Here is a 57,671-nt window from a genome sequence, read left to right on the forward strand (position 1 = left end):
AACATGGTGGTGATCGAAGGCGACGCGGTTGAACAGGTTGTTCTGCGCGGCCCCGGTGCGGGTGAAGGCCCGACGGCCAGCGCCGTGATGGGCGACGTCTGCGATCTGGCACGCGGGCTGCAAATCCCGACCTTTGGCCGACCGGCCAAATCGCTTGAGGCTGCGGCCCCCGCCGTCACGGGCCTACCGGCGCCTTATTATTTGCGGCTGGGTCTGCTGGATAAACCGGGCGCACTGGCCAAGGTTGCAGCCATTCTGGGCGATGCCGGTGTTTCCATAGACAGGATGCGCCAATATGCCCATGCCGAAAGCACGGCGCCTGTGCTGATCGTTACCCACAAAACCACCCGCGCCGCGCTGGACGTTGCGCTGGACGGGTTCCGTGACACGGATGTGGTTGCCGGTGCCCCCGTCGCGTTGCGGATTGAAGAGGTTTGAACTTGCGGCCTGCATGAAACGCAAGCTATGCCGATAGAAACGGCTTAAATGACCAGAGGATACATGACAATGAGTGCTGCCAAAACCGATTTCAACGACCGCCTGCTGTCTCTGGGGCTGGCAAGGGTGGCGGAACAGGCTGCGCTGGCCTCGGCTTCGCTGGTGGGGCGTGGTGACGAGAAAGCCGCCGACCAGGCCGCCGTGAATGCGATGCGAGAACAGCTGAACATGCTGGACATTGCTGGCGTTGTGGTGATCGGTGAAGGTGAACGCGACGAAGCACCGATGCTGTATATCGGCGAAGAGGTCGGCACCGGAAACGGCCCCGGCGTGGACATCGCGCTGGATCCGCTGGAAGGCACAACGCTGACCGCAAAGGATATGCCCAACGCGCTGACCGTGATTGCCATGGGTCCGCGCGGCTCAATGCTGCATGCGCCGGACGTCTACATGGACAAGCTGGCTGTTGGTCCGGGCCTGCCCGAGGGTGTCGTCAATCTGGACATGTCTCCACGTGAACGGGTGGAAGCCTTGGCAAAGGCCAAGAACTGCAAGCCTGCGGACATCACCGTCTGCATTCTGGAACGCCCCCGTCACGAGGCGATGATCGCCGAAGTGCGCGAAACCGGAGCATCGATCCGCCTGATCACCGATGGTGACGTGGCAGGTGTCATGCATTGCGCAGAAAGCGAAGTGACCGGCATCGACATGTATATGGGCCAGGGTGGCGCCCCCGAAGGCGTGCTTGCCGCTGCCGCGCTGAAATGCATGGGCGGTCAGATCTTTGGTCGCCTGTTGTTCCGCAACGATGACGAGCGGGGCCGTGCTGCCAAGGCAGGAATCACCGATCTGGACCGGGTCTATTCGCGCGATGAGATGGTGACCGCAGATGTGATCTTTGCCGCGACCGGTGTAACCGGCGGTTCTCTGTTGCCGCGCATAAAGCGCGAGCCGGGTTGGGTGGAAACCACGACGCTGCTGATGCGCTCAAAGACCGGGTCCGTGCGCCGCATGTCGTATCGCACCCCCACCTGGCCGCACGATAACGCCTGACGGCTTGCGCCGTTGCCTCCGGCGGGAGTATTTGGAAAAAGATGAAGAGGCCGGGTCCGAAAGGATCCGGCCTTGGTTCACAAGGGGCAGGCAATGGGTTTTCTTGGCGTAGAACAATCATTGACCGGGCGGCGCTGGGTTGGCCCGGAAGCCGAGCTGGAGCGGGCTGCCGAGATGATGACTCAACAGACCGACCTGCCGCGTGCGGTATGTCAGGTTCTGGCCCGTCGTGGCGTGCCGGTCATGGAGGCGCGCGGCTTTCTGGACCCCAAGCTCAAGGAGCTGCTGCCAGATCCCCGCGACATGAAGGACATGGAAACGGCGGCGGCGCGTTTTCTGGACGCCGTACGCCATCGCCAGAAAATCGCGGTGTTCGCGGATTACGATGTTGACGGCGGCTGTTCTGCCGCTCTGCTGCTGGTTTGGCTTCGGCAGATGGGGATGCAGGCGACACTTTATGTGCCGGATCGGATTGATGAGGGATATGGTCCGAATGTTCCGGCAATGCGGGAACTGGCAACCAGCCACGACCTGATCATTTGCGTCGATTGCGGCACGCTCAGCCATGAGCCGATTGCCGCGGCCAAGGGGGCGGACGTGATTGTTCTGGATCACCACCTCGGCGGCGAAACCCTGCCGGACTGCGTTGCAGTCGTGAATCCCAACCGGCAGGATGAAAGCGGTGATCTGGGCTATTTCTGCGCGGCGGGTGTCGTGTTTCTGATGCTGGTCGAAGCAGGGCGCCAGCTGCGCGCGGCAGGCGCAAAGGGGCCTGACCTGATATCGATGCTGGACCTGGTGGCCCTGGCAACCGTGGCTGACGTTGCGCCATTGATCGGCGCCAATCGCGCCCTGGTTCGACAAGGCCTTAAAGTGATGGCCCAAAGGCAGCGCCCCGGACTTGTCGCATTGTCCGATGTCTCGCGCATGGATACGGCGCCCAACAGCTATCACCTGGGTTTTCTGCTTGGCCCCCGCGTAAATGCAGGTGGTCGCATCGGGCAGGCCGATCTGGGCGCCCGCCTGCTGAGTACGGATTCCCTGCACGAGGCACAGGCCCTGTCCGAACGTCTGGACGCGCTGAACACAGAACGCCGGGACATTGAAAACGCCGTGCGCGCCGCCGCGATGGAGCAGGCCGAGGGTCGCGGGCTCGACGCGCCGCTGGTCTGGGCCGCCGGTGAGGGCTGGCATCCGGGTGTGGTGGGCATCGTGGCGTCTCGTTTGAAGGAAACCGCCAACCGTCCGGCCATCGTGATCGGCTTTGACGGTGATGAGGGCAAAGGCTCGGGGCGTTCGGTCTCGGGCGTGGATCTGGGGGCATCGATCCAGCGGCTCGCGGCCGAAGGGTTGCTGGTTAAGGGCGGCGGTCACAAGATGGCCGCTGGACTTACCGTCAAACGCGACAAACTGGAACCTGCGATGGAACGCCTCAGCGAGCTGCTGGCAAAACAAGGCGCAGGTCAGAGCGGCCCTGCGGATATGAAGCTGGAAGGCGCCCTTATGCCCGGTGCCGCGACAGTGGATCTTGTCGAACAGATCGAACAGGCCGGACCGTTTGGCGCCGGAGCCCCTGCCCCGCGATACGCGCTTCCGGATCTTCAGGTGCGTTTTGCCAAACGTGTCGGGGAAACGCACCTGAAGTTGTCATTGTCCGATGGCATGGGTGGTGGGCTGGATGCGATTGCCTTTGGTGCCTTTGACGGTCCGATGGGCGAGAGACTGTCAAATCATGGTGGCGCACGCTTTCATTTTGCAGGCCGGCTTGAGGTGAACACCTGGGGCGGACGGCAATCCGTACAGCTCAGGCTCGAGGACGCGGCCGAGGCAAATTGACGTCTCGCTCGGGCGGCGCAAAAAACTTTCTCATCCCTGCGTTTTTCGGCTTGCGGGGGTCACGGTGAAACCGTAAAAGGCCCTCCACAAGCCAGCGTGGCCCGTTCGTCTATCGGTTAGGACGCCAGGTTTTCAACCTGGAAAGAGGGGTTCGATTCCCCTACGGGCTACCACTTGTGCTTGCGTCACGACAAAGTGGCCCGTTCGTCTATCGGTTAGGACGCCAGGTTTTCAACCTGGAAAGAGGGGTTCGATTCCCCTACGGGCTACCATTTCTCCTGATCAAACCCCGAACTTTTCTCGGCACAAGTTTCCAATCTTTTGCCAGGTGGATTTGTATTCGGGTGTGTTTTCTGCCGCGTAGTGAAAGTTTTTCATCAGCCCGGTCAGTTGCGTGAACACCTGCCTTACCTCGGCCTTGTCGACAAAGACCGCCTTGGATTGCGTCACATCGTACACAAGCTTGAACGTCTTTATCTGCCGTTCAAGCGGCACCGTCGCATCGATTGTGTCAAATGCGTCCTGCTGCAAGTAGACCATATCGACGAACAAGGCTTTCTGTTGGGTTACAAAGTCGTCAATTGTAACGCCCTCTTCCCCAGTGACCTGCATCATCTGATCGACCTGTTCGCCTTTTTCGATCAGGGCCAACAGGGTGCGCACTTTGGCTGTCCAACCCGGCTCGGCGTTCCTGTCATACCAGTCGGACAATTGGTCAGTATACCGAGACCAGCTGAGCATCGGATCGACCGCTGGATAAAACCTCTTGTAGGCGCGTTCGGATGACAACCCGAGGAAACACTTGACCGTCGACAAGGTTGACTGGGTTACCGGCTCGTCAAAATTGCCGCCAGCAGGAGAAACCGTTCCGATCAGCGTCAGGCTGCCAAGATCGCCGTCATTCGTTTTCAGCGCCCCGGCGCGTTCGTACAAACCCTTGATCGAGCTTTCCAGATAGGCCGGGAACCCCTCTTCGCCGGGAATTTCCTCGAGCTTGCCAGAGGTCTCGCGCATGGCTTGTGCCCACCGGCTGGTGCTGTCGGCGATCAACAAGACATCATTGCCCATCTGGCGGTAGTATTCCCCCAACGTGATCCCGGTGAAGATCGACGCCTCGCGCGCGGCAACCGGCATGGATGACGTGTTGCAGATGATGATCGTCCGATCCATCAGGCTGCCACCGGTGGTTGGATCGGTCATCTTCGGAAACTCCTCGATGGTCTCGACCACCTCACCTGCACGTTCGCCGCAGGCCACGACGATCACGATATCAACCTTCGCATTCCGTGCGATCAGGTTTTGCAGCACGGTCTTGCCCGCACCGAACGGCCCGGGAATACAGGCGGTGCCGCCGCGTGCAATCGGAAAGAACGTGTCGATCAGCCGTTGCGACGTCAGAACCGGTTCCGTGGGATACAGCCGCTCGGACAGTGCGCGCTTCAGGATGTTTTCCGGCAATGGTCTCCGAACCGGCCATTTCTGCGAAAGCGTCAGCGTATGCTCGCCACCGTCTTCGTCTTCCAGTCGGGCCACGATGTCATGGATCGTGGCCGCGCCTTTTTGCACCCAGACCACCTTGTACGCGCCGGTCCAGTTGAACGGCAGCATGATCTTGTGGCTGAAATGGCCTTCGGGCACCGTTCCAATGCTGTCCCCGGCAGTGACCGTGTCGCCCACCTTCACGGACGGCGTAAAGGACCATTTCGCGTGTTCATCCAAGGGCGCGACATCTGCGCCGCGCGGCAGGAAGGTACCAAATGCTGCCGCGACCTTTGCCAAAGGCGACTGCAACCCGTCAAACACCTGCCCCAGCAGCCCCGGACCCAGCTCGACCGACAAGAGCTGACCTGATTGCTCCACCGGGTCGTCGACCGCCACCCCATCAGTGCTTTCATAGACCTGCACGTCCGCCATATCCCCACGTACGCGCAGCACTTCGCCCTTGAGCCTTTCTTGGCGCCCACCGGGGCCGGAACGCGAAGGCAATATGTAAACCACTTCGTTTTTGACCAGTTGACCGGGTTGACCGGTCGCGTCCGGATTGGCCTGTATCCGAACAAGCCCTTCCTGAACCAGGACGACGCGTGCGGTCGATGAATGTTTGGCTGAGATTGGGGCTGTCATGCGCTTGCTCCCTCAAAATCGACATCAGCGAACTCGGCCATGGCCTGTTGTGCCAGTTTCTCAAATCTCTTGGCGGCTTCCGCAGCGCTGCTTTGCGCCCAGCGGTCGAAGATGTTCCAGATCAGAACGTAAATGGCGACCGCCTCGAAATCGAACATGTGACGAGCCGCGTGCCGCTTGAGCTGCTTGTGGCTTATCGACAAAAGCAGACGTTCCAGACCCAGCGGATCTTCGTTTTCCAGCAATTGGGTTGCCTCTTCGATCCAGGGCATGAGCCGTTCCAGCCGAAAGCTGGGATCACCCCAATTGGCGGGGATGTGGCGGCTCCATCGTCCGACTCCGAATGGGCCTGAAGGCGTTGGTTCTCCGCGTTTCCGCAATCGCAGCGCCGCGACCACCGAGCGTAGTTCCATGCGCTCCATGAAGAGTTTGCGCAAGGTGGGCTGAGGGATGTCCACCATCGCTTGTTTGCAGCGCTGGATCGCCTGAGCGTCGGTGACATCCATGTCGTAGGCGCTCCAGCTCAACGCGTGCTCGAGGACCTTCAGAACGTTGCTGTCCTCCGGTGTCAAAGCCGTCAATCGACGGTCCAGCCTGATACGTGACAGGGGCGGCTGCTTGGCAACGAACAACCGTTCCGAACCCGGAAGGCTGCACATCAACGCGATATAGGCGTCCTGTTTTGACATCTCAGCGGATGACCCCCTCCAAAACGGCGCGGAACCTGGGCTGCAAATGCTCCATCAACAGCGACGCCACCGCCTTGTCCGTCAGGTCCAGAACAACACCCTGTTCTTCAGCGCGAACGCGGATGCCTTCCTGCACGTCATCGGCTGCGTGCAACTCGACATTCTCGCGCAGCATCTTCGCAGTCAGCCCAAGAACATATTTTGTCAGCTTGCCGGATTGAATGTCATCGGCGTTTTGCTTGATGTCTTCCTGCGTGGCGACCCGGACAGGAAGAACGACGGAAACCCTGCCATTCAGATTTGCGCCTTCCCCGGCCCGGCCCACCACCTCGAGGATCATCTGCCTCAGAAGCTCGGGATCGGACATCTCTTTGGTTACAAGGCGTTCGACATCTGCCTTGAAGCGATCCGTCAGACCCGCCTTCATGGTCAGCACGGCATCCCGCATCGCGGTGTTCAATGCTTCTTCGCCGGCAGCCCTGTAATTGTCTGTCTCCGTGCGGGCTTTCTTTTTCAACTCATCGGCTTCGCGCTTTGCCTCTGCCACGATGCGCGCGGCTTCGGCTTTTGCTTCTGCGCGCAATTTCTCGGCTTCGGCCTGACCAGCGGCAACCCCATCGTTGCGCAATTTGTCGATCAGCGCGTCAACCCCATGCGCAATCGTTCTGTCTTGTGCCATCAGCTGATCCCCGCACTGATGACCAACGCAAACACGAAGGCAAAAACACCAAACCCTTCGATGATTGCGGCAGGGGCCAGAGCAAGGCCAAAAATCTCGGGCTTTTCCTTGGTCGCATTGATCGCAGCCGCACAGGCCCGACCCTGCCAGATGCCGCAATACATCAGCGCGATACCCGACAGGATGCCGATCCCGAACAGACCGCCCGCGTTTTCAGGTGTCACGTCGCGGTTCAGGGTAAACATGATGACGATCCCGTAGATGACCATCGTTGAGGGAAACGCGGATACACCCACGAAACGGCCATAGCCGCCCTCGGTTTCCGTCATGGCCCCGATACTGGCCATACCGGCGATCGAACACCCAATAGCGCTGGCTGCAGCCCCCAACGCCATTGGCGCATAAATACCCAGCCAACCCAGTGTAAGAACAAGCTCATTCATTCCTGAACCTCCTTGCGGGCAAATGGACGAAAGATGATGCCTTCATCCGGCAGACCCCATTTAAAGAATTCGATGTAATTGAGACGCAAACCGTGCACGACGCCGCTCATCATCGCGAGTGCGAAGTTCAATACATGACCTATGATCAATATCAGCAGCCCAAACAGAATGCCCGGCCCCCTAAGGGCCTGCATGACCGACACCGCCAGATCATTGAACGTGATCGCCAGCGAGGCCGAAGCAAGGCCTAACGCGAAAAGACGCATATAGCTGAGAACGTCCCCAAACGCGCCCATCGCCCCGGCAAGGCTTTGAAACCCTTCGAGCAAACGCCAGATCCAGTCCATCGGCCTCTGGATGACCCGCTCGCTGGAAAACAGGACAATCGCCACGATGCCGGCGGTCAGGATAGCTGCGCCCGGCACCGGAGACTTGCCGTTCATGTAGCCGAGCCAAAGGACAAACCCGCCGATCAGGGCCGCAATCCAGCCCAGATTGGCAACCGCCTTGCGTTGCCCCCACGCCGCGCAGGCCGCAAGTGCGTTGGCCAGGACAAGGTGGATAACGCCAACGACGATCGAGACCATCATCATCGCGCCGAAATCGTTCAAATCCAGCACCTTGAGCCTTGCCCAAATCGAGCCCCCAGCCGGTGACACCCCGAAATAGCTGCCCACCATGACCCCGTAAAATATCGTAACCGCCGATATGATCAGGCCGAACAGACGCCAGGACCTTTGACCAGCGGTGCGGTCCATCCGTCTCCAAAAGGCCAGCACCGCCAGCAGGATGACAGCACCGTAACCGGCATCCGCCACGATCATGGCAAAGAAGATCGCAAAGGACGCCGAGACGATGACGCTGGGGTCCCAGTTCTGATATCCGGGCACCTGATAGAACAGCGCCAGATCGACAGCGGCCCTGCGGTTTTCAGGCTGCTTTAGCAAGGTCGGAGGCGCGTCGCCCGAACCCGGATCTTCAATCAGGACGGCTGAACCCTTGGCGTTTGCCATGGCAAGAACAGCATCCACCTGATCCACGGGAACCCACCCCTGCAAAGCAAACACTGCCTCTTCGTCGCGCACTTTCTGAGTTGCATGGGCAAGCTCGGCGGCACTTTCGGCGACGGACAGGTTCCGGCGCATCAATGTCAGATAGCGCGTCAGCGCCACGCGTTCGGCTTCCAACGCCTCGAGGGCGATCTCGGCCTCTTCCAACTGGGCCTCAAGCTCGTGTACCGGCAGCGAACCGACATGGGTTCGCGGAACAGGAAGAACATCATCATCGGGTTCGTCAGGTGAAATCAGAACAGCATACAGGTACCGGTGGTCTTCCTCCAATATCGCCCAAGGAAGCTTGACCTTGGACAGGGCATCCCGGTGCTTCAGCGGCAGCTGATAGAACCACAGCCTGTTGCCAGCCAGCGCATCGGTCGGCGGAAAATCCAAATCCCCCCAGGGTCGCACCTGGGCGATGCGATGCGCCAGAAAGTCACGCCGGTCCATCGTATCCCGAACGCGCTGCATGAGGTCGGTCACCTCGCGCACGAAACGGTCCATGTCGAAATCGGGCGCACGCCGGACCTGGCGGCGCGGGTCAGGCACTTCTGCAAGGAAACGCAATGCCTTATACGCCTCTCTTGCACCGCGCTCACTAATCTTTTCCGGCTCTTTCGGTGTGGGAACAAGCGGCAAAACATGCATGCAGCCAAGGGCCTGAAGCGCCTCAAGCGTTTCCGCCTTTCGGGCAGCAGGCCCGATCAGAGACATCTTTTTCAGACGCGCAACGCTCATGTCAAAGCCTCCTGCGCGTGTTTGCGTTTCGAGATCTTCGACCGCACGACGGCCTGCATCTGTTCGTCGCTCAGGTAGATGCGGATCTTCTTGATGTTGGCCTTGGCGCGCGGGATCAGAACCTTTTCGAACAAGTTGACCCGCTGGGTGATGGTGGCCACCGCCTTGTCGAAGATGCGAACGCGTTCTTCGGCAATCTTCACCCGCACCCGCGCTTCGATGACGTCGTGCAGCAAAAGCGCAGCGGCATCGACCCAATGGGGCTTGGCCAAAACGGAATACGGGCGCACCTCCACTTCGATCCGATCAAGGTCAGGCAGCTTGACCCCTACCACATTGACCTCTTTGACCTTGTAGTCCTTGAGCTTGACCAGCCCATCCAGAGCGACACCTTGCTGCGCCAGCATCGGCAGCTTTTCACCAACCTGCTGCACCAGCGCCTGCACCATTTGCTCGAGGCGGTCGACCTCTTCCCGGGCCCGAACCCGTTCAGCCATCAACTGTTGTCGCTTCAGGTCCAGCGACGGCAGGAACCGCTCATAGCTTTTCAGCTGTGTCTGCTCGCGCGCAAGCGACGATTTATTCAGCTGCAACCGCGCCATTGGCATCCTTCGGGAAATACTTGTCGATCAATGCCTGCTTCATCAGCAACTGTTCCGGCGCAAAGCACTCTGCCAGCGTCTTCCAACCCAGATCAAGCGCCTCTTCCAGCGGGATCGAAACATTGATGTCCATGAACCGAGACCGGAACAGGCCGCCGAATTTCAGCAATTGGTGATCATAGTCTGACAGGTCGAAGGCCATCGCCTGTTTTTGCGCGGCATCGCGGCTTTCAGAATAGAAACGGATCATCGTGTTCATGATCTGCCCATGATCTTCGCGGGTGGTCTTGCCGATCACGTTCTGCTTGAGGCGCGACAGGCTGCCGAACGGATCGATCACGCCAGAATGCAGATAGAACTGCCCTTCAGTGATATAGCCGGTGTTGTCAGGCACCGGGTGGGTTACGTCGTTTCCGGGCATGGTCGTGACGGTCAGAACCGTGACCGACCCGCCTTTGGCATAGTCACAGGCTTTTTCGTATCGGCGCGCAAGCTGCGAATACAGGTCCCCCATATAGCCGCGCTGAGATGGCACCCTTTCCTGACTGATGCCGACCTCTTTCATCGCGTCAGCATAGGCGGTCATGTCCGTCAGCAGGACCAGCACGCGTTTGCCCTCTTCCACAGCGAACTTCTCGGCCACTGCCAATGCCATGTCCGGCACCAGCAGACGTTCCACCAAAGGATCCATCGCCTGATTGACGAACATGACGGTGCGCGAAAACACACCCGCATCTTCGAACGAGGTGCGAAACGTGTGGTAGTCGTCAAAAATCAGCCCCAGCCCGCCAAAGATCACGATATCCGCGTCGGCCTGAATACCGATTCGGCTGAGGAACGCGTTGAACGGCTCGCCTGAAACCGAGAAGATCGGAATTTTCTGGCTCTCGACCAATGTGTTGAACACGTCGATCATCGGCACATCCGTGCGGATCATTCTGTTTGGAACCGCGCGTTCCGCCGGATTGACGGTCGGTCCGCCAATATCGATGTGCGGTTCCGCAGACAGGTCGGGGCCTCCATCAATGGCCACACCGGCGCCATCAAACACGCGGCCCAGAATGTTGGCCGAATAAGGTGTCTGCATCGGGTGCCCGAGAAAAGTTGCCGTTGCTTCGGTCGATATGCCCTTGGTGCCGGAAAACACCTGCAACGTGACGACATCCCGGTCGATGAAGATCGTCTGGGCCAGTGTTTTTCGGCCATCCACCGTCTCGATCATAGCGAGGTCGTTGAACCGGACAGCCGGCTCTCCTTTGTTCTGGATCGGAACCCGAACCTTGATTGTGTCCCCGACGATTTCCAGAACACGCGTGTACTTCAACAGACTTCGGGACATTGCCTATCCTCACTGTTCCAAGTCGTTTTTCGTAATTCGCGCCGCACGTCTCAGCGGTAATTTTTGCAATGACAATCCTAGCTTACAACGAATTCACAAATTGGCAAACGAGTTCAGCGCCACCTCTTCCGGGATGCCTGAACGTCAATTACTAAATTTTTAGTTTGACACATACGCAAGAAATCGCTGATGCTGTCCGTCATCCGGTTTCCGCCGGAGAACCATAATTTTGGGAGGAGACAGATGCGGAGACATCTACTTTCCGCAGTGGCGGCGGCTGCCGTCATTGCGGGGCACGGTCCTGCTTGGGCCGACGAAGCCGCAGCACAACGTTGGATCGACGACGAATTCCAGCCATCGACCTTGTCGAAAGACGAACAGATGGCCGAGATGCAGTGGTTCATCGAAGCTGCACAGCCTTACGCAGGTATGGAAATCAACGTCCTGTCCGAAGGTATCCCGACACATTCCTACGAATCCGAGGTGCTGACCAAGGCGTTCGAGGAAATCACCGGCATCAAGGTCAACCACCAGATTCTGGGTGAAGGTGAGGTGGTTCAGGCCGTTCAAACCCAAATGCAAACGGGTCGGAACCTGTATGACGGCTATGTCAACGACAGTGACCTGATCGGCACCCATTCGCGTTTGCAGCTGGCCTATCCGCTGACGGACATGATGGGCGGTGACTGGGCCGCGACAACTTCGCCGACGCTGGATCTGGATGACTTCATGGGCATTCAGTTCACCACCGGACCGGACGGCAAGCTGTATCAGCTGCCCGATCAGCAGTTTGCGAACCTTTACTGGTTCCGCAAGGACTGGTTCGATGATGAGGCGAACAAAGCCGCGTTCAAAGAAAAGTACGGCTATGATCTGGGCGTTCCGGTCAACTGGTCCGCGTATGAAGATATCGCCGAGTTCTTCACCAATGATGTGAAAGAAGTCGATGGTACCACGATCTACGGCCACATGGATTACGGCAAGCGCGCGCCCGACCTCGGATGGCGCATGACCGATGCCTGGCTGTCGATGGCCGGTGCCGGCGACAAGGGCGAACCGAACGGTGTGCCTGTCGACGAATGGGGCATCCGCATGGAAGCGGGCACCTGTAACCCTGTTGGCGCTTCGGTGTCGCGCGGTGGTGCTGCAAACGGTCCGGCTGCGGTCTATGCGATCCGGAAATGGGATGAATGGCTGCGGGCCTATGCGCCTCCGGGTGCCGCGTCTTATGACTTCTACCAGTCGCTGCCGGCACTTAGCCAGGGCAACGTGGCCCAGCAGATCTTCTGGTACACGGCCTTCACCGCCGACATGGTCAAGCCGAAGTCCGAAGGCAACAACACCGTGGATGACGAAGGCACGCCGCTGTGGCGGATGGCGCCCAGCCCGCACGGCCCCTATTGGGAAGAAGGCCAGAAGGTTGGCTACCAAGACGTGGGGTCCTGGACGTTCCTCAAATCGACCCCCTCGGATCGTGCCCAGGCAGCTTGGCTTTATGCCCAGTTCGTGACCTCCAAAACTGTCGATGTGAAGAAGTCCCATGTGGGTCTGACCTTCATCCGCGACAGCTCGGTCAATCACGAGTCGTTCACCGAGCGCGCACCCAAGCTGGGTGGTCTGGTCGAGTTCTACCGCTCACCTGACCGCGTGGCATGGTCGCCGACCGGCATCAACGTGCCGGATTATCCGAAGCTGGCCCAGATCTGGTGGCAGCAGATCGGTGACGTGAACTCGGGCGCCTTCACCCCGCAAGAGGCGATGGATCGTCTGGCCGAAGAGATGGACATCACTATGGCCCGGATGCAGGCCGCTGATGAAAGCGCCGGTGTCTACGGCGGCTGTGGTCCGCGCCTGAACGAGCCGCAGGACCCATCTTTCTGGCTGGAAAAGCCGGGCTCACCCAAGGCCAAGCTTGAGAACGAAAAGCCGCAGGGCCAGACCGTCAACTATGACGAACTGGTTCAGCGCTGGCAGTCAAAGTAAGCCGTTGAAACCCGGGGGTGCCGCGTCAGGCACCCCCACCTCAAGACCAGTGCATTGCACTGAAGGACCGGAACCCACGGACATGATCGAACTTCAAGACGCGACCAAAAGGGTCGGCAACGTCATCCATATCAAGCCCACAAACCTGACCCTTCAGACAGGCCACTTCAACGTGCTGCTGGGCGCGACGGGCTCGGGCAAGACCTCTCTGATCAAGATGATGGCTGGTCTGGACCCGATCGCCTCGGGCAAGGTCCTGATGGATGGGCAGGACGTCACACGGCTGAATACGCAGAAGCGAAAAATCAGCCTCGTGCACCAGTTCTTCGTGAACTACCCACATATGACCGTATTCGACAACATCGCCTCGCCCCTGCGCGTGGCGGGCATGGCGCAGTCCGAGATCGAAGGCCGCGTGGAAGAGGCCGCCGACCTGTTGCAACTGCGCCCGATGCTGTACCGCCGTCCGCACGAACTGTCGGGCGGCCAACAGCAGCGTACCGCGCTGGCGCGTGCCATCGCCAAGGACAGCCGCGCGGTATTCTTGGACGAACCGCTGGCCAACCTGGACTACAAGCTGCGCGAGGAATTGCGCGAGCAACTGCCTGAGCTGTTCGCCGGGCGCGGGGCCGTGGTGGTCTATGCCACGTCCGAGCCCGAAGAGGCGCTGCTGCTGGGCGGCTACACCGCCCTGATGGAAGATGGACGCGTAACCCAGTTCGGGCCAACCGCTGACATCTATCGCAACCCCGAGAACATCGCCGCCGCGCGGGTCTTTTCAGACCCCCCGATCAATGTCGCACGCATCACCGTTTCCGCTGCCCAGGCGCAACTGGCCGGTGGAGGTGGCTGGGCCGTCACCGACATGGCCGACGGAGATTACATGGTCGCGGTGCGGCCGCATCGTGTGACGCCGTTCCGGACGTCTGACGCGGACGTGGAACTGACCGGCCGCGTGATCGTGACCGAGCTTTCGGGTTCGGATTCCAGCGCGCATTTCCAGCATGGCGAGGACGCCTGGGTGTCGCTGGCCGCCGGAGTCCATCCCTATCAGGTGGGCGAGGATCACACATTCTTCATGAACCCGGCCCATTGCCGGTATTTCGGCCAAGACGGCAAAAGGGTGGCCTGACATGGCACAGATCAAACTTTCAAACCTCCGCCACAGCTACATGCCGTCGCCAAAAGGCCCCGAGGATTATGCGCTGAAGGAAATCGACGTGACCTGGCGTGATGGCGGGGCCTATGCCCTGCTGGGCCCGTCGGGCTGCGGCAAGTCCACGCTGCTGAACATCATCTCGGGCCTGCTGACCCCGTCCGAAGGGCAGATCCTGTTCGACGACCGTGACGTGACCGCTCTGCCCCCTGATCAGCGCAACATCGCACAGGTGTTCCAGTTTCCGGTGATTTACGACACGATGACCGTGGGCGAAAACCTGGCCTTTCCGCTCAAGAACCGCGGCGTCGATCCGGCGACGATCAAGCGCCGCGTCGATGCGATCGCCGAGATGCTGGATGTCACCGACATGCTGAACACCCGTGCCAGCGGCCTCAGCCCGGACAACAAGCAGAAAATCTCGATGGGTCGCGGCCTGGTCCGCGACGACGTAAACGCGGTGATGTTCGATGAACCTCTGACCGTGATTGACCCGCATCTGAAATGGAAGCTGCGGTCCAAGCTGAAAGAACTGCACCAGCGCGTCAAGGCGACGATGATCTACGTCACCCACGACCAGACCGAGGCCCTGACCTTCGCGGACGAGGTCGTGGTGATGCAAGAGGGCGAAGTGGTGCAGATCGGCACTCCGGTGGAGCTGTTCGAGCGCCCGCAGCACACGTTCGTGGGCCATTTCATCGGCTCGCCCGGTATGAACGTGCTGCCCTGCGAGGCGCGCGGCGACCGCGCCCTGTTCGAAGGGCACGAAGTCATGCTGGAAGGTCCCATTCACGGTGATGGCGGCCGTACCGATCTGGGGATTCGCCCGGAATATGTCGGCTTGGGCGAGACCGGCATCCCGGCGCATGTGACCAAGGTTTCCGACATCGGTCGCCACTTTGTGGTCAGCGCGATGGTCGGCAATACCGCCCTCAAGGCCGTGGCAGAACACAGCGTGCCCGAGCCCGGATCACAGGTCTTCCTGCAATTCAAACCTGAACAATCCCGCGTCTACCGCGACGGCTGGATCGCAACCGAGGAGCGGGCGCTATGAGAACGGAAAACCAAAGAGCATGGTTCTTTGTCCTGCCCGTGCTGGCACTGGTCGCGTTCAACGCGCTGGTGCCGATGATGACAGTGGTCAACTATTCGGTGCAGGAAACCTTTGGTAATAACCAGTTTTTCTGGGAAGGCCTGGGTTGGTTCGAACAGATCCTGCGGTCGGACCGGTTTCAGGCCGCACTTGGACGACAGTTCCTGTTTACTTTCCTGATCCTGATCATCGAAGTGCCTCTTGGCATCATCGTGGCCCTGTCGATGCCGCGCAAAGGTTTCTGGGTGCCTGTCTGCCTGGTGCTGATGGCCCTGCCGATGCTGATCCCGTGGAACGTCGTTGGGTCCATGTGGAACATCTTCACCCTGCCCAAAATCGGTCTGTTGGGATATTTCCTGAATGACGTTCTGGGCATCAACTATGACATGACGCAACAGCCGCTTTCGGCCTGGATCACCGTCATCGTTATGGATGTCTGGCACTGGACGTCGCTCGTCGTGTTGCTGTGCTATGCAGGCCTCGTGTCGATCCCGGACGCCTACTATCAGGCGGCCAAAATCGACGGCGCAAGCCCTTGGTCGGTGTTCCGCTACATCCAGCTACCCAAGATGAAGACAGTTCTGACGATCGCGGTCCTGCTGCGGTTCATGGACAGTTTCAACATCTATACAGAGCCCTTCGTGCTGACCGGGGGTGGGCCCGGCAACTCGACCACCCTGCTGTCGATCGACCTTGTGAAGATCGCGCTGGGGCAGTTTGATCTTGGCCCTGCGGCTGCGATGAGCCTGATCTATTTCGCCATCACGCTGCTGGTTTCGTGGCTCTTCTACACCCTCATGACAAAGGATGACGCGCAATGAAGAAGCGGTCTCTCATCCCGATCCTCTATATCGCGTTCCTGATGCTGCCGATCTATTGGCTGGTGGCGATGTCCTTCAAGACAACGAACGAGATCCTGTCGGGCTTTTCCCTGTTCCCCCAGACCTTTACGCTGGAGAATTACATCACCATCTTCACGGACCCGACGTGGTATTGGGGCTATATCAACTCGATCACCTATGTGACGTTGAACACGGTGCTTTCGGTCAGCGTCGCCTTGCCTGCCGCCTATGCGTTCTCTCGCTACAGGTTCCTAGGTGACAAGCAGCTGTTCTTCTGGTTGCTGACCAACCGGATGGCCCCGGCAGCGGTCTTCGCCTTGCCGTTCTTTCAGCTCTATTCTTCGATCGGCCTGTTCGACACGCATCTGGCCGTGGCACTAGCCCACACACTGTTCAACGTGCCGCTGGCAGTTTGGATTCTGGAAGGCTTCATGCGGGGAATTCCAAAAGAGCTGGATGAAACCGCCTATGTCGACGGCTATTCCTTCCCACGTTTCTTCGTGACGATCTTCCTGCCCAATATCAAAGCGGGCGTGGGCGTGGCGGCCTTCTTCTGCTTCATGTTCTCTTGGGTGGAAATGCTGCTGGCCAAGACCCTGACCGCGGTCGAGGCCAAACCCATCGCCGCCGTGATGACCCGCACCGCGTCCAGCGCGGGCTATGAATTGGGCCTGCTGGCCGCCGCCGGCACCCTGACCATCATCCCCGGCGCCATCGTCATCTGGTTTGTCCGCAACTACATCGCGCGTGGTTTCGCGATGGGACGTGTGTGAGGTTCGATATGCGTAAACTTCTTCTCACCCTTCTTTTCCTGCCTTCCACGACCCTTGCCCAGCAGGCCGGATGGGGCAGTGTCGGCCAGCAAGAGGAAAAAAGTTTTTCCTGGACTGCACCACTGTGGCCCGATTTCTGGATGGCCTGGACCCCGGCGACACTTGCCGTATTTGTCGGCATCTTTTCGGCCATCGCGCTGATTGGCGTTCTTGAGGGCTTCAAGTATCGCGATGGCATAGAACGGCGCGGTGTACTGGGGCTGACAACCACATTGGGCGATCGGCTTTTCATCACCCTTCTGGGGTCCGCCTATATCTTCCTCGCATGGCTGGGCATTGTCGGGCAGCCGGTATGGACACCTCTTTTCCTGTCTATCGGCTGGGGCGTTTTTGTGTTCTGGAAAGTTTAGACTTTGAGAAATCGCGAAAGGATGCTTGTCTGGCAGGCATACTAAACATGACAACACCGAGATCGATGCGAAAGAAAAAGACAACAAATCTGCTGACCGAGGTTGAACTGGAGTTCATGAACGAGCTCTGGGCCCTCGGGCAAGGCTCGGTGCGAGATGTCCTGGACCGCCTGCCTTCGGAACGCAATCTGGCCTATACATCCGGTGCCACGATCCTGCGTATTCTGGACGAGAAAGGTTTTGTGGAAAGCCGCAAGACAGGAAAGACCCTGATCTATAAGCCGCTTCTGGAAAAGGACAGATATCAGGCCCGGTCTCTGCAAAACCTGTCCCGCACTCTGTTCGACGACACACCCGCCACACTGGTGGCACGGCTTGTCGATGATGCGGGGCTGAGCGAAGCCGACCTGGAGGAAATTCGAGCACTGGTAGAAAGGAGACTGCAAAATGACAGCGGTTAGACCGGTTCTCGACACATTTATCGAACTCAACATCGTGCTGGCCTTGTCAGCCGTCATCTGGCTGGCGGCCCGCGCAGCCATGACCCGAACAGCCCTGCGCCACTGCTATGTCGCGCAGTTGCGTGCGCTCAAGGCGCTGTGCGTGTGCGTACTGATCAGCCCGTTTCTTGCGTTCGGCGTGTCATCACTCGCCTCTTACGCTTGGCCGGGCAGCGCCATGGCGCTTGGCGACATCGCCGTTGCCGCCTATCTGCGCGGCGATATCGCCATGCCCGCCACCCAGTTCGAGGCCTTGCTGAACACCCGTGAACGGTGGGTGGACCTTGCATTGTCAGGGCAACAGCCGGTGATCACTGCCCTTGTAACGCTGCTTGTTTTGGTCGCCGCCGTGTTTGCGGCCCGCGCTCTGCGGGACGCGGCGATGATCCGTCAGACAGTCAAATCCAGCTTTCTTTGGCGGCAGTCGGCCAAGGTTGACATCCGTCTTTCTGACCGCATCACCGTACCCTTCGCCGTGCGCGGATTGCGCCGTCGCCACGTCGTACTGCCAAGCCACCTGCTGGATACCCCGCACGAACTGCGCTTTGCGTTGGCGCACGAGCTTCAGCATGTTCGGGCCGGTGACGTGGAATGGGAACTGGGCTTTGAAATGCTGCGCCCGCTGTTGTTCTGGAACCCAGCCTATCTGATGCTCAAATATCAGTTTGGCCGCTTGCGTGAACTGGCATGTGACCAGTCCGTGGTGACCCGCAAACGGATCGATGCGCGCGAATACACTTCCTGCCTGCTGGATTACTGCGCGCGTACGATCTCGGCAAACAATCCTCGTGTTCTGAATGTCGCGTTTGTGACGGGCGGCAAGGCCAAGCGCGTGCTGCGTCAGCGCGTGCTTGCATTGACCGATGCACAGCCGGCGGTGCCCACCCTGCCCGCTCTGTTCCTTGGGATGGCACTGACCTTCGCCACCCTTCTTGCATTGGGGTCTGCGTCGATCCAGCAAACGCAGGACTGGAGCCATGACCGCCTGATGCTGTCAACCGTGGTCAATCTGGAACGGCTGGAAGCACGCAATCAGGGGAACTGATCCGACCTGATCACCAGCCGCGACGCCCGAACAGCGAATGAAGCCGACCCTGATCTGAAAAAGGCTCGAGCGCTTGCGAGCGCTCCAACCGCGCCACGACCCGCGCGACCATAACCCAGCCTATGACTGCAAAGATGACGCCTGCGAACGCCTGCCCCAGCAGAACGCCGGATGCACCGGCGATCTGTGAACCAATCGTCGCGAAAACCCATGTGCCGATAGTGTGACGACCCCAGTTTATCCATGTGGAATAGACCGGATGCCCCAGATTGTTGAAGCTGGCATTTGTCACGAAGATCACGCCATTGAAGAACGAAGCCAATGCCAACGGGCCGCAGAACAGATAGATCAGACTGCGGGTTTCGCCCTCGGCAGCAAACAGATCCGCAATCGGTGCGCGCAGCAAAAACAAAATGGCCGACATGCAAGCGACATAAAGGGCCGTGAACTTGATCCCTGCCAGAAAGGCAGCGCGCACGCGATCGAACTTTTCGGCCCCAAAATTCTGCCCGATGATTGGCCCTATCGCGCCGGACAGCGCGAAGATGACCGAAAACGCCACCGGTAAAAGCCGCCCGATCACCGCCATGCCCGCAACCGCATCCGTTCCATATTGCGCGATTTCCCGCACAACGATTGCATTGCCGATCGGCGTGGCGACATTCGTCAGCACCGCTGGAATTGCAATCGCCCGCACGGGGCGCAAGTCCTTTGCAACCTGCTTCAGTGAAGGGCGCGCAAATCCCCGATGCACCCGAAGCGCTGGCCACAACGCCGCCCCCAACATGCACAGCCGCGCCAGGACCGAGGCGATAGCGGCCCCATCCAGCCCCAGCCCGACCGCAAAGATCAGTATCGGGTCCAGAACCGCATTCACCACCCCGCCGTAGATCGTGGCCATCATTGACCTCCGCGCATCGCCATGGGCGCGCAGTACGGCCATCGCCGTCATCGCAATGGACATCACGAACATGGTCGGAAGGATGATCGACACATAACGCGTCGCCAGCCTCAGAACCTCTCCTTCCGCACCAAGCAAGGACAGCAGGTAGCTGAGGTTAAACAAGACCAGTCCCGAGGTCGTCAGCCCGGCAATCAGCCCAATAACGGCCACGCTGGACGCGTAGTGTCTTGCCTGTTCAGCCCGCCCAGCCCCCAGTTCACGCGCAACCAGCGCCCCGGCGGAAATCGACAATCCGATATTAATCGCGTTGGTGAAAAACAGCAGCGTACCGGCATAGCCCACCGCCGCCGCAAGCGCATCGTTGCCCAACATCGAGATGAAGATCATATCGACAAAGTCGACGGCAAAAATGGCCATCAGGCCAATGCTGGTGGTCAATGACATGCGTGTCACATGCAGCATCAGACTGCCGCTCAGAAACACCGCTTTGCCCGCCGATTGATCCGCCAAAACCCTGTTCGCCCCACCTGTTCGACCCCGACGGGCCTTTGATGCCGTTGCGCCCGGCAAGGGAAAGCCCCGGCCAACGCTGAAGCAAACTCACGCGTTTCCGGGGCATTGTACACAAGTTATTTTCAGGACCGGCTAGAACCCACGGGGATCAGACAAAACGGTTCACGTAGTTCTCGAGGATTTCCTGACGCCCCGAGCGCGGATCTGGATTGAGACCCTCGGCCAGCACCCGCGCTGCAATCTCGTCAAGACCAGAGGTCAGCATTGCCTGCGCCTCGGGCGTATTCCAGCCCGCATACCGATCAGCCAGCGCCTGTTCCAATCCGCCATCTTCGATCATTGCTGCCGCTGCTTTCAGGCCCCGGGCACAGATGTCCATCCCGCCCACATGCGCGGCGATCAGATCTTTGGCATCGATCGACTGCCTGCGCAGCTTGGCGTCGAAATTGGTGCCGCCGGTGGTAAACCCACCCGCCTTCAGGATGTGGTAATAGGCTAGCGCAACCTCGGGAGTGTTATTGGGAAACTGATCCGTATCCCATCCTGATTGATAATCGTTCCGGTTCATGTCGATGGAGCCCAGCATCCCCTCGGCCGCGGCTACTGCAATCTCATGTTCAAAACTGTGCCCCGCCAGAATCGCGTGACCCTGTTCGAGGTTCAGTTTGACCTCATTCTCAAGCCCATATTTGCGCAGGAAACCGATGCAGGTCGCGGCATCGAAATCATATTGGTGCTTTGATGGCTCCTGCGGTTTGGGTTCGACGAGGATCGCACCTTTGAACCCGATCTTGTGCTTGTACTCGACCACCATGTTCAGGAACCGGCCCATATGATCCAGCTCGGTTTTCATGTCGGTGTTGAGCAGCGTCTCGTACCCTTCGCGCCCACCCCACAGCACATAGTTTTCTCCGCCCAGCTTGTGGGTGGCATCCATGCAGGATTTCACCGTGGCGGCAGCAAAGGCAAAGACGTCGGGATCGGGATTGGTGCTGGCACCGCCCATCCAGCGGCGATGGCTGAACATGTTGGCCGTACCCCACAACAGCTTGGTGCCGGATGCCTGCATCTTTTCACCGATATAGTCGGTGATCTCGTTCAACGTGCGCAGATTGTCGGCGAAGTTCCCCTGCTCTGGACGGATATCGGCATCATGCCAGCAGAAATAGGGCTGTCCCAGAATCTGGAACATCTCGAACGCGATATCGGCCTTCATCTTGGCGCGGCCCATGTCATCCTGTGGGTGCCAGGGGCGCTCGAAAGTGGGGCCGCCAAACGGATCTCCGCCCTCCCACGCGAAGGAATGCCACCACGCCACGGCAAAACGCAGGTGATCCTCCATGCGCTTGCCCAAGATGATCTCGTCCGGGTTGTAGTGACGGAATGCGAGCGGGTTCTTGCTGTCCTCGCCTTCAAATTGGACTTCTTCAATTCCCTGAAAAAAACCGCTCGTCATTTCGCTTACCTCATTCCGTCTTTTCGCCGGGCTTTTTGCCCAGAATGATCATCGACAACAGATCGTCATCGGTGACGTCTGCGATATCGACTGTTCCAACCAATTGCCCGTTCTTCATGACCGAGGCCCGGTCACACAGCTCCATCACCGCGTGTACATCATGGTCGATCAGGAAAATCCCGATCCCCTGCGCCTTGAGCTGTTGGATCAGGTCCGCCACCATCTGTGTTTCGTGCGGGCCAAGTGCGGCCGTGGGCTCGTCCATGATCAGGATACGCGCGTTGAAATACACCGCCCGTGCAATGGCCACCGATTGACGCTGACCACCCGACAGGGCCGAGACCGGATCATTGAACTTCTGAAAGTTCGGGTTCAGCTGAGCCATGATCTTGCGGCATTCAGCCTCCATCGCGGCATCGTTGACCAGACCAAAGGGCGTGACCATCTCGCGCCCCAAAAACAGGTTCGAGCTTGCATCCAGATTGTCTGCCAGCGCCAGCGTCTGATAGATCGTCTCGATATTGTTGGCCCGCGCGTCACGCGGGTTGTTGATCTCAACCTTCTTGCCATCAATCAGGATTTCACCATGGTCCATCTGATAGGCACCCGAAAGCACCTTGATCAGAGTGGACTTACCGGCCCCGTTGTGACCCAGAAGGCCCACAACTTCGCCCGGGTACAGATCAACTGAGACGTGGTCTACCGCCTTGATGCCCCCGAAAGAAATCGAGATATCGCGCATTTCCACCAGCGGAGGCTGGCCCGATCCGCGACCCGAAGCCCGGTTCTGTGTTTCTTGTGCTTGCATCATTTCGCCCCCAGACGTTTGCGATAGACGATGTCGATATAGACGGCCAGAACCAGGACGGTGCCGACAACGATGTTCTGAAACGGCGCATCCACGCCGACCATGGCCATGCCCGATTGCAGCGCCTGCATGATCAACGCGCCAAGGATTGCGCCGTAGATCGTTCCGATGCCGCCGGACAGCGCGGTTCCACCGATGACGGCAGCGGCAATCACGCGCAGCTCATCCAGCGTTCCGATATCATTCGAGTGATTGGCCAGACGGGCCGAGGCCACAACCGCCGACAGCGCGCACAGGAACCCCATCAGGGCAAAGATCTTGACGGTCATCAAACGGGTGTTGATGCCCGACAATTCAGCCGCGTCCGGGTTGCCGCCAGTGGCAAAGATGTAACGGCCAAAGCGGGTTTTGCGGGCCACGATGGTCAATGTCACTGCCACAATGATCAGGATCAGGACCGAAATCGGAATGCCGTATCCCACGACCAACCCTTCCGGCATGGTCTCGCCGCGCGCTTCGAACATGCGTTCAAGACGACGGGTCGGGATCGCATAGCTGTTGACGATCAATACATAACCCATAATGGCGATGCCAATGATCCCGGCCAGCGTTGCTTCAGCCCAGACCGGCTTAACAGGGAATCCATGAGCGGCTTTGGACTGGCGACCGCTCCACAATGCCCAGATCGCAACAGCCGTGGCGGCAAGGCCGAACAGAAGGCTGACGGTTGTTCCCAAGGTTCCGTTTGTCCCCCCGAACATCAGAAACGTGCTGTCCAGCGGGCCGATCGTCTGTCCGTCGGTCATGTACCAGGCGACGTTGCGCCAGACCAGAAAACCGCCAAGCGTCACGATAAAGGCTGGGATGGTCAGATACCCCACCATCCAACCGTGGAACGCGCCGATCAATGTGCCCACCACAAGGCCAACCACCAACGTGATCGCCCAGGTCGCCGGGTGGTTCAATCCCATGCCCAGAACATTCGGCAACAGCTCGGTTTGCGTCATCGCCATAACGGCAGATGTGGTCGCCAGCAGCGCCCCAACCGACAGGTCAATGTGGCGCATGACGATGATGAACACCATGCCGCAGGCCATGATCGCAACCGAGACGGTCTGGATCGACAGGTTGAACAGGTTTCTGGGCGTCAGAAAGCGGCCATCCGTCACGATGTTGAAGCCAATGCACAGGATGATGAAGGCGCCGATCATGCCCAATAGCCGCATATCCAGTTCCAGTTGCTGAAACAGGTTGGCCTTTGCTTTTTGGGGTACCGGCTGAGACGAAGTTTCGGTCATATCCGATCTTTCATGTTCAGCTATGATCTCTGGCCCACCCTTGCGGGCCAGAGATATTATGGTTTGGAACTTGGTTTAGTTACAGGGTGCAGGGCCGTTTTCGACGCCCTGACACAGGTCTTCCAACGGAATCCAGCCAGCATCGACCACGACGGACAGGTTGTCTTTGGTGATCGGTACAGGCGCAAGGAAGACCGAATTCATCTCGGTTCCGCCGGGCGAAGTCCATTTGATGGCACCTTCAATGTCCTCGGGGCTTGTTCCATTGCTCAACGCAACTGCAATTTCACCGGCAGCTTTGCCCAGCTCACGCGCATCTTTCCAGACAGAAACGGTCTGCGTACCTTTGGCAACCCGGTTCAGCGCCGCGTGATCGCCATCCTGACCCGAGACCGGAATGCCTTCCATGCCCTGCGCGGTCAGGGCTGCAACAACGCCACCGGCAGTACCGTCATTCGAGGCCACGACGGCATCGACGTTGTTTTCATTCGCGGTAAGGATCTGTTCCATGTTGCGCTGTGCGTTCGCAGGCAACCAACCGTCGGTATAAGCTTCACCCACGATGACGATATCGCCGCTGTCAACGGCGGCCTGGATGATCTCTTGCTGACCGCCGCGCAGGAAATCCGCGTTCGGATCCGTGGGCGAGCCCTTGATCATAACATAGTTGCCTTTCGGCATCGCCTCGAACACCGCGCGGGCCTGCATCCGGCCAACTTCAACGTTATCGAATGTCAGATAGAAGGCACGGTCATCTTCGATCAGACGGTCATACGCGATGACCGGAATGCCTTCGTCTGCCGCCGCCTGCACTGCCGGGCCGATAGCCTGGGAATCCTGCGCCAGAATGATTAGCGCATCAACGCCCTGGGCGATCAGACTTTCAATATCCGACAATTGCTTGGCTGAAGAAGATTGGGCATCAGACGAGATGTATTCCGCACCACCCGCTTCCAGTGCAGCCTTGATCGCCGCTTCGTCGGTCTTCCAACGCTCTTCCTGGAAATTCGACCAGCTTACGCCGACCGTGGGCTCTGCGAATGCAGCTGTCCCCATCAGGACCGCCACGACAGAGGCGCTGAGAATTCGTTTCATGATTTCCTCCCGGTTTCATTGAGCCATCGTTTCATGATTCGTGGCCCCGATAATTCTGAGTAGCATATTTATTTCAGTCGGTAAAATATTTATGCTATCGGTAACTGAAAAAACCACCTAGGTTGAAACAGGGATCAGATTCGCGAGGGCAAGATGCTGAAAAGCAAAGCTTCTTCAAATGCCACGGACCAAAGGAACGTCACTCGCCTGCGCGTTCTGGAAAAAATCCGGGCCACAGGCACCATTTCGCGAATTGACATCGCCACCGCGTTGGAGACCAGCCCAGCGACCATCACGACCGCCACTGCCGATCTGCTGTCTGCCGGTCTGATTGCGGAAATAGAAAGCGAAACGCCTTCCAAATCGGCACGCCGCGGCAGACCGCGGGTACAGCTCAAACTGAATGGCGCGTCACATCTGATCGCGGGCGTGAAAGTCGCCCGCCAGCAGGTTTCAGTCATTCTCGTGGATTTCGAAGGAACCGAAATCACTTCGTACACGCATCCGCTGGACCAAGCCCGCATGGCCCCGGATGCGTTTGCCAAAAAGATCCGCGCCGTGCTTGATCAGGCCTGCGCCTCGGCAAACCGTTCCCTTGCCGATTTGTCCGGTGTCTGCATCGGCATCGCGGGCCTTATCGATGCAAATCAGAACTTCGTGCATTGGTCATCTTCGCTGACGGAACGAAATGTGGATTTGAGCCCGCTGTTGTCCAAGGTGCTCCCCTGCCCCGCCTTCATCGAAAACGACGCCAATCTGGTCGCAAAGGCGGAACAGCTTTTTGGATTGGGAAAGGGGCTGAAGAACTTTTTGGTTGTTACGATCGAACACGGCATCGGTCTGGGCATCGTTCTTGATGGCAAGCTTTATCGCGGTGAACGCGGATGCGGCGCAGAATTCGGGCACCTCAAAGTTCAGTTGGACGGCGCCTTGTGTCAATGCGGGCAGCGCGGATGCCTCGAGGCCTATGTGGGGGAATACGCCCTGATCCGCGAAGCGACGATCGCCAGTGAAGCAACGGATCCCCGCACGCTTGTCGATATACTTGCAGCAGCAAAAGCCGGCGACGCCCGATCCATTTCCGTTCTGGCCCGCGCGGGCCAAATGTTCGGGATGGGAGTTTCGAACCTGATCAATCTGTTCGACCCCGAGTGCATTATCCTGTCCGGCGCCAGAGGCCGCTTTGATTACCTGCATTCAGACGAGGTGATGGCACGTGTCCAAAACGGTGTCGTCAGCGTCGACGCGCCGTTGCCGGAAATCAAGGTCAACCACTGGGGTGATTCAATGTGGGCAAAAGGGGCAGCGGCTTATGGGATTGAACAAGTCTCTATCCTGAAGGTCAGGGAACTGGCGGCTCATGCGAATTAAGATGGCAATCTTGCTTGCGGCAGGTTCCGCTGCCGCTGCGGACACCGTTCCACCCCGCTTTCAAAAGGTGGAAACCCCCGGCCATGTTTACGATGGCGGCTGGGAACATTTCGTCGGCGGGGGTGTCGCGGTCTTCGACTGCAATGATGACGACCGCCCTGAAATGTTCGTGGCAGGCGGATCAAGCCCAGCGCAATTGTTCATCAACACATCCGACACAGAGGTCAGTTTTCGTTCAGAAACACCTGACCAGCTATCCTTGACCCGTGTGACCGGCGCATACCCGGTGGATATTGACGGCGATGGGTTCCTGGACCTTGCGGTTTTGCGCGTAGGCAAAGACCTGTTGCTGCGCGGCAAACCGAACTGCGCGTTCGAACCGTTCACGGCACTGGGTTTTCAATCTCAGGACCATTGGACAACCGGCTTTTCCGCCACTTGGGAACGCGGGGAAACCCTGCCAACGCTGGCCTTTGGGACCTATGTCGACCGAAGCAATCCGGATGGACCTTTTGAGGCTTGCGGACCGACGCTTCTGTACCGACCCCAAGGCGAAAAGTACGGCGATCCTGTCCGTTTGGAACCCGGTCACTGTTCCTTGTCGATCCTGTTTTCCGACTGGGCGCGCACGGGTCGTGCGGATCTGCGTGTCAGCAATGACCGCCACTACTATGTGCGTGGCGGGCAAGAGCAATTGTGGGCTATGGAAGACACCCCGCGCCTGTACAGCGAGGCCGATGGATGGCTGCCCTATTCGATCTGGGGCATGGGAATCGCCTCGCGGGATCTGACCGGTGACGGGTTTTCCGATGTTTTTCTGACGTCCATGGGGGACCAGAAATTCCAGGTTTTTGATCCTGCGTCAGATGGGCCGACATGGCGGGATGCGACTTACGACCGTGGAACAACGGCACACAGGCCACATGCAGGAGAAGACGGCCGCCCCTCGACCGGCTGGCATGCACAGTTCGGGGACGTCAACAATGACGGGCTGGACGACATTTTCGTCGCCAAAGGCAATGTCGAGCAGATGCCCGACGCGGCGCAGAACGACCCCAACAACCTGTTGATGCAGACCGCCGCCGGTCAGTTTGTTGAAACAGCATCAGAGGCTGGTGTCGCGTCCATGGCAAAGTCCCGCGGCGGGGCCCTGGCGGATTTCAACGGGGATGGATGGCTGGATTTGGTGGTGGTCAATCGCGGCTCGGACCTTGAGGTTTTCCAGAATGAGCCGACCACCGGCAACTGGCTCATGATTGATCTCGGCCAGAGCCACCCCAACAGACAGGCAGTCGGCAGTTTTATCGAGGTCAGGACGCCCGAGGGCATTCAAACCCGTGAAGTGACCATTGGCGGGGGGCACGCCAGCGGAATTGCCGGGATCCACCACTTTGGTTTAGGAGACCTCGAAACCGCAGAAGTACGGGTGATCTGGCCTGATGGTGAACATGGAGATTGGCAGAAGGTAGATGCCAATCAGGTGATCCGCCTCGGCCGTTGATCACTGATCGACGGGCAATCCGCTGGGAACCGTTTGGGGAACACCCAGCCGCACAGCCGGATCTTCCAGCGTGCCCAGAAAACTCAGGATGGCATCGACCTCGTCTTCACTCAGGTCGATGGGCGCCAGATCGTTTGACGCAGCTATGGCTTTGACATGCCAGGGATCAAGCAAAGCCTTTTGATCCTCTGCCCCGAAAAACTCTGGCAGGTCAGCCTTTTCGATGGCGTAGTTCCGCAACGCGGAAACCGGGTCCAGATGATGGCGCACGATATCCTCAAGCCGTGCGTAGGCACCGCTGTGGCCATATGGCGCCGTCAGGGTCACGTTGCGCAGCGAAGGCGTGCGGAATGCGAACGCATCATCCTTGTCGCCCGTGACGCGCAGTCGCCCGTCATCCCGCAAATGATTTTCGAAACGGGCTGATTTTCCGGGGCCGATCTGAGGCATGGCGATGGAATGGAACCCGTGATCGGTCTGGAACCAGCCGGAATGGCAGGCACTGCATCCAGCCTTTCCGTAGAACAGCTGCATCCCCAGCTGCGCTTGTTCGGGCAGCCTGTCTTCGCCTCGCATCGCACGATCAAACAGGCTGTTGTCAGCCCGCCACTCAAACGCGATGAAATCGGCAATGACATTGGCGATTGCGGTAAAGGAGATGTCTTCTCCGGGCGCAATGTCATTAAATCGCCTTTGATACTCTGGTATCGCCGCCACGCGCGCGGCGATCAGATCCCAAGCGCCACCCTCTTGGGTCAGCAAGCCGAGTCGTACGGCCTTGCTAACCTCGTTTTCGGAATAGTGCCCCGCCATTTCGTCAGGTGACAGCACCGGAAACATCGCCTGCGCCGCCAAAGCCGATTTGAACCCCGGCCTCATATGCGTCCCCAACGGGGTTCTGATGCCATTGGGCTGTGACGGATCCGCCTCGAGGCGACCGTCATGGAAAAACGTCGTGAATTCCAGCGCTCCGAGGTTCCACATCGCGGGCGAGTTCCTGGGAATGCGCTGTTCGGGTCTGTTGTCTTGTGTGACCTTGCGCTGACCACCCAGCCCAGCGCCACCTTCGCCGATACCCAGTGAAAGCCCGTCGGACGTTCCCAGCTTCGGATGATGACAGGTTGCGCAGCTGATGTTCTTGTTGCCCGACAGGATCGGATCGTAGAACAGCAGTTGCCCCAACTCTGCGTTTGCAAAGTCAGGTTCGATGAATTCCGGTTTCGGACCAAGGTCTTGCGCCTGAGCAATTGAAAGCGACATCCAGATGCCTACGGCATTTGCTGCAATCTGAAGTCTCATGATCGTTCCTCGGATATCTCAAGTGTCAGAGTTTGTTGATACGGGTTGTCCGGCGTATGGATGACGGACGGGAACGCAGGGACATTCACGGCATTCGGAAATCCTGACGGTTCAATGCACAGCCCCGCACACGGGCTAAATCGACCTGACAGGTGTGCTCCGGCATAGACCTGTGCACCGGGTTGATCTGAATACAGGTTCATCCTCAATCCCGAAGGTGCCGTGACCTCTGCGACCGGATGATCATGGGTTCCACCGTCATCAAACACAAAATAATGGTCCAGCTCGCGCCCCTCTGGCCCGACGGTACGTGACAACGCGAAATCTGGCACACTTTCGCCGGCAGCGGATATATCTCCGGCAGGAACGGAACGCGCGCCCAACGCCAGCACCCGGTTCGACCTCAGCCTGAGCCGGCAGTCCAGGATATCCTTAGGACAGCCCAGAGTGTAATAATTGTGCTGCGCGATGCTGATCGGCGTCGGGCGATCCGGGCGCGCCCTGATTGTGTAGATCAGACGCGGACAGGTCAGTTCGACATGCACCTCGAATTTGACTTCACCGGGAAAACCGCCTTCACCTTCAGGTGAAGTCAAGGACAGAACCGCCTGATTTGGAGAGGTTTTCACGATATCCCAGTATTTGAGCGACAGCCCGCTCGGACCACCATGCAGCGTGGTCGGCCCTTCGTTTGCTGTCAGGTGATGAACGCGCCCCTGCAATGCAAACTGTGCCCCGCCGATGCGGTTGGCCACTCGCCCGACCATCGCGCCAAGGTAGAACGGGTCCGACAGGTAATCCTGCGGGTTTTCGTAGCCCAATATCAAAGGTGTTTCGCCAAGCCACCAGCCTTGCGTGATTGCGCCATAGTTCAACAGGGAAACGGACATGTTTCCGTCTTCCAGAAGGACCTGCTCGACAGGCATGGGTTTCGGATCAGCCATCAGCGCGCGGCCAAAGGGGACAAAGCAGCATAGTATTCGCGATACCGCTGATATTCCGCCTCATATGCGCCGGACAGTTCGACACGTGGTTCAACACGCTCTGCGACTTTCGGGGCCAGCATGACATCCTTGGGGTCGGTGCCGTCCACCGCACATGCAGCAAGACGCGCCGCGCCTATGGCTGCGCCGAACCCACTTCCATCGGGCACAGCAAGCGGCGTGTTCAGAACCGTGGCCAGTGTTTCCAGCCAAAACCGAGACCGCGCCCCGCCACCGACGACCAGCAGACTTTCGGGATTGGTGCCCGTGCTTTTTAGCGCCTCCAAACAATCGCGCATGGCAAAGGAAACCCCCTCTGTCACGGATTGCGTCAGATCAGCGGGTTCCGATGCGATATCCAGCCCCAGGAATGCCCCACGTATTTCGCTGTCGTTGTGAGGCGTCCGTTCACCGGACAGGTACGGAAGGAAGGTGATCTTTGACGGCCCCTTCACCGAATCCGGCAGGGTCGACGCCAGCGCACCGACGGGTTGACCGAGATGGCGCGACAGCCAGTTGAGACTGTTGGTGGCCGACAGGATCACACCCATTTGAATCCAGCGATCCGGAACCGCATGACAAAAACAATGAACCGCTGTTTCCGGCGCGGGCGCATAGCTTTCCTTTGCGACCAACAACACCCCCGAAGTGCCCAAGGAAAGAAATCCGCTGCCCTCGCCAATACTTCCGATACCGCAGGCCGCCGCCGCATTGTCACCGGCCCCGCCGGCAACCACGACGGGCCCGGTCAGACCCCATTGCCTAAGGATATCTGACCGCAGCTCTCCGCCTGCCGCACTGCCTTCTACCAGCTCTGGCATTTGGTCCCAGCGCATGTGGCTTAGATCCAGCGCAGTGTCTGACCATTCACGTTTTCCAACGTCCAGCCATGCCGTACCGGCGCTGTCGGACATGTCGCTGACATAGGAACCGGTGAGCCAGAAACGCAGATAATCTTTCGGAAGCAACACCTTGGATGTCTTCGCAAACATGTCAGGCTCATGCCCGCGCACCCATTCCAGCTTGGGTGCGGTGAAGCCCGGAAAAACGATGTTCCCGGTGATCGCGCGCATCGACGGCAGACCATCCAGCTCCGCAGCTTCCTGCGCTGATCTCGTGTCGTTCCAAAGGATACAGGGCCGCAGCACATTGCCATCCCGATCCAGCAACGTGGCACCGTGCATGTGGCCGCTCAGACCGACGCCGCGCACCGCAGAAAATGCAACACCGTTCAACGCGCGTAATTGGGCAACGACGTTTTGGCAGGCCTCTACCCAATCGGACGGATCTTGTTCCGACCAGCCGGGATGCAAAATCGATGTCTCGACACCTGCTTCGGCTTCGGCGACGACTTTGCCCTCTTCGCTGACCACAATTCCCCGAAGACCCGACGTCCCCAAATCCAGACCGAGATACACGCGATTTCCCCCTTCGTTTGCCGCACGGATCGCGGGCGCAACAAAGCGCACCCCAAGCCGATGTCAGACCTTACCAGCACAGTTTGCGCTAACACAACAATTCCAAACAAGAGTCGGCCGGTATTTTTGCGGGCCGCCTCGCAGACCGCGTGAAATCATCGGCAAACCCGATCATGGTTTAACTGAACTCAGCTGGACCGGAAAATTTTTCGAATTGCCTGACGCGGATTTCACGTAAACAGTTCAATCAGTTCTCAGCCCGCTGATTTCGTTTTGACTGACCCTCTGGAAACGAAAACAGCCTTAGGAAGGAATGCGTCGAATGCAGTCACATGCCAAGGTTGTTGTCGTAGGAGGCGGATGCGTTGGGGCTTCGGTTCTTTATGGTCTGACGCAGCATGGATGCACAGATGCAGTCATGCTGGAGAGAACGACGCTGACCTCCGGCTCTACCTGGCATGCGGCGGGTCTGCTGGTTACCTTCGTGCGGTCCCACAATGTTTCGAAGATGACGATGGAGACCATCCGCATCTATTCCGAAGTCGAAAAGAAGATCGGCGCCTCGGTCGGGCTGCGCCAGGTGGGCCAGTTGCGCATTGCCAATACGCAGGAACGCTTGGACGAGTTCCTGTCCTATGTCTCGATTGCCGAAGCCGCCGGTGTGCCCTGCAAGCTGCTGACGCCAGAGGAAATCGCCGAACTGCACCCTCTGCTCAACCAATCGGAACATATTCGCGGCGGCATCCTGCATACCGAGGACGGCTATGTGAACCCTGCCGACATCACCATGGCAATGGCCAGGCTGGCGCGCGAGAAAGGCGCCAAAGTGTTTCAGAACACCGAAGCGCAGGCTTATGAAAAACTGGAAAACGGTCTTTGGAAGGTTACAACCAATCAGGGTGAGATCACTTGCGAACATCTTGTCTTCGCAACCGGAAACTATGCCCGCGAAAACGCGCGCCGTGTTGGCCTGGATCTGCCTTGCATTCCAATCGTTCACCAATATTGGACAACGGAAACCGTTCCGCTGCTGAAAGAACGCCGCGCGCAAGGGTTGCCCGAGTTCCCGATCCTGCGGGATGAAGATTACGGTGCCTATCTGCGCGAAGATGTGGGCGGCATTCAGTTCGGTCCTTATGAGTTCACCAAAGACCTCAAGCTATTTGCCGAAGACCGCGTGCCGCCTAACTTTGGTGCCGACCTCTTGCCCGAAGATTTCGACGCGGTCCAAACGCAGTGGGAACGCGCCATCGAGCGGGTTCCAACACTTGCTGGGGTGGGTATCAAGGCCAACACCCGAGGTCCGTTCCAGATGACGCCGGACGAGTTGCCGCTTGCGGGGCCTGCACCGGGGCATGAAAACCTGTGGCTGGCCGAAGGCATGCCCGGCGGCATATTGTGGGGGGGCACTGTTGGCGAACGCCTGGCCCGCTGGATTGTCGATGGGAATCCGGGCATGGACATGTCTGAACTCGACCCCCGCCGTTTTTCGGATTACGCGTCCAAGCGGTGGACCATGGACAAGGTGCGCGAAACGTGGGGAACCCACATGAACGCGCACATCCCCGGAGAAGATTTTCCCGGCGCGCGCCCGATGAAAACGATGGGGTCCTACGATCTGCTGAGCGCGCATGGTGCCGTCTGGACCAGCTTCAACGGTTATGAGTTTCCGCGCTGGTTCGCCAAATCGCGCGAGGACGCTGTTCCGGAACATTCCTTCCGACGCACCAACCACATGGAACGCGTTCAGGAAGAGGTGCGTACCACCCGTGACGTGGCCGGTTTCATCGAGATGTCGCCGATGACCAAGTTCACCGTGCGCGGACCCGGGGCCGCCGAATGGCTGGATGGCCTCATGGCGAACAGGCTGCCCAAAGTCGGGCGAATGAACCTGTCGCTTTTGTTGAACCCAAAGGGCGGCATGGATGCGGAATATACGGTCGTCCGCTATGCCGAGAATGATTTTTACCTGGTCTCCACCCCGAACTGGCGCGCCTACAACTGGGATCAACTGCGACGTTTGCTGCCCAATGACAGCTCTGTCCTTCTTGAGGATGTTTCAGAACAATTGGGCGTGATTGCTCTGGCTGGCCCCAAGGCACGAGAGATCCTGCAACCGTTGACCGACAATGATCTGTCGAACGAAACCTTCCCCTGGCTTTCTGCGCAAATGGGTGAAGTGGGGTACGCCAAGGGCGTTCATCTGCTTCGCGTGTCCTATACCGGCGAGCTGGGGTGGGAACTGCATCACCCGGTCGGTTACAACCGCCATCTTGTCGACCTGCTGCTGAAGGCCGGTGTGAAACCTTTCGGGCTTGAGGCACTGGAATCCATGCGTCTTGAAAAATCCTATCGCGCCATCAATCGCGAGATTTGCAAGGACATGACGCCATACGAGGCCGGCCTTGATCGGTTCGTGGTAACAGATGGTCGCGACTTCATAGGCAAGGCTGCTCTTTTGAAACAGAAAAAGGAAGGCGCGTACCGGCGGTTGGTCACGCTGAAACTGCCCTTTGGCGAAACATCGGTGATGTTTGACGAGGGTGTCTATGCTCGGGGCAAGCTGATCGGCCGTGTCACCTCGGGCGGGTTCTCTTATTATTGCAACCACGACATTGCGATGGCACTAGTGCCACAGAACATGACGGCGCCCGGAACGAAAATGCAGGTGCTGGTCCACAATGAGATGCGCGACGCCGTGGTCATCGACACATGTGCTGTTGATCCCGCAAACACACGCCCGCGCGCTTGAGTGCGAAAACAGAAAGACGGGACTCGAACGGATGACCGAACAACCGACAAAAACGCTTTCACTTGCCGAAGTTCGGGACTTGGCCAAATCGGTTCTTGTTTCTGCCGGAGCGGACTCGCGCAGCAGTGATGTACTTGCCGATATCGTCACCCGGTCTGAACGGGACGGCCCGCGCAGTCACGGGTTGCGCATGTTGCCGGTCTATGTCCAAAGCTTCACGTCCGGCTATGCCAACGGGCACGCGAAGCCCAAGACCGAAAAGGTTGCCCCGGGCGTTTTGCGCTGTGATGCCGACAACGGGTATTATCAGGTTGCAGCGGCAGCAGCCCGCAAGGACCTGATCGCGATGGCCCGGGAAAACGGGATTGCCGCGTTCACCTGTGCTAACTGCCACCATCTGGGTGCGTTACGGTTTGACACCGAACCTTTGGCCGAAGCCGGATTGGTGGCCTTTGCCGTGATCAACTCGTTGTCCATGGTGGTTCCGCAAGGTGGGGTTCGCCCGGTTTTTGGCACCAACCCCATGTCTTTTGCCTGCCCGCGTGACGGCGACGCGCCCGTGGTCTGGGATCAGGCCTCGTCCATGGTGGCCCTCATGGATATCCGCATGGCCGCTGCCGAGGGGCACGACCTGCCCCGCCCTGCCGGTCTTGATCCCCAAGGCGAGCCCTCAACAGACCCGAATGCCATCCTTGAAACCCGCAGCCTATTGCCGTTCGGAGAGCATAAGGGAGCCGCGATCGCTTTCATGGTTGAGGTGTTGGGCGCCGCGCTGGCCGGTGGGACCCTGTCCGTGGACAACGAAGAACGCGAATCCTTCGGCGCCCTGAACATCAAAGGTGGTGCTACCCTGATTGCCATCGATCCCACCCGGTTCGGCAACGCGGCCTTCAACGAATATGTCGCCCGCATCTGCGCCGAGATTTCCGGCAACGGATCCGCCCGGGTTCCGGGGGACGGTCGCCTTGCAAAACGGGCAGCCGCCGAAGCCCATGGCATCGACGTGAGCACCGAGGTTCTGGCCGCACTTGGCTGAAACTGAAATCACCCGCCATCGAATGGCCGGACAGCACCTGCCATCGAATGGCCGGACAGCACCTGCCCGGCTTGCCAACCAAGCCACTCAATGGCCGCCGAAATAGGCCTCGAGCAAGCGTTTGTCATTTCTCAGTTCGTCAGCTGTACCCGACGTCTGCATCCGCCCGGACTCCAGCACATAGATGCGGCTGGCAAGCGACAGGGCAAAATTGGCATTCTGTTCCGTGATGACGACGGTCAGCCCGTATTCCTTGTTCAGCTGACGGACGACTTCGGCAATCTCGTGACAGATCTTCGGGGCAAGACCGATCGTCGGCTCATCGACAAGCAGCAGTTCCGGGCTGGTCATCAAAGCCCTGCCAAAGGACACCATCTGCCTTTCCCCGCCGGATTGGGTCGACGTCTCCTGTCCTTCCCGTTCTTGCAGACGCGGGAAAAGACTGTGCACCATCTCAAGGTTGTTTTCGATATCGTCTCGTGCGGTGAAGGCCCCCACCATCAGGTTGTCGCGCACGGACATATAGGGAAACAGGTTGAACCGCTCGGGCGCATAGCCCACCCCGTGACGCACGATTTCCGAAGGGCTTCGACCGGCAAGGCTGTGCCCGCGCAAGCGGATGTCGCCTTCGATTTTCACAAGGCCCATGATGCTGTCCAACAAGGTGGATTTACCTGCACCGTTCGGGCCGACCACGGCGACGATCTCGCCGGGCTGCACCGTGATCGAAATATCGGTCAACGCCTGGGCCTTGCCGTAAAACGCGGACAGGTTCTCGATTTCCAGATAGGACATCAGACGCTCCCCAGATACGAGGCCTGAACGGCCGCGTCGTTCATCACGTCGCTGAACGCGCCTTGGGCAATCATGGTGCCCCGCTCGATGGCGATGGCGCGGTCGATCAACGGTTCCAATGCTGGCAAATCATGGCTGACGATCAAAAAGGTCATCCCGTCCTTGCGCATGGATTGTATGAGATCGGAAATCTGCGCGATTTCACCAACTGTCAGACCCGCAAACACCTCGTCCAGCAACATGACACGCGGTGCGGTGGCCATGGTTCGGGCCATTTCGAGCTTGCGCAGATCACCCATGGCCAGTTCGGCGGGTGAGCGGCTCAGATCCGTTTCCGTGAACCCGACACTCAGCGCGAGCTCTTTTTCCCTGTCCGTATCCGGCGGCGAAACGATCATGCGCCAGATGTCGTCCGGCATCAGGCCCACCCTGATGTTTTCTGCAACACTCATGTCGCCGAACGGCCGAGGTATCTGATAGGTTCTACTGACCCCGGCCCGGATACGCTGAGGCGTCGACAGTGCCGAAATCTCATTGCCGAACAGCTCGATCATACCGCTGTTCTGCCGCAATTCGCCCATGATCTGGCTGAATACCGTCGTCTTTCCCGCGCCATTCGGACCGATCAGGCCCAGCGACTCTCCTTCTTGCAGGGAAAAGGACAGATCATTCGTGGCCACCAGCCCGCCGAACCGTTTGACGAGACCGGAAACTTTCAGCGCAACGGTCATGCCAGCCCCCCTTTCCGCAGTCTTTGAAAGCCGCGTTGCACAAGCTCAACCAATCCCTTTGGCTGATACATGTAGAGAAGCAGTGCGATGGCACCGTAGACGAAATACCGTTCAGCCCCGGGAAGCACGGGGCGCAGGTATTCCAGAAGGAACGTCATGAAGAACGCACCGATCATGGGGCCGATGATGGTCGATGTTCCGCCCAGCAATGCCGCCACGATGATGGTGAAAAGAAAGTTGATGTCAAACAGCGCGCGGGGCGCGAGTGAGCCCAGGTAATGGACATAGAACGCCCCACCCAGACCTGCGATGAATGCGCTGGTTAAAAACGCAAAGGCCTTCAACCGCGTGGTGCTGAGCCCCGAACCGCGCACGCTTTCTTCATTCATCCCGATGGCGGCCAGTGCAGTGCCCAGCCGGGTTTTCATCAGCAGCCACATGCTGACCGCCACGCCGAGCATCAGGGCCGTGGACAGGTAGTAGCCGTTTGCAGCGCCGCGTGTCAGAGTTTGAATTCCCGACATCCCGCGTGTGCCGCCGGTCAGATCCGGGCGGATCACCTGAACCAGCTGATAGAGCAGCTCCATGAAAGCCAGTGTGACCAGCGCGAAGTAGCTGCCGCGAATGCGCAGAGCGGGCAACAACACAATCAGGCCTGCGATCATCGTGACCAGCACGGCCACAGGGATTGAGATTTCGACCGGCACGTCAAACCGTTTGGTCAGGATGGCAGTCGTATAGGCCCCGATACCGATCAGAAAAGGATGCCCGAAACTCACATACCCGGTCCTGCCCGACAGCACATCCCAGCTGATGGCAAAGATGGCCAGATAGTTGGCAAAGATCATCGTGCGCAGCGTCCCGTTCGAGACGATCTGGGGCAGCAGCAGCATCCCCGCAATCAGGCCGCCCCAAAGGACAAAATGAAACCAGCGCAGACCCATGTTACAACTCCTCGCGGCCGAACAGGCCCTGCGGTCGCGTCACCAGCACGCCGATGATCAGCAGCATGGTGAAGACACCGCGCAGTTCCGGCGCCAGGGTAGCGACAACGATGACTTCGAGAAAGCCGACGATATGAGCAACGACCAGCGTGCCGATGATCGACCCGATGCCGCCCACAATGACGACGGCCACCGAGATGATCAAAGGCGCAACCCACATTGACGGCGAAAGCTGCGTATAGCTGGCGAAAAACACACCGCCCAGCGCACCCAGTGCCCCTGAGATACCCCATGTGATCAGGTTGATCCGATCCGGATCGATCCCTGAAATCGCGGCCCCCTTGGCGTCCATCGACACCGCCTGCATCGCTCGCCCCGTATGTGTCAGGCGGACAAAAGCATACAGGCCCAGCAAAACAGCCCAACTGATCAGCGTTGCAATCAGGATATTATAAGTGACGGACGCTCCGGCCACGTTGATCACGCCCGGCACGATCGGCAGCAGGATCTTGCTGCTGTCGCCAAAGACAAGAACGATCCCGGCCTGAATCACGACCGCCAGGATCAGCGTCGAGATCTCGACGGCTACGTGATCCCCTTTCAGGGTCTTGACGATCAGGCGGTATTTCAGAACCCCCATCAGAACGCCCAGAACCACGGCCACCGCGACGCCCATCAGTTTTGGCATTCCCAGCGTCTGGGACACCCAGAAATACATGTACCCGCCGACCATCAGATAGGCACCGTAGGCCAGGTTCAGGACCCGACCGATGCTGAAGATCAGCGTGAAACCCATTGCGATAAGCGCATAGAGACCGCTGAGCAAAAGCCCCTGGATCAGTATTTGCAACATGTAAGGATCCCTGGCTGCGGGTGCGCGCCCCCGCGCACCCATTTCAAGCTAAGCGAACGGACAGGTTACTGTTTGACCCAGCTTGGCAAAGTGAATTCACCGGTCGCGTATTTCTCGGGATAGACAACGGCGGCGGTGCCGTCCTCGTACCATTGGACCACGACCATTGACGGCGCGGCATCGTCGAACGGCTCGGACAGGTCAAAACGGATATTGTGCGGATAAGTCCGACCTGTCACGGGCTCTACCTCGTCATCGCCCCAGAAGGCGTAACGCAGCCACAACTGGCCATCCAGTTCCAGAACCAGATCCTGTTTCTTCATCGCATCGGCCCAGCCTTCGACATTGTCGAAACCGCCGGCCTCTTCGGCTGCGGCCATTGCCTGTTTCAGCCCATGATAGGCATTGAACCCGTTGAAATGCGGCAGCAGCGGGCGGGTGTCATACTTCGCCTGATAGGTATCGACAAATTTCTGGCTGACCGGATCAAGCCGAAACCCGACCGAAGGGATCGGAGACAGGGTCGAGATACCGCCACCGGCACCGCCCGTATCTTCCCAATATTCCATACCCAGCGCAGCGACGTTCACGCCCGTCATCGCCATCGGCACCTGAAGCTTCACATATTGCGAAGACACAACCTGCGAGTTCACCGACGAGACCTGATAGATGAAGTCCGCCCCGGTATCCTGCGCGCGGCTGAAGATCGGAGCGAAATCGACGGTGGCAACGTCATATGTGATGATGTCCTTGACCTCGATACCCGCAACCGGTGCAAGCGCTTCGGTGACAAGGCCCGTGATCGCCTCGCCAAAGGCCGTATCTTCCGCCAGAATGACGACGGACTCCCACCCCATCTTTTCCTTCAAAACATCCGCGCCAAAGTTGATGTACAACGTTGCCAGCGCCTCATCCGAGGCGATGTTCATGAAATAGGGCGCCATGCTTTCAGGGTCTTCGACCACCATGTCGATGATGCCGATATAGGATGTCCAGGTGTCCAGCGTCGGAATCCGGTATTCCTGCATGCGGGGCAGCCATCCCAGCGACACATCGTCAATCGAGCCCGAGATGATGAAATCAACCTCTTCCGTTTCCGAAAGATATTCATAGGCCCGGATGCCCTCGGTCGGGTCCTGTCCGGTATCCGCCGAGACCAGTGTGATCTGTTCGCCCATCACGCCGCCATTTGCGTTGAGCTCTTCAATCGCAATCTCGGCCCCGCGCAGCGTCGACAATCCGGTGTCCGAGGAAAGCGACCCAATGAATCCTACCTTGATTTCCGCTCCGGCCGCCGAGGCCATGAGCGCGATGCATGTTCCGCTGAGCAGCGCTGTCTTGATCATCACATTAGCTCCCTGTGTCTCATTATGCCTTCTTGTATTCTGTATACAGTACACAAGAACATGGTTCGATCAATTCCTTTCTTGAAGACTCATGTTCAGAATCCGCTGATTTCGCCGTTTTCATCGTGGATCACGGCATCCACGTCGATTTCCACCATCAGCCCCGGCTGCGTCAGCCCAGCCTGAACAGCCGTCAGAACCGGATCGATCCCCTTGAAAACTTCACCATGCGCCTGCGCGAACGCGCCCGCTTGGGACAGATCGGCCAGATAGGCGCGCACCCGCCCCACATGTCGCAGTTCGGCGCCAACCTCTTTCAGTGCGTCCTCGATGCGAGACAGGATGTAAAAGGTCTGCGCACCAACGTCCCCGGGCGCGTGGATGCGACCCGTCGGCTCGATGGCCGTTGTCCCGGCAACCCAGACAAAGGGGCCGATGCGCTTGGCCCGAGAGTACGAGGCCACCTCTTCAAACCGTCCGCCGGATTTCCAAAAACGCTGGGTCACAGGCCCAGCCTCAGCCGGATCGCTTCGGCCGCGTTTTGCAATGCCGCGTTTTCTTCGGCGGTCAGCCGCAACTCCTCGACCTCAACCAATCCGCCTGCACCCAGATGGGCTGGCACGCCCAGCACGACACCGTCGATGCCGTATTCCCCGTGCAGCATGACCGAAACCGGAACCGGGCCTGTACGCGCGCCCCGAATGTGATCAATCAATTCGATCGAGGCATGAGCCGGAGCTATCGTTGCAGAACCTGACTTCCGAAGCGCAACAACCTGGCCACCCCCGGTGATCGCATCCTGGACACAGGCTTCGATCTGTTCGCGGGTCAGAAATACATCCAGCGGACGGCCTTTGATCCTGGCGCGGCTGGGGATCGGGGCCATTTCGTCCCCATGACTGCCAAGCGTGAAGGCTTCGACGTCCGCAGGCGTGACACCCGCGGCCAGCGCCAACGCGTTGCGAAACCGGCTGCTGTCCAGCGTTCCTGCCATACCCAAAACCTGTTCGCGGGGGAAACCTGTTGCACGCAGCATCTCGACCGTCATTTCGTCCAGCGGGTTGGTCACCACGATCACGATGGCCTTTGGCGCGGCCGACCGGATCGCTTCGGCCGACTGACGGATCACGCGGGCATTCACATCGATCAGATCGGCACGTGTCATACCCGGACGGCGGGCTCGTCCGGCCGTGACGACGACCACATCTGCCCCGGCCACCAGATCCATCGCTTCGCCACCGACACATCGGGCCCGCGCACCGGTGATCCCGGAGGTATGATTGAGATCCAGCGCAGTCGAAGCCGCCAATCCCGGAGTGATGTCGATCAGCGCGATTTCATCCGCCAAGTCCGCCATCGCCGCCAGATGCGCGATATTGCCGCCAACACCCCCCGCCCCGATCAAGGCAAGCTTGCCCAGCCTGCGGGCTTTGCGCGGCGCACGCGAAGGGGCAACCCATTTGGGTGAACGGCGGTACAGCACCCGGCGCATGGAAACAGCACCATCCGTACGCGGCGGTTTCGGTCGCTCCAGCGGGCCATCCACCAAGGCGATACCAACACGCTCTGCGGTTTCACGCGCAAGGGCCGTCACGATGTCACCCGGCAAAACCTCGAACACGATCCTGCCCCGGCGGCGCGCATCCTCGACCGCATCCGAGCCTATGACGCGTGGTGTTGCCATCAGCCGTCCTGCCCGTCCACCGCCTCGATTGCACGCGTCGCGGCCTCGACGGCGGTTTTGACCGAATTTTCAAACCCCGAGATGAACAAGCGGCCAAACCGCCCCACCGCGCGCACCTCGACGATGTCAATCTCGGCGGCCTTTTCGGCCTCATTCGCGGCAATCGAGATATAGGCGGCCGGCGCACATTCCACGATCCCCAATGTCTGCCCCGGCACGATCAACGCGCCCTTGCGCCATTTGTTCAAAAGCTGCGCCTGATAGGGTTCGACACTTGTGATGATTTGCGTGGAACTGATGGCAGGCTTCAACCGGTCTGTCATGGAAGCCCCAAGTTCGGCCAGCATCGCGTCCCGTGCAGCGGATACTTCGGCGTTTGAAGGCGAGCGGAGGATGAAGAAGCCGAACTCGCGCTCGACCATCTGCGTCGTCGCTTCGACCGAGGACGCCTTGAGCGCCCGGTCGATCAGCGAGAACACGCCATTGCCCGGCGCGAACTCTCCGATCAGCACGGTGTCACCGGACAAAGGCACTGACCCTTGCACCGTCGCGCCGTTGTAGGCGGCGAATTTCGGTTGCAGGTTGTCGATCTGCATCAGCGCCCGGATCGTGATCTCGCTCATGCGCCATACTCCTCATAAATGTCGCGCCAGGGTCGGCTTTCATATGCGACCCGCTTGATGTTGATGAGATGCAGGGCGGTGACATTGTCCGAGGTGATCGACCCCGACCACGTACCGGTACCCAGCATGAAGGATGGTTCAAGGTCGGTGGAATACCCCATGCCGCCCATGATCCCCGGCGTATTCACCAGGACCCGCCCCGTGGGTACGGTAGAAAACCGAGCGACCACCTCGGGATCATCGGAATGGATGACCGAGGAATGTCCCCAACCTTCGAATTTGGCAATGGATTGCGCCAGTTCGATGCCGTGATCGGTGGACTTCGCCTCGTAAAAGGCCAGCACCGGGTTCAGCTTTTCGGCCGAAAGCGGGCGTTGCCACCCCACTTCGGTTTCTTCCGACACCAGACAGCACGTGCGCGGCGGAATCGAGAACCCCGCAGCATCGGCCAGCGCCTGTGGGCTTTGGCCGACGCGTTCGGGATCCATTGCCTGAACGCCCTTGAAGATGACCCGCGCCAGCCGATCAGCCTCGGCCGGGGTGCAGAAATAGGCGCCTTTGAGTTTCAGTTCATGGCGCAGATCGCGTGCAATTTCAGGATCGGCGACCACGGCCTGCTCACTGACACAGGCCGTGCCATAATCGAAGCTTTTTGACGTCACGATCATCTCGGCCACTTCGGACAGATCGCGCGCCTTGGACTTGTGCACGTAACACGGCACGTTCCCCGCCCCGACTGCAAGCGTCGGTTTACCGCTGGAATAGGCGGCCTTGACCATGGCAGGGCCACCTGTCGCCATGACAACCGACGTGCGGCGATGCTTCATCAACTCGGCGGTGCCCTGAATGGTCACGGCGTCCAGGCATTGTATCAACCCTTTGGGCGCGCCCATCTGTTCGGCAACGCGCGCCATGATGCGGACGGTTTCCTTCCCGCATTCCACGCCGCGCGGATGCGGGGCACAGACGACGGCATTTCCCGCCTTCACCGCAGACAGAACCTTGTAGATGATCGTGGAGGTCGGATTTGTCACCGGGATAAGCGCCGCGACCACACCCATCGGCTCTCCGAAGGCCGCGATCTTTGTCGCATCGTCCCGCCACAACAGGCCCAGCGTCGTGACGTCCCGCAGATAATCGGCGACCGACAAGGCGTTGAACAGATTCTTGACCCGCTTGTCTGCTGCGTTGCCGTACCCGGTTTCCTCGACCGCCAATTGCCCCAACCGTTCGGCTTCGGGTTCGATCGCCCGAGCCATGGCATCGACGATGGCATCCACCTGTGCCGGGGCGGTGCCGAGAAAGGCGCGATAGGCTTCGAAAGCCGTTTCAGCAGCGCGCCGTGCGGCGGCGATGGATTTCAGATCAGCGTCCATCACGAGGCTCCGGTGGCAATGGTGTCAAAGATACGGCGGGCCTGATCGACATCGCCTGCGGAAATTCCGATGGTTTCCAGCCTGCGCCCGGACGCGGCCACGTCAGCGCCCAGGATACGGTCTGTCATGCAGATCAGGCTTTCCGTCAGAGGCGCAGTCAAACCTGCGAGCTTTGCGGCGGAAACAAGGGGCACCAATGATCCCAAGACGCCATCGCGCATCAATTGGCGCGCGGCCTGCCGATCCGGGACCGGACGCGCGCCCGCCCCCCGCTCGGCGCCGGCATAGGTCGCGATCCAGTCATCGGTCTCGGGCAGGTTTCGAACGCCAAAGGCCTTTGCGACCTGCCGCCTTTCGCCAGCCAACCCGTGGATCACCTCATGCTGTTCGGGCCCTATGAGCGCAGAGAATGTCCGGTTGCCTTCCAGCGGCACCCCGCCCATCGGCACATCCGGTCCACCGGCCCCCAGCCCCGCGCCACCAAGAATCAACGCCGGAATCTCGACCGCTGCGGAAAGATCGGCAAAGCCTGAGGCCAGAACCGAATCCAGCGGCTGGATGTTCGAAAGAAAGGGTTGCAGCGCTTCAAGAACGTCCGCGCGGCCTCGTGGCAAGGTCGCAGCAGCCATCGGTGCCGCCTGCGTCAGGGTCAGGCCCGCCCCTTCGGCCTGATACCAGTATGGCAGGCCCTGCGCCTCGACCAGAGTAACGTCGGCAGTGCAGCCGCCTATTCGCAGCATCCAGACCGCTTCGACCGCGCCCAAAGAGCGACCGGGCGCCAGAACAAGCACCTGCCCATCGTGCAGATGATCGGCCAGCACCATCGCATAGGTGCGCTGTTTGTGGATCGGCCCGGTCAGAAAGATCGCCTGTGCGTCCCGCACTGCTGCATCCAACTCTGCCGTGGTTCGGATCGAAGGCCCGTCGCGATCCACCTGATACGTGCCCACAGGCCCTTCGCCGCGAATGCCGATGCCCGAGGATTGGGCAAGCAATGACAGTTCCGCCCCATAGGCCGAAAACAGCGTAACCTCAGCCCCTTCGGCCAGACACAGCGCTGCCAGAAGACGGGCATCCGGGCCGCCACCCAATACAGCAATGCGCTCAAACCTTTGGGCAACGGGTGCATCCCGTGTCGCGCCACGTGTCACCGCGCGCGTGAAATCCTCGAAACCGGCTGACATGGTACCTCCTCAAAGGGGTTGATCAGGCCGACGACCCGGCACCCAGCCCGTCGATGATTGCCTCAAGCTCGTCATGCGGCCGTGCGATCACGTGAACCGAGACCACCTCGCCCACCTTGTTGGCCGCTGTCGCGCCTGCATCGGTGGCGGCTTTGACCGCGCCGACCTCGCCGCGCACAAGGGTCGTCACCAGCCCGCCGCCAGCTTTGGTCTGACCCACGATGGCAACGCTGGCTGCCTTGACCATCGCATCTGCGGCTTCAATCGCGCCGACCAGGCCGCGTGTTTCGATCATGCCCAGGGCCATCTGCCCCGCCACTGGTTTCGCCATTTCTTGTTCCTCCAAAAATAGATGTTTCGCGTAGTGTGATTCAGGTCGTCGAGACGCGGTCGATCACCGCGATGATGGCCATGTCCACGGGGGCCGTGGACAGCCCGGCCGCCATGCGGGCGGCAGACCCGCTGACAACCAGCACCGTATCCCCGACCCCAGCGCCGCAGGTATCGACCGCAACCCGCGCGGGATCGATCAGGCTGCCCTTGCTGTCGACCAGATCCGTCACCAGCAGCTTTGCTCCGACCAGCCTGGCATCCTTGGCAGTTGCCGTGACAGTTCCAGCGACCTTGCCCAAGTGCATCAGAACGCCCTCAGGTAGCGGTCCAGCTCGACCTGTGTGACCTGTTGATTGAAGAATTCCAGCTCTCGCTCGGCCTGTTGCAGGACCAGTTCCCACTGCATTTCGCCCATGACATCGCGCAGCCATTCCGATCCGCGCGCCAGATCGATGGCGGTTGGCAAATCGGTGGGAATTGGGTCTCCGATCCCTTCTTCATACCCGTTGCCTGTCGTCGGTTCCGAAGGGGACAGCCCCTGTTCGATCCCGTCAAGCCCGGCGGCAATCTCGGCCGCAAGCAACAGATACGGGTTGGCGTCTGCACCGGCATCGCGCTTTTCCACCCGCACGGCACTGTCCGAGCCTTCGATGACCCGGATCCCAACCGTCCGGTTGTCATAGCCCCAGCTCGTGTTGATCGGGCAGAAGGTATAGGGCTGGCGACGGCGATATCCGTTGACCGTACCACTGCCGCAAATCGCCGTTTCGCACATGCGCTTTTGCAGGCCTGCGATGAAGGATTTTCCGGTGTCGTTGATCTTGCCGTTGTCGGCAAAGGCGTTTTTGCCGTCTTTCCACAACGAGTAATGCGTATGAAACCCGTTGCCCGATTGATCAAAAAACGGCTTGGGCATGAATGTCGCCAGATAGTCGTGCGCGATCCCCAATTGCCGGATCAGGGATTTGAACAGAACGACACGATCCGCAGCTGCCAGGGCTTCACCATAACGAATGTTGACCTCGATCTGGCCGGCCGCATATTCCGGGTTCGACTGTTCGATGGGAATGCCACATTCGTTGATCTGCTGACGGATCGGGCCAACGATGTGTTCCATCCGGGCGGCGCGGCCCAGGCCATAGACCTGGATGCCCGTGTCGCGCGGCTGGCCGGTTTCCGGGTCCAGCAGATAGAATTCCAGTTCCGTGCCGACATTCACCTCGAACCCCATGTCGCGGGCCCGGTCCACCTGCCGCACCAAAGCCTGACGCGGATCGATCGGCACCGGTTTGTGATCCATGCCCTCAGCACGGCCAAAACAGACGGCCACGCCCGGTTCCCAGGGGACAGCGACAGGCTTTGTCATCGGAAAGACATGCATGTCGGGATAGCCGTTGTCGAAATTGACGTAAGGCGTATCCCAGACGTCGCAGGTCATATCGATCGCCAGCAGCGCAATCGACAGAGCATTGCCGCTTTTGCAGACATGATCCCAATGGCTGGCCGGAATGCGCTTGCCACGCATGATGCCGTTGAGATCCCCGACACCAAGAATGACGGTATGTGTGCCCTCGGGCAGATCAAACCCCGAACTCATTTGCGCTTGCTCCCTGTTTTTAGCTTTATAATTGCTGTATTCTGTATACAGTATTCACAAAGCCAGTCAGGAAACAAGGAAAATCTGCGCCATGTCCAAAAGCTCGGTCATCGTTGTCGGCGGCGGCATAGTCGGCGTCATGACAGCGCTTACACTGCAACGGCGCGGCGAGGCCGTGACATTGATCGACAGGTGGGAGCCGGGACATTCCCGTGCATCTTCAACAGATTACAACCGGGTGATTCGCGCTATATCCGGACGGGACGAGTTCTATACACGCTGGGCGCGTGAAAGCCGCCTGCGCTGGCTGGAGCTGCAAGCCGAAAGCGGCCAGAACCTGATGTACGAATGCGGCGCCTTGATTCTGGCGACGGCGGGACATTGCGACTGGGAAGACGCAACCGCACAAACTTTCGACCGGGTCGGGGTGCCCTATTACAAATTCGGTCGGTCGGATATCGAATCGCGGTTCCCTCAGTTCAAGGTCACCGACATCGAATATGCGCTGTTCGAACCCGAAGCCGGAATGCTGATGGCGCATCGATGCGTTCTGACCGGTTTGGATCTGTTCCGAAAGGCAGGAGGCAAAGTACAACGTGGTCGCGTCACCACGGATGGATCGGAACGTCCGATGCTTGACGGCAAACCGCTCGAGGCTGATCTGATCATCATGGCGACCGGCCCATGGATGGCCGACATGTTTCCCAGAACGATCAAGCCGATCTCGACCGTGGTTGGCGTCAATGTCCTCTACACTTCGACACCCGACGGGTCGGAGGATTTCGACATGAGCCGGATGCCCTGCTGGATCGATCACGGGCAAGGGTCATTTGGTCTGCCGTCGTCCGAAGGATCCGGCGTGAAGGCGGCGGTTGTCATCCCGGACAAGATCGATCTGGACAATGATGAACGGCTGATCCGCCAGGAAACGCTGGGCCGCACACGCAGCTATATCCGCCACCGGCTTCCGGGTTTAGAGGGGCAACGTGTCGTGGATTCCAAGTTCAACCAGATCATTCTGACCCCGGATACACATTTCATTGTCGACTGGCACCCTGAGCATGAAAACGTGCTGTTCGCCGGCGGATGCTCTGGCCATTTGTTCAAGCACGCCCCGGTGTTTGCAGAATTTGCCGCAGGCGTTGGGCTGAAGGATTTTGGGACCGCGGACCGGTTCAAGATCAGCGGCCGCAGAAAGCTGAGCCCGAAGGAAAGCCCCAGCGGACGCTAACCATCCAGGAGGGCGCGATAAATTCCAGCATTCGGGCATTTGCCCTGGGGCAGACGCGCGCCCGCCCGGATCGCGTCACGGCAGGTTTCGGCCTGAAGGCAGTGCCCGCATTTTTCCGCCAGTTCCAACCCCAACTCGGGGTGCGCGTTCAGGTCTGCCTCGGTCAGTCCGAATTGTCCGGCCATGGCGAGTATACGCTCTCGTGCCTGTGGTGCGCCCGATCGCAACATGGCCAGATCCGCGCGGGACAAGCCAAGGTCCGAAAGCTCTCGGTCACTCAGGTTTTCATCCCGAGGTGAGCTGACGATGCGCGCTATTTTATGAAAGAAATCTGTGTATCCCGACATCTCGCGGCCTCCTCCACCACGTTATGGATACAGTATACACCGCATTTCAAAGCCGGAATTGATCAGGATCAAGCGGGTTTTCAGGTCTTACGGCCGACCGCAGGCATTGCGAAACAAGTCAACCGCCTGTGCGGCGGCCAGATCCTTCGACACATGTGCCATTTCAATCGAGGCCAGCCCCTCATCCGCCTCTTGCGGTGCAAGGAACACGTCGCGCCCGCGCACGAACAATTCACGCAGATGGCTTGCCCGGTATTCGGGGTGGAATTGCACGGAACGGGCCGGGAAATCATAATCCAAGGCCCCTACCGGGCAGTGATCCGCCGACCCTGTCACCCGCCCCGAAGGCGGAACATGCGTGACCTGATCCTGATGCCAGACAAAGGCATCAACGCTGGCCCCGCCATAGTCAAAGCCTCGTGCGCCGACGACATTGCCGATCTCGGCCCTCTCGGCTTTGCCGCCATAGACATCCGCCATGATCTGATGGCCAAAGCAGATGCCGAAAACCGGCTTGGCATGGTCCCGGCACAACTTCAGGAAATCGCGAAGGGGCCGCATCCACTCCGTGTCATCGTAGACGCCGAATTCGGACCCTCCGACGACAACCCCATCAAAATCCCCGAGCTGAGGCAATGCCTCGCCGTCGACCACATCCACCGAGGAAAATCGGGCTTCGGGCAGATGCGGTTCAAGCCATGCGCGGATCTGCTGGGCCGTCCGCGGCAGCCCCTCAAGCAGCGGCAATGGATGAAGGGTCAACTCGAGAAGCGCGATCCTCACCAGTCGAAGGCCCGGTCGATGCCCGCCATCTTGACGCCGGTAAAAGCCGAGGCCTGAAAACTGAGCGCGCGCAGATCTTCGGTTTCCAGATTGTGCACCGAAGATTTGCCGCAGGCCTTGGCAAGCGCCGTGATCTCCATTGTCATCGCGGTCAGATACCGCGCGACGCGCTCTGCCCCTGCATGCGGGTTCATACGCGCCTCAAGATCAGGGTCCTGCGTTGCGATCCCAACCGGGCAACGGCCCGTATGGCAGTGATGGCACGCCCCCGGCGATGTTCCCAGCGCCTGGTAATCGTCCAGATATCTGGGAGTGTTGCATCCCAGCGCGACCATCGCGGCATTCCCGATCATGACCGCATCCGCCCCAAGCGCCAGACATTTGGCCGCGTCCACACCTGATCGAATACCCCCCGCGGCGACAAGCGAGACCTTGCCGCTCATCCCACACTCGTCCAGCGCTTCACGTGCCGCGCGTATGGCACTCATGGTTGGAATGCCCGTGTGATTCAGCAGCAACTCGGGTGACGCACCGGTGCCGCCCTCGGCCCCGTCCACCACGACCACATCCGCGCCTGCCTTTGCAGCCACGGCCACGTCGAACCGCGGCCGCGTGGCCCCCATCTTGATGAAGATCGGCACCTGATAGTTCGTGGCGATCCGCAACTCCTCGATTTTGACAGCCAGATCGTCGGCCCCAAGGAAATCGGGATGCCGGATGGTGGATCGCTGATCGACCCCTTCGGGCAAAGTGCGCATTTCGCTGACCCGCGGGCTGACCTTCATACCCAGCAGCAGACCGCCGGTGCCCGGTTTTGCCCCCTGCCCGACCACCAGTTCAAGCGCATCGGCGCGGCGCAGGTGATCCAGATCGACCCCATAGCGGGCGGGCGACATCTGGTAGAGCAGGCGTTGGGAGGCTTCGCGCTCCTCTTCCAGCATGCCGCCTTCGCCGGTGCAGGTCATGGTGCCCACCTTCGAGGCACCATAACCAAGCGACGCCTTGGCCGAGGCCGAGAGCGCGCCGAAAGACATCGATGCGATATAGATCGGGATTTTAAGTTCCAGTGGCCGTTCCACCAATCCGCGCCCGCCGCCCAGAACCGTCGTCGTATCGCAGCTTTCGCGGTATCCTTCCAGCGGCAGGCGGGTCATCGTCGCCGGGACAAATGTCAGATCGTCGAATGTCGGCAACTGCTTGTTGAACGTGTTGTAGCCACGCACCTGATACCGCCCAAGCTGCGCCAAAGCGTGAACTTCCGATATCGCTTCGGGCGTCCAGCGGGTTGATCCCCCTTCATCATAAGACGAAGGCACACCAGCCGGTCGCCCATCGACCGCGCCTGCGTCGCGGAACCGTATTTCTTCCTCTGACGCGACTTCGAACGGGTAGTCATAGGGTTTACTCAGATCATGAGCCATGCGCTTGCGTCCCTGCTTTCAAAATACCAAAGGCGCTGGCCAGAGACCATTTTGCGCCAGTTACGAGAGCTGTCGACAAGCCCCAGAGGATCAAGGATCGCATCGACCTCGGCCACCTCTTCGGCAGTGGGTTCGATCACCGAGACGTCCACACCCAGACTTTCGACTTCGCCTGCGACCCAAACCTCGCCTTGCCACAACGCGTCCGCACAGGATTCACCCGCACCGCCCAGCGCAATGATGCGTCCCGCATGCGCCATGAAACCGGATTGGTATCCGATCTTGCCCTCGACCACGATGTTGCCGCCCTTCATGGCAACACCGACACGCGGCCCGGCATCACCTTTGACATGAATGGTGCCGCCAATCATCGCCGCCCCGCAGGACATGCCCGCATAGCCGCCGACAGTGATGTGACCCTTGGCCATCCCTTCGCCCACGGCCCACCCGCAATTGCGTTCGATTGAGATGTTGGCGCCAGTGTTCAGTCCACCGCAATAGTATCCCACCGAACCTTCGAAAGTGATGTCCACATCATCCGGCAGGCCCACGCCCAGATTGTGTCGCGACAGCGTATCGACAACCCGGATCGGCCGTCCTGATGCGCAGGCCGCCATGATATCCCGGTTCACCTCACGAATGTGCCGCTTGCCGACTTCGATGACGATTTCATCCATCTGTCTTGCTACCTCGCTCATGCTGCCAGGCTCCGGTTGCCGACACCCCAGATGCCGGTCAGCGATGGGCCATCATAGTTGATCACGTCGCATTCCTCGGTCATCACCCGACGCACCGCCTGTTCTTCGGTCGCGGCTGCCAGATCCCCATTGCGATTGACCACCACTAGCGGCTTCATCGCGAACCGATCCTTGGCAAATCCGATCCCGTCCGGCGTTGCGATCATGTAGGTGAATACCCCGTCGATAGAGGTAATCGACTTCTTCAGCGCCTGTTCCATCGTCAGGCCCGCTTTCATCTGGTCACTGACCCAGACCGCAATCAACTCGCTGTCATTCTCGGTCAGAAAGCGATAGCCCTTTCGGCTCAACTTGTCGCGCCAAGTGAAATAGTCGGTGATCTGGCCGTTATGCACGATCGCCACATCCGAAAACGGCCGCGCCCAGAACGGGTGTGAAGCGTTGGGCAGAACCGAGCTTTCCGTCGCAAGCCGCGCGTGGCCAAGACCATGGGTGCCGATCATGTCACGCACGCCATGCTTTTCGGCAACCGCTTCGGCCCCGCCAATATCCTTGATGATCTCAAGACTGCGGCCGCAGGACTGCACTTCGAACCGGTCCGTCAGCTCATCTGCATCCCGCACCCAGGCCTGCAAATCAGTCGGGTCCGAGATTTCCGCACGAAAGCAATAGTGCCGGTTCTCATCGGTTACGGTCTTCGGATCGGACAGAAAGCCAGAGCCGTGATCCTTCAACACCGCCTCAAACGCATTCAGGTCAGCATCCTGCCGGGATTTGTCAAATCCCATCCCCCGCAAAACATATCCGGTGTCTCGTGGCGGCCCATAAACTGCAAATCCGGTGCTGTCTGCGCCACGGTGTTCCTGCGCATCCATCAGGTCTACCAGGTCCGCCCCGACCTGCCCGGGTGCGGTAAGAATCCTTCCAGCGATTCCACACATGAAGAGCTCCCTGTTCAACTGCGTCTGTATACTGTATACAGTACACGAGCAATAGCAAGCCCATTCGCCTTGGCACCAGATGCTTTTTTGAATACAGAATTCACAAAACACGGAAAGAGAGGCTCCGAGTGGCTCTGAAACAGATAAAAACACAGCGCAGACGGCTGGCGGACGAGGTTTATGATCAGTTGGTCGAAGCCATAATGAGCCGCGAAATCTCTGCCGAAGACCGATTGGTTCAGGAAAAGCTGGCAGCGGAACTGAACATCAGCCGAACCCCGGTTCGCGAAGCCCTTATGCGGCTGGAAACCGAAGGGGTTCTGGAAGTCGCCGCAAGCGGTGGTTTCCGGCTGGCACGCATGGATCAAGCCGAAGTCCGGCAACTGTATCAGGCCCGCGCCGCAATCGAAGGTCAGGCTGCCCGGATTCTTGCGGCCCACGCAGACCCCGCGGTTCTGGAGGGTTTGCGCGAGCTGATTCGTCGTGAGGAAAATCTGACCAACCCTACGACGCGCGACTATTTCATAGCCAATCGGCGCATTCACCGCGCCTTCATGGTTGAAGCGGGAAACAAGTTCCTGCTGGACATGTTCGACATGATCTGGGGCAAGGCCATGGCCTTTCACCTGTTTTCCGCAATCGAAAATGTCGATATCTCACAGTCTCTGGGTGATCATCAGGCGCTTGTCGACGCGATTGAAACCGGAGACGTGACAGAAGCACTGGAAACCTTTACCGCCCATATTCAGGCCGGGTTCGATTTGCAGATCGAGGGGCTGAAAGAAGCGGACAACGGCTGACGCACAGAACCATAGGCAAGGCGGACCGCGCCGGTTCGCCTGCCTGAAACCGGCTCATGCATCGCGGCAATGCCATCAAGGTATCCGCGCGCTGTTCTGACGGCTTCATGACAAAACGGTCATTTTCGTCTATTATAGAAATCTCTCATTACAAAGACCCTCCGATTCCATCGGAGTTGATATTTGAACGACACGTTTTTCCACAGGCGGTCCCAAGTCGACTATTCGACCACCTCAGATTCCGGAGAGAGAAATGAGTGCTGACGAAAACGACAATCGCAAAGAACACGAATACACCGAAAGCGAAAAGACAGATCCGGAATGCCGGTCTGTCGATGACAGGCTGACCGCGATCGAGCAGCGCCTCGACCAGTTGATGCGCGTCATGGAATCAGGCCCGGAAGACAGGCTGGAAACCGTCGAACATCGCGTGGACGCGCTTTTGACATCCATCGAATCCCTGGGCGAGCTGGGTAATCATTCTTCTGATTTCAACCCCACGTCCACCGGTCCTGCCTTCGGCTTCGTTGACGCCGGCAGCGTTGGCGCTCCGACGCGCCGCACGTTCAGCTGGGCCAAGAATTGCTGCAAGAATTGGTGCAGCATCCGTGCCAGCAGCAAAGGGTGCCATCCAAACGCCTGCTGAATGACAAATCCCGTTTGGCGGGGAAAATTGTTTTGCCCATGTCTATTTCGACAACGCGGATTGAAGCGGCAATACAGTCCATTGCAGGGTCGATTGTTGCGGCCCCGATCAGAACTGATGCAATCGGACTGGGAAGCGCCGTCGCCGGAGAGGCGCTGGCATTGTTGGCGGCAGACAAGTTTCTGAAAGATGATCGCGTGCGATCCGCCGCGTCACGTCGCCTTGCGACCATTTGGGCTTGCGACCGAGACCTGCGCGGAGCCCCTGTTTCTCTGTTCGATGGCCGCGCCGGCCTTGGGTTGCTGGCCTGTCATGCTCTGGACGCCAATCCACACGATCCCGAAGCGCAACTGGCGCTTGACCGTGCCCTGCGTTCGGTTGCGCAACGCCTTCTCGAAGCCCCCTGGATGGGGCACTTCGATCACGTGTCCGGTCTTGCGGGTATATCCGTATTTCTGTGCGAACCGAAATCCCGGACGGCCCGTCTTGGGGGAAAGTCGCTGTGCCTGCGTTTGGCAGAGGAGCTTTGGAGGCACTCGGCACGCACAGAACGGGGGCTTGCGTGGACAGAACCTTTTTCCTCTCCGGAAGACGAGACCGGCCCCCGGAAAACAACGCGGTACCTCGTCAACATGGGGCTGGCGCATGGTTCTCCCGGCGCCGTTCTGGCTCTGGCCCGCCTGGGTCGGCGGCACGCGTTCACGCCGCGACACATCGAAGACCTCAAAGACGCGGTCCTGTTTCTGCTTTCGCACCAGGGCGCGTTTTCAGACAGCGGCCTGTCATCCTGCTTTCCCTGCATGTCAGCGCTCAGTCATGCCTGGGAGGTACCGTCACGTCTTGCGTGGTGCTATGGCGACCTTGGCATCATATACACCGCGCTCGCGGCGGCGAGACTGGTGGGTATGGAGGACGAAATACGCGATGTCGCATCGCGGGTTCTGATATCCTGCGTCGACAGACCTTTTCATGAGACGGGTATCAATGACGGCGGGCTGTGCCATGGCGATGCCGGAATTGTTGTGATGGCCCTTGCCATTCGATCGCTTTATCCCAAAGCAAACGTCGATCCCCTGATCGAAAAACACGCCGAACGGCTTTTGTCCCTCGTTGAACGGGAATTGAGCCCGGACGGGCTTCCTGCGATCGGCGCAGGCTGGAAGACGTTTCAATCGACGGACCTTCTGACCGGGTCGAGCGGCGTTTTGTTGGCACTGCTTGCCCTAAGGGACACGGATTGCCTCGGATATCTGAAGTTCATGGGGCTGGATGTTGAACAGAATGTCCACTGTCCGTCCCATCCGGAACCGCACAGCGCTCGTCCGTTCCTTGGAATTCGTGTTTGTACGCGTTCACCGCAGCACGATCTTGGCGGAGTCACAAAAAGCACCCGAAAAAAGGATCTGGAAAAGCGTGCTTCAGATTTAATTCGCGATCCGGCCTTTGCCTTGTCGTTGTTCATTGCACGACCCGGTTTTTTCTCGAAGGTCATGCGGGAAATCGAGAAAGGCGAAAGCCTCTCCCCCGCAGTCCTCGGCACGTTGTATCGGTTTGTTTACCGAATGTGTTTCCGCCCGACGCCGTTCGGCGCATTCGCGGCAGTAGGCACGGCAGTACCTGTTGCAGGCAAGGACATCGTCACCGTGGCAGACCACCATCTGGATATGGATCTGGACTGTGGGTTTTTGTCTCATATTGCCGCCGGACTCGCCGAAACGCAAAGCACGAGGGTGCGATGCAATCCATCGGCCTGGTGGGAACAGGACGTTCTGCACTGGATAACCAACGGTGATCTCGACGGGCCCTGGAACCACGAACAGATCATTGCAGCGGCGGATTCCGATCTGGCAGAGTTCATCTTTGATGTCGATTCCGTCCCGATTTCCGATCTGGAAACGGCCCTCAAAGACCGCCCTTTCAAATCTGCCGTGACAATCTCGGATCTCTGTCGGTCCGAGGCTCTGATTCCACAGAAAGACCCAATACTTCTGGGGCATGACGCAACCGCCAGAACCCTGAAGCGGCTGGAAAGAGATATGACCGCCCGTCAAAAGAGAGGCTTGGCGGCGCTCGGGCATGCTCTTGATGCCGCGCGTGAAATCCCTTCGATGATCGCGTTAAAGCAACTGGGGCGAACAGCTGACTCTTTCGCCCCGGGTTGGAGAGGTGATTTTCTGCATGTCGATGCGCATTGCGTCGGCACGTTGGAAACTCCACTGCGCGCGGTGCAGGCACTGACCGACGCATGGAACATTTTGGAAAAGGTCGGCTTTCGCGTGCCAAAGCCAAACCGTTTTCTGGAATTTGAACGGCGTTTCCTTGACCGATACGGTGAACGCGCCGTGTTGCTGGGTCAGGCCGTGGATGCCGAAAGCGGGCTTGCATATCTCGGCATGCCGCTGCGAATGGATTTCGTTAATGGTTCGGGGTCGGCAAGTGATGCCCCCGGGCAAAACCTTCAGGAGTTTCCGCTAGAACCCGATTGGGAGGCGCGCAAGTGGGTGCTTTGCGCGCAGGATATCGAGATCCTGCATGCCCGCAACACGGATCAGGCCCCTTTCGCCATCCAGGATGGCGTTCTTCTGAGCAAAGTAGGACGCAGTTCTGGGCACAGCCCCGTCTGGACGGCCTATCCCGAAGGAATTTTTCCGGGCGGGCCCAAGGCGATTTTCGGCCGTTTCTCAAGGCGAAACCAGTTGATCGCAGACGCGTTGATGCAACACAGCCCCACGCGTGAAGAGGATTCGACAATTGTCGAAGCAGACATCCTGTGCGCCACGGATCCCCGGTCATCAAACATCCTCAGACGCGCCAGCCTTTCCCGGTATGTCATCGAGATCCTCGGCGACAGCGGGTTGCCGTCCGAACAGAGGATTCCGCTGCACGATCTGTGGATTCGTCACGATGGCAGCCGGTTCCGGCTGTTCTGGGGCAGCCAAGGCGTCGAGGTCCTTCCACAGCTGCATGCTGCGCACCAAAGCCCTCCCGGGGCGCCGGCTGTCTATCTTCTGCTCATCGACATCGCCACGCACATGCGGCAACCGTCGGTGATCTGGTCGTGGCAATCGCAAAGCAATCGGAACCGGCTGCCCAGGGTCTGCGCTGGAAATGTGGTCCTTGCGCCGCAACGGTGGCGGCTTTGTATCCCGACAGAGGTGGTCAGGTCAGGCAAAGCGGAAATCTGGCTGGAAGCCAACCGAGAAAAACTGGAATTGCCGCGATATGTGGCCCCCACGGATGAGGCCAGCGACATGGCCACGCCATGGGATCTGGACAACCCCTTTTCCACTGCCAACCTGATCAAGACGCTGAAAAAAGGGCCGCTTTCGATCTGCGAGTACCTTCCAACGCCCGAGGATTGGTGGATCGACTCGCCGCATGGTCGATTGGCCTCTGATCTGGTTTATGCCCCAGCAAAGCCCGTTGATACGCCCTTTGTCGAACACGATGCCAACCCGGCCGCATGGCAACCGCTGGGGCACGGCACTGAAGAGGCCGGGTCATGGTTGTATCTGCGGCTTTTCGGGGATGCCATAAAGCTGGAACAGTTCCTGAAACTGCAATCGAACAGGTTGACGCTTTGGCAGAAACGCACCCTGATCGAGAACTGGTTCTTCGTAAGATATGCAGACCCGGAGCTTGAACTGCGCCTCCGCATCAAGTTTTCAAACGATCAGGACAGAGTTCTGAGGAACCGGGTGCTTGTTCACTTGCAGAAAACGGCCGGTGGATTGGTGGACAGGTTTCTTGTTGACGAATACCTGCCTGAAACGGCGCGCTACGGCGGAGAACTTGGGCTCGGCGTCTGCGAGAGGATATTCGGCGCCGACTCGATCGCTGCGCTTGACGTGCTCGACGATCCGAAGATCGGCCGATCCAGACGTTGGATGGCGTCAGCCGCCAGTATCGATGCCCTGTTCGAAGATTTGGAACTGCCCACAGGTGTTCGGCTGGCGATCTCCGAGCGCTGTTCGCAAAACTACGGCGGCGGCCCGGCGTCGCGCCGGATTGCGCGTCGCGCTACTGGAAAGGAATGGAAAAGTGCATGCGTTGTTCTGAGTGAACTCGGTGTGGGCAAGGGTATTCAATCGCGGCCATCGCGCTGG

The 57,671-nt window shown here is 59.1% G+C and carries 52 protein-coding genes and 2 tRNA genes (2 of these 54 running past the window's edge); 21 read left to right on the forward strand and 33 right to left on the reverse strand.

Annotation, left to right across the window (positions count from 1 at the left end; translation table 11 throughout):
* The 5 genes from ACR0C6_RS07090 to ACR0C6_RS07110 all read left to right on the forward strand — a co-directional run.
* Positions 1-438 carry the 3' end of a homoserine dehydrogenase gene (locus tag ACR0C6_RS07090; RefSeq protein ID WP_480618727.1) on the forward strand. 849 nt of this gene lie to the left of the window's left edge, so 438 of the gene's 1,287 nt are visible here — the last part of the coding sequence; its start codon lies off the left edge, out of view; its stop codon occupies positions 436-438.
* Between the two features lie 69 nt (positions 439-507).
* The gene (gene glpX / locus ACR0C6_RS07095) at positions 508-1,491 is read left to right on the forward strand and encodes a class II fructose-bisphosphatase (protein ID WP_171228463.1); all 984 of its coding nucleotides are present in this window, start codon (positions 508-510) and stop codon (positions 1,489-1,491) included.
* Positions 1,492-1,584: 93 nt separating this feature from the next.
* The gene (recJ, locus tag ACR0C6_RS07100; protein WP_480618728.1) at positions 1,585-3,327 is read left to right on the forward strand and encodes a single-stranded-DNA-specific exonuclease RecJ; all 1,743 of its coding nucleotides are present in this window, start codon (positions 1,585-1,587) and stop codon (positions 3,325-3,327) included.
* Between the two features lie 98 nt (positions 3,328-3,425).
* Positions 3,426-3,500 (forward strand) — tRNA-Glu (locus tag ACR0C6_RS07105).
* A gap of 24 nt (positions 3,501-3,524) precedes the next feature.
* Positions 3,525-3,599, forward strand: a tRNA-Glu gene (locus ACR0C6_RS07110).
* Positions 3,600-3,609: 10 nt separating this feature from the next.
* Here ACR0C6_RS07110 and ACR0C6_RS07115 read toward each other — a convergent pair.
* The 7 genes from ACR0C6_RS07115 to ACR0C6_RS07145 are packed head-to-tail and all read right to left on the reverse strand — an operon-like array spanning position 3,610 to position 10,996.
* A complete protein-coding gene (locus tag ACR0C6_RS07115) occupies positions 3,610-5,451 on the reverse strand; it encodes a V-type ATP synthase subunit A (RefSeq protein ID WP_480618729.1) in 1,842 nt (613 codons plus the stop codon).
* Complete coding sequence (locus ACR0C6_RS07120) at positions 5,448-6,140, reverse strand: hypothetical protein (RefSeq protein ID WP_480618730.1); 693 nt, start codon at positions 6,138-6,140, stop codon at positions 5,448-5,450. The genes ACR0C6_RS07115 and ACR0C6_RS07120 overlap by 4 nt, the downstream gene beginning before the upstream one ends.
* A gap of 1 nt (position 6,141) precedes the next feature.
* Entirely contained in the window at positions 6,142-6,819 is a 678-nt protein-coding gene (locus ACR0C6_RS07125) for a hypothetical protein (protein ID WP_480618731.1), read from the reverse strand.
* Entirely contained in the window at positions 6,819-7,262 is a 444-nt protein-coding gene (locus ACR0C6_RS07130; RefSeq protein WP_152457528.1) for an ATP synthase subunit C, read from the reverse strand. The genes ACR0C6_RS07125 and ACR0C6_RS07130 overlap by 1 nt, the downstream gene beginning before the upstream one ends.
* Complete coding sequence (locus tag ACR0C6_RS07135) at positions 7,259-9,055, reverse strand: V-type ATP synthase subunit I (RefSeq protein WP_480618732.1); 1,797 nt, start codon at positions 9,053-9,055, stop codon at positions 7,259-7,261. Before ACR0C6_RS07135 ends, ACR0C6_RS07130 begins: the two co-directional genes overlap by 4 nt.
* Complete coding sequence (locus ACR0C6_RS07140; RefSeq protein WP_480444725.1) at positions 9,052-9,657, reverse strand: V-type ATP synthase subunit D; 606 nt, start codon at positions 9,655-9,657, stop codon at positions 9,052-9,054. The genes ACR0C6_RS07135 and ACR0C6_RS07140 overlap by 4 nt, the downstream gene beginning before the upstream one ends.
* Positions 9,635-10,996 (reverse strand): V-type ATP synthase subunit B, encoded by a 1,362-nt coding sequence (locus tag ACR0C6_RS07145; RefSeq protein ID WP_152457525.1) that lies wholly within the window; start codon positions 10,994-10,996, stop codon positions 9,635-9,637. Before ACR0C6_RS07145 ends, ACR0C6_RS07140 begins: the two co-directional genes overlap by 23 nt.
* A 243-nt stretch (positions 10,997-11,239) precedes the next feature.
* Here ACR0C6_RS07145 and ACR0C6_RS07150 point away from each other — a divergent pair, with 243 nt between their 5' ends.
* The 8 genes from ACR0C6_RS07150 to ACR0C6_RS07185 all read left to right on the forward strand — a co-directional run bounded on the left by ACR0C6_RS07150 (position 11,240) and on the right by ACR0C6_RS07185 (position 18,798).
* Positions 11,240-12,979 (forward strand): ABC transporter substrate-binding protein, encoded by a 1,740-nt coding sequence (locus ACR0C6_RS07150; RefSeq protein WP_152457524.1) that lies wholly within the window; start codon positions 11,240-11,242, stop codon positions 12,977-12,979.
* Positions 12,980-13,061: 82 nt separating this feature from the next.
* Positions 13,062-14,111 (forward strand): ABC transporter ATP-binding protein, encoded by a 1,050-nt coding sequence (locus ACR0C6_RS07155; protein WP_480618733.1) that lies wholly within the window; start codon positions 13,062-13,064, stop codon positions 14,109-14,111.
* A gap of 1 nt (position 14,112) precedes the next feature.
* Positions 14,113-15,189 (forward strand): ABC transporter ATP-binding protein, encoded by a 1,077-nt coding sequence (locus ACR0C6_RS07160; protein WP_480444719.1) that lies wholly within the window; start codon positions 14,113-14,115, stop codon positions 15,187-15,189.
* Complete coding sequence (locus ACR0C6_RS07165) at positions 15,186-16,049, forward strand: carbohydrate ABC transporter permease (protein ID WP_480444718.1); 864 nt, start codon at positions 15,186-15,188, stop codon at positions 16,047-16,049. Before ACR0C6_RS07160 ends, ACR0C6_RS07165 begins: the two co-directional genes overlap by 4 nt.
* On the forward strand, positions 16,046-16,843 hold the full coding sequence (locus ACR0C6_RS07170) for a carbohydrate ABC transporter permease (RefSeq protein WP_152457520.1): 798 nt from the start codon (positions 16,046-16,048) through the stop codon (positions 16,841-16,843). The genes ACR0C6_RS07165 and ACR0C6_RS07170 overlap by 4 nt, the downstream gene beginning before the upstream one ends.
* Positions 16,844-16,851: 8 nt before the next feature.
* Complete coding sequence (locus ACR0C6_RS07175) at positions 16,852-17,253, forward strand: DUF2160 domain-containing protein (RefSeq protein ID WP_480444716.1); 402 nt, start codon at positions 16,852-16,854, stop codon at positions 17,251-17,253.
* A 65-nt stretch (positions 17,254-17,318) separates the two neighbouring features.
* Positions 17,319-17,714 carry a BlaI/MecI/CopY family transcriptional regulator gene (locus ACR0C6_RS07180; RefSeq protein ID WP_152459841.1) on the forward strand — a complete coding sequence of 132 codons (396 nt, stop codon included), beginning with the start codon at positions 17,319-17,321 and terminating at the stop codon, positions 17,712-17,714.
* A complete protein-coding gene (locus ACR0C6_RS07185; RefSeq protein ID WP_480618734.1) occupies positions 17,701-18,798 on the forward strand; it encodes a M56 family metallopeptidase in 1,098 nt (365 codons plus the stop codon). The genes ACR0C6_RS07180 and ACR0C6_RS07185 overlap by 14 nt, the downstream gene beginning before the upstream one ends.
* Before the next feature lie 10 nt (positions 18,799-18,808).
* Here the strand turns inward: ACR0C6_RS07185 and ACR0C6_RS07190 are convergent, their stop codons facing one another.
* From ACR0C6_RS07190 to xylF, 5 genes are all read right to left on the reverse strand, one after another.
* The gene (locus tag ACR0C6_RS07190) at positions 18,809-20,164 is read right to left on the reverse strand and encodes an MATE family efflux transporter (protein WP_480618823.1); all 1,356 of its coding nucleotides are present in this window, start codon (positions 20,162-20,164) and stop codon (positions 18,809-18,811) included.
* A 199-nt stretch (positions 20,165-20,363) separates the two neighbouring features.
* A complete protein-coding gene (xylA, locus tag ACR0C6_RS07195) occupies positions 20,364-21,671 on the reverse strand; it encodes a xylose isomerase (RefSeq protein ID WP_480444712.1) in 1,308 nt (435 codons plus the stop codon).
* Between the two features lie 10 nt (positions 21,672-21,681).
* Positions 21,682-22,479, reverse strand: a complete 798-nt coding sequence (locus tag ACR0C6_RS07200) for an ATP-binding cassette domain-containing protein (RefSeq protein WP_171119504.1) — start codon at positions 22,477-22,479, stop codon at positions 21,682-21,684.
* Entirely contained in the window at positions 22,479-23,777 is a 1,299-nt protein-coding gene (locus ACR0C6_RS07205) for a sugar ABC transporter permease (RefSeq protein WP_480618735.1), read from the reverse strand. The genes ACR0C6_RS07200 and ACR0C6_RS07205 overlap by 1 nt, the downstream gene beginning before the upstream one ends.
* Positions 23,778-23,852: 75 nt before the next feature.
* On the reverse strand, positions 23,853-24,872 hold the full coding sequence (xylF, locus tag ACR0C6_RS07210) for a D-xylose ABC transporter substrate-binding protein (RefSeq protein ID WP_152457515.1): 1,020 nt from the start codon (positions 24,870-24,872) through the stop codon (positions 23,853-23,855).
* Positions 24,873-25,025: 153 nt separating this feature from the next.
* Here xylF and ACR0C6_RS07215 point away from each other — a divergent pair, with 153 nt between their 5' ends.
* Both ACR0C6_RS07215 and ACR0C6_RS07220 read left to right on the forward strand, forming a co-directional pair.
* Positions 25,026-26,243, forward strand: coding sequence for an ROK family transcriptional regulator (locus tag ACR0C6_RS07215; protein ID WP_480444709.1), 1,218 nt, complete (start codon positions 25,026-25,028; stop codon positions 26,241-26,243).
* Position 26,244: 1 nt separating this feature from the next.
* The gene (locus ACR0C6_RS07220) at positions 26,245-27,744 is read left to right on the forward strand and encodes a CRTAC1 family protein (RefSeq protein WP_480618736.1); all 1,500 of its coding nucleotides are present in this window, start codon (positions 26,245-26,247) and stop codon (positions 27,742-27,744) included.
* On the opposite strand, the gene ACR0C6_RS07225 is transcribed toward ACR0C6_RS07220, so the two are convergent.
* The 3 genes from ACR0C6_RS07225 to xylB are packed head-to-tail and all read right to left on the reverse strand — an operon-like array spanning position 27,745 to position 31,444.
* Entirely contained in the window at positions 27,745-29,043 is a 1,299-nt protein-coding gene (locus tag ACR0C6_RS07225) for a cytochrome-c peroxidase (RefSeq protein WP_480618737.1), read from the reverse strand. It abuts the gene before it with no gap.
* Positions 29,040-29,987 carry an aldose epimerase family protein gene (locus tag ACR0C6_RS07230; RefSeq protein ID WP_480618738.1) on the reverse strand — a complete coding sequence of 316 codons (948 nt, stop codon included), beginning with the start codon at positions 29,985-29,987 and terminating at the stop codon, positions 29,040-29,042. Before ACR0C6_RS07230 ends, ACR0C6_RS07225 begins: the two co-directional genes overlap by 4 nt.
* Positions 29,987-31,444: a xylulokinase gene (gene xylB, locus ACR0C6_RS07235; RefSeq protein WP_480618739.1), complete on the reverse strand. Its 1,458-nt coding sequence runs from the start codon at positions 31,442-31,444 to the stop codon at positions 29,987-29,989. Before xylB ends, ACR0C6_RS07230 begins: the two co-directional genes overlap by 1 nt.
* 322 nt (positions 31,445-31,766) lie before the next feature.
* Here xylB and ACR0C6_RS07240 point away from each other — a divergent pair, with 322 nt between their 5' ends.
* Together ACR0C6_RS07240 and ACR0C6_RS07245 are read left to right on the forward strand one after the other, a co-directional pair.
* Entirely contained in the window at positions 31,767-34,196 is a 2,430-nt protein-coding gene (locus tag ACR0C6_RS07240; protein WP_480618740.1) for a GcvT family protein, read from the forward strand.
* 31 nt (positions 34,197-34,227) lie between these two features.
* Positions 34,228-35,232 carry an Ldh family oxidoreductase gene (locus tag ACR0C6_RS07245; RefSeq protein ID WP_480618741.1) on the forward strand — a complete coding sequence of 335 codons (1,005 nt, stop codon included), beginning with the start codon at positions 34,228-34,230 and terminating at the stop codon, positions 35,230-35,232.
* An 87-nt stretch (positions 35,233-35,319) separates the two neighbouring features.
* On the opposite strand, the gene ACR0C6_RS07250 is transcribed toward ACR0C6_RS07245, so the two are convergent.
* From ACR0C6_RS07250 to ACR0C6_RS07310, 13 genes are all read right to left on the reverse strand, one after another.
* Positions 35,320-36,027 (reverse strand): ABC transporter ATP-binding protein, encoded by a 708-nt coding sequence (locus ACR0C6_RS07250; RefSeq protein ID WP_152457508.1) that lies wholly within the window; start codon positions 36,025-36,027, stop codon positions 35,320-35,322.
* Positions 36,027-36,758, reverse strand: coding sequence for an ABC transporter ATP-binding protein (locus ACR0C6_RS07255; protein WP_480444696.1), 732 nt, complete (start codon positions 36,756-36,758; stop codon positions 36,027-36,029). The genes ACR0C6_RS07250 and ACR0C6_RS07255 overlap by 1 nt, the downstream gene beginning before the upstream one ends.
* Entirely contained in the window at positions 36,755-37,702 is a 948-nt protein-coding gene (locus ACR0C6_RS07260) for a branched-chain amino acid ABC transporter permease (protein ID WP_171228442.1), read from the reverse strand. The genes ACR0C6_RS07255 and ACR0C6_RS07260 overlap by 4 nt, the downstream gene beginning before the upstream one ends.
* Before the next feature lies 1 nt (position 37,703).
* The gene (locus tag ACR0C6_RS07265) at positions 37,704-38,555 is read right to left on the reverse strand and encodes a branched-chain amino acid ABC transporter permease (RefSeq protein WP_171613569.1); all 852 of its coding nucleotides are present in this window, start codon (positions 38,553-38,555) and stop codon (positions 37,704-37,706) included.
* Positions 38,556-38,620: 65 nt separating this feature from the next.
* The gene (locus ACR0C6_RS07270) at positions 38,621-39,901 is read right to left on the reverse strand and encodes an ABC transporter substrate-binding protein (RefSeq protein ID WP_480444694.1); all 1,281 of its coding nucleotides are present in this window, start codon (positions 39,899-39,901) and stop codon (positions 38,621-38,623) included.
* A gap of 95 nt (positions 39,902-39,996) precedes the next feature.
* Positions 39,997-40,407, reverse strand: a complete 411-nt coding sequence (locus tag ACR0C6_RS07275) for a Rid family hydrolase (RefSeq protein WP_480618742.1) — start codon at positions 40,405-40,407, stop codon at positions 39,997-39,999.
* Positions 40,404-41,585: a malate dehydrogenase gene (locus ACR0C6_RS07280; protein WP_480444690.1), complete on the reverse strand. Its 1,182-nt coding sequence runs from the start codon at positions 41,583-41,585 to the stop codon at positions 40,404-40,406. The genes ACR0C6_RS07275 and ACR0C6_RS07280 overlap by 4 nt, the downstream gene beginning before the upstream one ends.
* Positions 41,585-42,208: a BMC domain-containing protein gene (locus tag ACR0C6_RS07285; RefSeq protein ID WP_480444689.1), complete on the reverse strand. Its 624-nt coding sequence runs from the start codon at positions 42,206-42,208 to the stop codon at positions 41,585-41,587. Before ACR0C6_RS07285 ends, ACR0C6_RS07280 begins: the two co-directional genes overlap by 1 nt.
* Positions 42,205-43,584: an aldehyde dehydrogenase family protein gene (locus ACR0C6_RS07290; RefSeq protein ID WP_480618743.1), complete on the reverse strand. Its 1,380-nt coding sequence runs from the start codon at positions 43,582-43,584 to the stop codon at positions 42,205-42,207. The genes ACR0C6_RS07285 and ACR0C6_RS07290 overlap by 4 nt, the downstream gene beginning before the upstream one ends.
* Positions 43,584-44,768 carry a hypothetical protein gene (locus ACR0C6_RS07295; protein WP_480618744.1) on the reverse strand — a complete coding sequence of 395 codons (1,185 nt, stop codon included), beginning with the start codon at positions 44,766-44,768 and terminating at the stop codon, positions 43,584-43,586. The genes ACR0C6_RS07290 and ACR0C6_RS07295 overlap by 1 nt, the downstream gene beginning before the upstream one ends.
* A gap of 22 nt (positions 44,769-44,790) precedes the next feature.
* Complete coding sequence (locus tag ACR0C6_RS07300) at positions 44,791-45,099, reverse strand: BMC domain-containing protein (protein WP_117869464.1); 309 nt, start codon at positions 45,097-45,099, stop codon at positions 44,791-44,793.
* Between the two features lie 40 nt (positions 45,100-45,139).
* Positions 45,140-45,406, reverse strand: a complete 267-nt coding sequence (locus ACR0C6_RS07305; protein WP_152457497.1) for a EutN/CcmL family microcompartment protein — start codon at positions 45,404-45,406, stop codon at positions 45,140-45,142.
* On the reverse strand, positions 45,406-46,698 hold the full coding sequence (locus ACR0C6_RS07310; RefSeq protein WP_171639763.1) for a glutamine synthetase family protein: 1,293 nt from the start codon (positions 46,696-46,698) through the stop codon (positions 45,406-45,408). The genes ACR0C6_RS07305 and ACR0C6_RS07310 overlap by 1 nt, the downstream gene beginning before the upstream one ends.
* Positions 46,699-46,789: 91 nt before the next feature.
* Between ACR0C6_RS07310 and ACR0C6_RS07315 the strand changes: the two genes are divergently transcribed.
* Entirely contained in the window at positions 46,790-47,929 is a 1,140-nt protein-coding gene (locus tag ACR0C6_RS07315; protein WP_171231923.1) for an FAD-dependent oxidoreductase, read from the forward strand.
* Here the strand turns inward: ACR0C6_RS07315 and ACR0C6_RS07320 are convergent.
* The 5 genes from ACR0C6_RS07320 to ACR0C6_RS07340 all read right to left on the reverse strand — a co-directional run bounded on the left by ACR0C6_RS07320 (position 47,926) and on the right by ACR0C6_RS07340 (position 52,119).
* Entirely contained in the window at positions 47,926-48,276 is a 351-nt protein-coding gene (locus ACR0C6_RS07320; protein WP_171119483.1) for a YjiS-like domain-containing protein, read from the reverse strand. The two genes, ACR0C6_RS07315 and ACR0C6_RS07320, sit on opposite strands and share 4 nt — an antisense overlap.
* Before the next feature lie 87 nt (positions 48,277-48,363).
* Positions 48,364-49,059, reverse strand: coding sequence for a type 1 glutamine amidotransferase (locus tag ACR0C6_RS07325; RefSeq protein ID WP_480444681.1), 696 nt, complete (start codon positions 49,057-49,059; stop codon positions 48,364-48,366).
* A complete protein-coding gene (locus tag ACR0C6_RS07330) occupies positions 49,056-50,480 on the reverse strand; it encodes an FMN-binding glutamate synthase family protein (protein ID WP_152457492.1) in 1,425 nt (474 codons plus the stop codon). The genes ACR0C6_RS07325 and ACR0C6_RS07330 overlap by 4 nt, the downstream gene beginning before the upstream one ends.
* On the reverse strand, positions 50,465-51,178 hold the full coding sequence (locus tag ACR0C6_RS07335; protein ID WP_480444680.1) for a GltB/FmdC/FwdC-like GXGXG domain-containing protein: 714 nt from the start codon (positions 51,176-51,178) through the stop codon (positions 50,465-50,467). The genes ACR0C6_RS07330 and ACR0C6_RS07335 overlap by 16 nt, the downstream gene beginning before the upstream one ends.
* The gene (locus ACR0C6_RS07340) at positions 51,175-52,119 is read right to left on the reverse strand and encodes a class II glutamine amidotransferase domain-containing protein (RefSeq protein ID WP_480618745.1); all 945 of its coding nucleotides are present in this window, start codon (positions 52,117-52,119) and stop codon (positions 51,175-51,177) included. The genes ACR0C6_RS07335 and ACR0C6_RS07340 overlap by 4 nt, the downstream gene beginning before the upstream one ends.
* A 128-nt stretch (positions 52,120-52,247) precedes the next feature.
* Here ACR0C6_RS07340 and ACR0C6_RS07345 point away from each other — a divergent pair, with 128 nt between their 5' ends.
* From ACR0C6_RS07345 to ACR0C6_RS07355, 3 genes are all read left to right on the forward strand, one after another.
* Positions 52,248-52,919, forward strand: a complete 672-nt coding sequence (locus ACR0C6_RS07345; RefSeq protein ID WP_152457489.1) for a GntR family transcriptional regulator — start codon at positions 52,248-52,250, stop codon at positions 52,917-52,919.
* A gap of 253 nt (positions 52,920-53,172) precedes the next feature.
* Positions 53,173-53,565, forward strand: a complete 393-nt coding sequence (locus ACR0C6_RS07350; RefSeq protein ID WP_480618746.1) for a hypothetical protein — start codon at positions 53,173-53,175, stop codon at positions 53,563-53,565.
* Between the two features lie 38 nt (positions 53,566-53,603).
* Positions 53,604-57,671, forward strand: partial view of a thiopeptide-type bacteriocin biosynthesis protein gene (locus tag ACR0C6_RS07355; RefSeq protein WP_480618747.1) — the 5' portion only. Its footprint extends 222 nt past the window's final position; the window shows 4,068 of its 4,290 coding nt (coding positions 1-4,068); it begins with the start codon at positions 53,604-53,606; its stop codon lies off the right edge, out of view.

This window comes from Ruegeria sp. AL12, assembly GCF_056540885.1.

Coding starts and splice junctions, on each gene's coding strand:
- ACR0C6_RS07125 (WP_480618731.1), bottom strand. CDS start 6,819: ATGGCACAAGACAGAACGATTGCGCATGGGGTTGACGCGCTGATCGAC.
- ACR0C6_RS07305 (WP_152457497.1), bottom strand. CDS start 45,406: ATGCACTTGGGCAAGGTCGCTGGAACTGTCACGGCAACTGCCAAGGAT.
- ACR0C6_RS07240 (WP_480618740.1), top strand. CDS start 31,767: ATGCAGTCACATGCCAAGGTTGTTGTCGTAGGAGGCGGATGCGTTGGG.
- ACR0C6_RS07225 (WP_480618737.1), bottom strand. CDS start 29,043: ATGAGACTTCAGATTGCAGCAAATGCCGTAGGCATCTGGATGTCGCTT.
- ACR0C6_RS07220 (WP_480618736.1), top strand. CDS start 26,245: ATGGCAATCTTGCTTGCGGCAGGTTCCGCTGCCGCTGCGGACACCGTT.
- ACR0C6_RS07330 (WP_152457492.1), bottom strand. CDS start 50,480: ATGGCTCATGATCTGAGTAAACCCTATGACTACCCGTTCGAAGTCGCG.
- ACR0C6_RS07300 (WP_117869464.1), bottom strand. CDS start 45,099: ATGGCGAAACCAGTGGCGGGGCAGATGGCCCTGGGCATGATCGAAACA.
- ACR0C6_RS07200 (WP_171119504.1), bottom strand. CDS start 22,479: ATGCAAGCACAAGAAACACAGAACCGGGCTTCGGGTCGCGGATCGGGC.
- ACR0C6_RS07120 (WP_480618730.1), bottom strand. CDS start 6,140: ATGTCAAAACAGGACGCCTATATCGCGTTGATGTGCAGCCTTCCGGGT.
- ACR0C6_RS07265 (WP_171613569.1), bottom strand. CDS start 38,555: ATGTTGCAAATACTGATCCAGGGGCTTTTGCTCAGCGGTCTCTATGCG.
- ACR0C6_RS07145 (WP_152457525.1), bottom strand. CDS start 10,996: ATGTCCCGAAGTCTGTTGAAGTACACGCGTGTTCTGGAAATCGTCGGG.
- ACR0C6_RS07130 (WP_152457528.1), bottom strand. CDS start 7,262: ATGAATGAGCTTGTTCTTACACTGGGTTGGCTGGGTATTTATGCGCCA.
- glpX (WP_171228463.1), top strand. CDS start 508: ATGAGTGCTGCCAAAACCGATTTCAACGACCGCCTGCTGTCTCTGGGG.
- ACR0C6_RS07160 (WP_480444719.1), top strand. CDS start 14,113: ATGGCACAGATCAAACTTTCAAACCTCCGCCACAGCTACATGCCGTCG.
- ACR0C6_RS07315 (WP_171231923.1), top strand. CDS start 46,790: ATGTCCAAAAGCTCGGTCATCGTTGTCGGCGGCGGCATAGTCGGCGTC.
- ACR0C6_RS07290 (WP_480618743.1), bottom strand. CDS start 43,584: ATGGACGCTGATCTGAAATCCATCGCCGCCGCACGGCGCGCTGCTGAA.
- ACR0C6_RS07230 (WP_480618738.1), bottom strand. CDS start 29,987: ATGGCTGATCCGAAACCCATGCCTGTCGAGCAGGTCCTTCTGGAAGAC.
- xylF (WP_152457515.1), bottom strand. CDS start 24,872: ATGAAACGAATTCTCAGCGCCTCTGTCGTGGCGGTCCTGATGGGGACA.
- ACR0C6_RS07180 (WP_152459841.1), top strand. CDS start 17,319: ATGCGAAAGAAAAAGACAACAAATCTGCTGACCGAGGTTGAACTGGAG.
- ACR0C6_RS07155 (WP_480618733.1), top strand. CDS start 13,062: ATGATCGAACTTCAAGACGCGACCAAAAGGGTCGGCAACGTCATCCAT.
- ACR0C6_RS07335 (WP_480444680.1), bottom strand. CDS start 51,178: ATGAGCGAGGTAGCAAGACAGATGGATGAAATCGTCATCGAAGTCGGC.
- ACR0C6_RS07115 (WP_480618729.1), bottom strand. CDS start 5,451: ATGACAGCCCCAATCTCAGCCAAACATTCATCGACCGCACGCGTCGTC.
- ACR0C6_RS07320 (WP_171119483.1), bottom strand. CDS start 48,276: ATGTCGGGATACACAGATTTCTTTCATAAAATAGCGCGCATCGTCAGC.
- ACR0C6_RS07340 (WP_480618745.1), bottom strand. CDS start 52,119: ATGTGTGGAATCGCTGGAAGGATTCTTACCGCACCCGGGCAGGTCGGG.
- ACR0C6_RS07250 (WP_152457508.1), bottom strand. CDS start 36,027: ATGTCCTATCTGGAAATCGAGAACCTGTCCGCGTTTTACGGCAAGGCC.
- ACR0C6_RS07255 (WP_480444696.1), bottom strand. CDS start 36,758: ATGACCGTTGCGCTGAAAGTTTCCGGTCTCGTCAAACGGTTCGGCGGG.
- ACR0C6_RS07285 (WP_480444689.1), bottom strand. CDS start 42,208: ATGAGCGAGATCACGATCCGGGCGCTGATGCAGATCGACAACCTGCAA.
- ACR0C6_RS07310 (WP_171639763.1), bottom strand. CDS start 46,698: ATGAGTTCGGGGTTTGATCTGCCCGAGGGCACACATACCGTCATTCTT.
- ACR0C6_RS07150 (WP_152457524.1), top strand. CDS start 11,240: ATGCGGAGACATCTACTTTCCGCAGTGGCGGCGGCTGCCGTCATTGCG.
- ACR0C6_RS07260 (WP_171228442.1), bottom strand. CDS start 37,702: ATGGGTCTGCGCTGGTTTCATTTTGTCCTTTGGGGCGGCCTGATTGCG.
- ACR0C6_RS07185 (WP_480618734.1), top strand. CDS start 17,701: ATGACAGCGGTTAGACCGGTTCTCGACACATTTATCGAACTCAACATC.
- ACR0C6_RS07175 (WP_480444716.1), top strand. CDS start 16,852: ATGCGTAAACTTCTTCTCACCCTTCTTTTCCTGCCTTCCACGACCCTT.
- ACR0C6_RS07135 (WP_480618732.1), bottom strand. CDS start 9,055: ATGAGCGTTGCGCGTCTGAAAAAGATGTCTCTGATCGGGCCTGCTGCC.
- ACR0C6_RS07205 (WP_480618735.1), bottom strand. CDS start 23,777: ATGACCGAAACTTCGTCTCAGCCGGTACCCCAAAAAGCAAAGGCCAAC.
- ACR0C6_RS07215 (WP_480444709.1), top strand. CDS start 25,026: ATGCTGAAAAGCAAAGCTTCTTCAAATGCCACGGACCAAAGGAACGTC.
- ACR0C6_RS07140 (WP_480444725.1), bottom strand. CDS start 9,657: ATGGCGCGGTTGCAGCTGAATAAATCGTCGCTTGCGCGCGAGCAGACA.
- ACR0C6_RS07170 (WP_152457520.1), top strand. CDS start 16,046: ATGAAGAAGCGGTCTCTCATCCCGATCCTCTATATCGCGTTCCTGATG.
- ACR0C6_RS07190 (WP_480618823.1), bottom strand. CDS start 20,164: ATGCTGCATGTGACACGCATGTCATTGACCACCAGCATTGGCCTGATG.
- recJ (WP_480618728.1), top strand. CDS start 1,585: ATGGGTTTTCTTGGCGTAGAACAATCATTGACCGGGCGGCGCTGGGTT.
- xylA (WP_480444712.1), bottom strand. CDS start 21,671: ATGACGAGCGGTTTTTTTCAGGGAATTGAAGAAGTCCAATTTGAAGGC.
- ACR0C6_RS07165 (WP_480444718.1), top strand. CDS start 15,186: ATGAGAACGGAAAACCAAAGAGCATGGTTCTTTGTCCTGCCCGTGCTG.
- ACR0C6_RS07270 (WP_480444694.1), bottom strand. CDS start 39,901: ATGATCAAGACAGCGCTGCTCAGCGGAACATGCATCGCGCTCATGGCC.
- ACR0C6_RS07245 (WP_480618741.1), top strand. CDS start 34,228: ATGACCGAACAACCGACAAAAACGCTTTCACTTGCCGAAGTTCGGGAC.
- ACR0C6_RS07280 (WP_480444690.1), bottom strand. CDS start 41,585: ATGGCAACACCACGCGTCATAGGCTCGGATGCGGTCGAGGATGCGCGC.
- ACR0C6_RS07295 (WP_480618744.1), bottom strand. CDS start 44,768: ATGTCAGCCGGTTTCGAGGATTTCACGCGCGCGGTGACACGTGGCGCG.
- ACR0C6_RS07350 (WP_480618746.1), top strand. CDS start 53,173: ATGAGTGCTGACGAAAACGACAATCGCAAAGAACACGAATACACCGAA.